The sequence below is a fragment of the Paenibacillus sp. FSL R7-0331 genome (assembly GCF_000758645.1).
GTDB lineage: Bacteria > Bacillota > Bacilli > Paenibacillales > Paenibacillaceae > Paenibacillus_AQ > Paenibacillus_AQ camerounensis.
Window position 1 is genome coordinate 6,367,672 of sequence record NZ_CP009284.1, and the last position, 57,671, is coordinate 6,425,342.

The window sequence follows — 57,671 nt, forward strand, 5'->3', positions numbered from 1 at the left end:
GGCTGCCCCGCCGTCTGGTCGGGCTTGAGATGATTGACCGCGGCATTCCGCGTTCCCACTATCCCGTCTACGCAGACGGCGTCAAGATCGGCGAGGTAACGACCGGAACTCAGTCCCCGACGCTGAAGCGTAATCTCGGACTTGCGCTGCTCGATGCAGCCTACAGTGAAATCGGCACCGAAATTTATGTGGAGATTCGCGGCAGGCAGCTTAAGGCTGCAGTAGTCAAAGCACCGTTTTATAAAAAAAGCCAGGGAGTGAAGCCGCAATGAAGCACCGCTATCTGCCCATGACTGAGCAGGACCGCCAGGAGATGATGGAAGCCGTCGGGATTCAGTCCATGGAGGAGCTGTTTATCGATATTCCGCAATCTGTACGCTATCAGGGCACCATGCCGATGTCAGAGGCTTTGGATGAATATGCCTTGCTCCGCCATATGAAAGAATTGGCCGACAAGAACGCCCACTTCGATACCCACGCCAGCTTCCTCGGCGCCGGAATCTATGACCACCATATCCCGGTTGTCATCAACCATGTGATTTCCCGTTCGGAGTTCTATACGGCTTATACCCCGTATCAGCCGGAGATCAGCCAGGGCGAGCTGCAGGCGATTTTCGAGTTTCAATCCTACATCTGTGAGCTTACCGGCATGAAGGTGGCCAACGCCAGTATGTATGATGGCGCTACTGCCTTCGCAGAAGCAGCTGTTCTGGCAGCAGGCGCAACCAAACGCAAAAAACTGATTGTTTCCCGTACCGTCCACCCCGAAGCCCGGCAAGTACTGGCTACATCAGCCGGTGCCTGGGGGCTTGAGGTCGTGGAAATTGATTATAAAGACGGCGTAACCGATCAGGCTAAGCTTGCTGAAGCAATTGACGGGGATACCGCAGCTGTGCTGGTACAGTCCCCGAACTTCTTTGGAGCGATCGAGGACCTCCGCACAATCGAACCGCTGATTCACTCCGTCAAAGGACTGCTTGTAGTCAGCGCCAACCCGCTGGCACTGGGCGTTCTGGAAACACCGGGCAAGCTCGGAGCCGACATTGTAGTCGGTGATGCGCAGCCGCTGGGCATTCCGGCTTCACTTGGCGGTCCTACCTGCGGATTCTTTGCTGTAGCGGAGCCGCTAATGCGCCGCATGCCGGGCAGGATTGTCGGCCAGACCGTTGACCGTAACGGTAAACGCGGCTTTGTACTAACGCTGCAGGCCCGCGAACAGCATATCCGCCGTGAAAAAGCGACCTCCAACATCTGCTCCAACCAGGCGCTCCTCGCGCTCTGCGCTTCCGTGTACCTGTCCGTTATGGGTAAAGAGGGCATGCGCGAGGTCGGCGAGTTGAATATCCGCAAGAGCCATTATGCCGCAGCCAAGCTCGGCGAGCTTACAGGTGCAGCGCCTGCATTCACTGCACCGTTCTTCAATGAATTCGTGCTGAAGCTTCCTGAAGGAAGCAGCGTCAGTGAAATTAATTCCAGGCTTGTTAAAGAAGGCTTTCTTGGCGGCTATGATCTAGGCCGTGATTATCCGGAGCTGGCCGGACATATGCTGGTTGCCGTTACGGAGAAAAGAAGCAAGTCGGAAATCGACCAATTCGCTAAGCTATTGGAGGGCTGTTTATGAAACCGGAACAAAGTCTGATTTTTGAGCTTAGCCGTCCCGGCCGCTCAGCCTATTCCCTGCCTGTATGCGATATTCCTGAGGATGAGGCGATTGATACCCTGATACCGGCCGGACTGCTGCGCAGTGAGCCAGTGCTGCTGCCGGAAGTGTCTGAAGTGGATGTAATCCGCCACTACACCGCCCTTTCCCGCCGCAACTTCGGTGTCGATAACGGCTTCTACCCGCTAGGCTCCTGTACAATGAAATACAATCCAAAGATTAATGAAGATGTAGCCCGCTTCCCGGGTCTGGCCAAGATTCACCCGTACCAGCCGGAAGAAAGCATTCAAGGCGCACTTGAACTGATGTATACTCTGCAAAAAGATCTGGCTGTTCTGACCGGCATGGATGCCGTCTCCCTCCAGCCTGCCGCCGGTGCCCACGGGGAATGGACCGGCCTGATGATGATCCGCGCCTACCACGAGAGCCGCGGCGAGAAGCGTACGAAGGTCATCGTGCCGGACTCCTCGCACGGCACTAACCCGGCCAGCGCCGCAGCTGCGGGCCTGGATACCGTAACGATCCCGTCCAACGCCAAAGGCATGGTCGATCTTGATGCCCTGAAGGCTGCCGTCGGCAGCGACACTGCTGCACTGATGCTGACTAACCCGAGTACGCTCGGCCTGTTCGAGACGCAGATTGTCGAGATTGCTGAGATCGTTCATGAAGCCGGCGGCCTGCTCTATTATGACGGAGCGAATTCCAATGCGATCATGGGCATTACCCGTCCGGGCGACATGGGCTTCGACGTCGTGCACTTAAATCTGCACAAAACGATGAGCACCCCGCACGGCGGCGGCGGCCCGGGAGCCGGACCTGTCGGCGTGAAGTCGATTCTCATTCCGTTCCTGCCGCAGCCTTCTGTAGTACAGAATGAAGACAGCAGCTACTCGCTGAACTACGGCGGACCGGAATCCATCGGCCGGGTCAAAGCCTTTTACGGCAACTTCGGTATCCTCGTTCGTGCCTATGCCTACATCCGTACCTACGGACCGGACGGCCTGCGCGAGGTATCCGAGAACGCTGTGCTGAATGCCAACTATATGATGCACCGGCTGGCGCCGTACTTCGAAATTCCTTATCCGGGCGTCTGCAAGCATGAATTCGTCATGTCCGGCCGCAATCTGAAGCAATACGGAGTGCGTACGCTCGACGTAGCCAAGCGGCTGCTTGACTTCGGCTACCACCCGCCGACTGTCTATTTCCCGCTCACCGTCGAAGAGTGCATGATGATCGAGCCGACCGAGACCGAAAGCAAGGAAACACTCGACGGCTTCATTGAAACAATGATTCAGATCGTCAAGGAAGCAGAGGAGACACCGGAAATCGTCATCAACGCTCCGCATACAACCGAAATCAGCCGTCTGGATGAAACCCAGGCCGCTCGGAAGCCGGTATTGAACTGCTCTTGCGGTTAATTTATTTAGATCAATAATCAAATTAAAGCGGCTACCCCCAAGATACTCGTATCCTTTGGGAGGTAGCCGCTTTTTTAATGGCATTTTCTTTTTCTCACAATATCTTAACTAATCTAAAGCTCAATTAAAATTAATTAGTTTTATCTGTTACAGCTGTTCTATTAAGATTAATGCCACAGCGGAGGGGCCGACTTTTTTCGTTAAAATCCAATAATTTTTTTTAGCTGCTATGCTATTCCGCCAGTTTTCGACACGAGCCAAGTGCTATATTGGAACATGGCTTTTGTCTAAAGATCACAATCTTCAGAGTAAGGGAGGAATAGCCTTGAGTATTATCGAAGCCAGGGGACTGACCAAGTCCTTTGTGCAGGCGGTGAAGGAGCCGGGCCTGAAAGGGGCGCTCAAGCACCTGATTGTCCCCAAAAACATTACAAAAGTGGCTGTCCATCCGCTGGATCTCAGCATCGAAACCGGTGAAACTGTCGCCTACGTGGGACCGAACGGTGCCGGCAAGTCCACCACGATCAAGATGCTGAGCGGCATCCTGAAGCCGTCCGGGGGCAGCATTTCTGTAAACGGTATCAACCCGTACAAGAAGAGAATGGAGAACGCCGCCCAAATCGGCGCTGTCTTTGGCCAGCGCACCCAGCTGTGGTGGAACATTCCGATTGTCGAATCCTTTTCGCTGCTGAAGGATATTTACGAGATTCCCGATCACGTGTACCGGAATAATCTGGAGCAGTTTATCGAGCTGCTGGGCATGAATGAATTCATTCACTTATCCGCCCGGAAGCTCTCGCTGGGGCAGCGTATGCGCGCCGATCTGGCTGCAGCCCTTTTACATAACCCGCCCATTGTCTATCTCGACGAACCGACGATCGGGCTCGATGTATCCGTGAAGCAGAAGATCCGTGAATTCATCAAAAAAATTAACCAGGAGCAGCAGACCACCGTCATGCTGACCACCCATGATCTCGGCGATATTGAGGACCTGTGCAAACGGCTGATTATCATCGACCACGGCATGATTATTTATGACGGCAGCCTGAGCGAGGTGAAGTCGCGTTTTGCCCGCAGCCGGGTTATTTTCTTCCAGGTTGGCTCGCCGATGCCGGAGCTGTTCGCAGAGCTGGACCGGACTCCCGGAATTAGGCTTACGCTGCAGAATGAACAGGAATTCTCTGTTGCTTTTGACCGGTATGAATATACCGCCAGCGATGTGGTCAGCCGGGTGATGCGCCATGGCGAGGTGATCGACTTCCGGATGGAGGATGCCAACATTGAACAGGTAATCAAGGCTGTATATGACGGTAATCTCGATCTGAATCAGCAAGCCCAATAAGAAAGGAGGACCCTCACAGCCATGTCTGCTATTCCACTTAAAAAATACAGGAGCATTGCGAACCGTTCCCTGCAAAATGTGCTGGCCTACCGGACCTCCTACGTAATCGGATTTTTGGCTAACACCGTGAATCTGCTGGCAATCTACTTTTTGTGGCAGGGCATTTACAGCGGCCGAAGCGAGGTCGGCGGATACACCTGGGATCAGATGAAGACCTATCTGCTGGTCACTTTTCTGGCCAACTCCGTGCTCTCCTGGTACTCTGAAACCTCCATTTCCGGTAAAATCCTGGACGGGAGCGTAGCGATGGACCTGCTAAAGCCGCTGGACTTCCAGAGCGCCCGCTTCTCGGAGACGCTGGGGGCCAGTCTGCTGGAGGGCGGTATGAGCGCGGTTCTGCTGACGCTTTTTGCCTCCTTTTTGTCCGGAATTACCCTGCCGCACTCGCCGCTTGTCTATGTGCTGTTTCTCTTAAGCCTGCTCGGCGCCATTCTGGTTAAATTCGGCGTGGTGTATCTGGCAGCACTGCTCTGCTTCTGGTCAACGGGCTCGATGGGCATCGTCTGGACGCGGATTGCTGTTACTAACCTGCTGTCCGGTGCGCTTGTGCCGCTGGCTTTTTTCCCGGACTGGCTGGAGCGTCTGGCCTTGTGGCTGCCGTTTCAGAGCATTATCCACACGCCGACGATGATCTTTCTGCAGCAGACCGGCACCGCTGAGAGTCTGAAGCTGATTGCTTTACAGGCGTTTTGGGGAATCGCCCTCTGGTTCGCCGGCAAAGCCATGTGGAACTGGGCGGTCCGCCAGGTAACCATTCATGGAGGTTAAGATGAAAGGAGCGGGAGACGGTGCGGTTATCACGGATGTTCTATCTGTACAAGCGGCTGTACGTGCAGCAGCTCAAAGCCATACTCGAATATAATAAGGATTTCTACATATTAATGTGTTCCGCTGCGTTAACCCAGGTGCTCGGCTTTGTATTCCTCTGGGTCATTTATGACCGGATTCCGGATATCAACGGCTGGCAGTTCTGGGAAGTAACGTTTATGTATGCGATGATTTTTGTGACGGAAGGCGTCGGCTCACTGTTCTTTGAAGGCACCTGGCGGATGAGCCGGCTCGTTAATCTGGGTGAAATGGACCGCTACCTGCTGCGGCCGGTGCCTGTGGTGCTGCAGGTCTTCTGCACAGGGATCGGGATCAACGGCCTCGGCAATATGCTGATCGGCGGAGTCATTATCTGGCAGTCTCTGATTCACGGAAATGTACACTTTACTCCGGGGAAAATCCTCATCATTCTCCTTCTCCTGATTACAGCGGTGATTATCCGTGTATCGATTAATCTGGCCGCCAATTCAGCCGCCTTCTGGATCAAAAATGCCGGAAATGCCTTTCCGCTGATGGTCCATAATCTGGCTGATCTGGCCAAGTATCCGCTGTCGCTGTTTCCGCAGGCGATCCGTGTATTTGTCTCCACCGTGCTGCCGTATGCTTTTATCAGCTTCTATCCGGCTACCTATGTCTTCGGCAAAAGCGATTGGTCTGGCTGGTGGATGCTGGCTCCGGTAGCGGCGCTGGGAAGCATGGCAGCAGCGTACGGCATCTTCCGCTTCGGGCTGTCGCGGTATGAGAGCACGGGCAATTAGCAGCGCGGGCTCTTGCTGATCTTATGAATACGGCAGAACCCTAACGTCAACAAACGGAGGCAGTGCGGAATTTCCGCACTGCCTCCGGCTTTATACTGAAATGCTTACCTGGGTCCGGGTCATCCCCGAATACGATTCACAATCATCCATCCTTACAATGCTGCTTCCGCCTGCTTCCCTGCTTCCTTCCGTTCCCTGGCTGATCTCCGGAAATACAGCAGCTCATATACCGCTGGTACAACCAGCAGCGTCAGCACAGTTGCTGCGGTCAGTCCGCCGATTACAACAATCGCAAGGCTCTGCGAGACGATACTGCCCTGCTCTGAGTGTCCGAACAGAAGCGGAAGCATGGCACAGACGGTCGCAATTGCTGTCATTAGAATCGGACGCATCCGTGTGCCTGCCGCCTCAAGAATCGCTGCTCTTACCGTCATATGCTCCTCGTTCTGCTTGATCCGGTCAATCAGTACGACCGCGTTGGTGACTACAATTCCGATCAGCATCAGTGCTCCGAACAATGCTGTAAAGTCTGGAGTCACCCCTGAAATGATCAATGCAACGATTGCCCCGATTGCTGCAAGCGGCAGCGAGAACATGATTGCCAGCGGGGCGCGCAGTGTCTTAAAGGTCAGCACCATGATCAGGTAGACCAGGCCAATTGAGATCAGGGCCGTCATTCCCAGATCGCCAAAGTCTCCGGCCTGATCGGCAGAGGCTCCGCCGGCATACAGGGTTACACCTTCGGGCAGGGTAATAGTGTCTGTCTGCCTGGTGATCTCTGCCCCGATTGCTGACACCCTCTTCGCATCTACCTCTGCGGTAATCCGCACATAAGGCTTGCCGTCCTTATGGTAGAGCATGGCCGGCTGCTCTGTAACCTCAAGTGAAGCTACGTCAGTGAGCAGCTGCGGACCGCCGGAGGTCATCAACGTAATCTGCTTGAGCTCCTCCTGTGACTGCGGCTGGAGCACCGGCTCCAGTACAACCGCCGCCGGCGAGCCCTCCAGCTCCATCTGCCCGAGCGGAACCGGATTCAGCATAGCTGCCAGCTGCATTGAGATTTCCTGGGCATTAGCCGCAGCCGGATCAACGCCAAAGGCAAATACCGGCTTGGTGTCCTCCATATTACTGGTGACCTTGTTTACCCCGTCAACGGCCTCTATTAGGGCTGCCGCCTTTTTGGCAACCGTCTGAATCTCCGCCAGGTCATCGCCGGCAATATCCACATATTCACTTGTAGAGGAGGAGCCCATCATGCTTGATTCGTTAGCAGTGAGTGCCGCCCCTTCATAGCTGTCCTGCAGACCCCGTACATAATCTAGAAACAGCTGGGCATCGGTATTCTCTTTCATCAGCACAGTGTAGTCTACCTGAGTCAGTGAGCTTACCGATCCCCATTTAGCCATATCTGCACTGTTGCCGGATTGCATCACGACGGTTTCGGCTTCCGGCCGGCTAATCATCTCCTGCTCAAGCTGTTTGCCCTTTTCCAGCACCTCTGCTACCGGTACATCATTGGGATACACGAGCTGGACAGCAACCATACTGGCATCCGCTGCATCCAGTGCCCCCTTCGGCATTGCAATATAAGCGGCGATGGAGCCCGCAAGCAGCACCAGGCCTGCCGTCAGCGTGATCCACTTGCGGTGCAGATTCCAGTCAAGGAAGCGTGAGAACCACTTGGCCGGCTCATGCTCCTTCATGGAAGTGCCCCGCAGCAGCCAGGCGCTCAGCAGCGGCACTACAGTCAGCGCTACAACCAGCGAGGTCAGCAGTGAGTAAGTTACCGTCAGGGCAAAGGGCAGCAGAAAAGCCTGAAGGCTGCCCCGCAGCAGACCCATCGGCAGGAACACCGCAACGGTGGCAATCGTCGAGGTGGTGATGGCTCTCGCCACCTCACCGGTCGCACTGATTACCATTTCACGGGACAGGGGCTCTTTTTGCAGCCGGCGGTATATATTCTCGATTACAACTATGCTGTCATCGACCAGCCGCCCTACCGCAACGGCGACACCACCGAGCGTGACGATGTTCAGCGTGATACCGGAAACCTTGAGCAGATACAGGGTCACAGCCAGCGACAGCGGAATGGATACTGCCGTAATCAGCGTAGCCCGGATATTGCGCAGGAACAGCAGAATAACGGCCGTTGCGAACAGGGCACCGAGCAGCACCTCACGCATCATACTGTTAACTGAGGTAACGACCATATCAGAGGTGCTGAAGATAACGGACAGCTCAGCATTCGGCACGCTTTTATTAATCTCATCTGCAGCATCCCGCACCCTCTCACCGACATCAACCGCATTTGCCCCGGCTTCCTTGGTGATAATCGCGAACAGCACATCCTTGCCGTTCGAGCGGCTGACACTCTCCTGATCGGCTTTGACTGTAACGGCAGCAATATCCTGCAGGATTACACCGGCAGCTACCGGAAGCCTGTTTAACGTATCCAGACTGTCTATGGAAGACGTAACATTCACATTTCCCGTCTGCCCGCCGATCGTCTGCTCACCGATGGAAGCCGATACACTGCGTCCCTGAAGCAATCCCATCACTTGTACTGTGGAGACGCCCTTTGATGCCATCGCCTGCGGGTCCAGCTTCACATTCACCTGCGGACTGGTTTTGCCGTAGAGGGCTACACTGGCTACACCGTCTATCTTTTGCAGCTGAGGGATAATGGTGTTTTCGGTGATCTCCAGATTTTCTTTGGTCAGCCCGTCGTCAAAAGATAACGTGGTCTGCGCCACCGGAATCATCGAAGTGTTCAGCTGCACAATAAAAGGGGCCATCACCCCTTCCGGGAGCGTCAGCGCGCCGATTGCCTTCTCCACCTCCTGCGAGGCTTCCTTCATATTGGTTTTCCCGTCAAAATAAAGATCCACCTTGGCGTACCCGTCCCCGGAGGTGGACATCTGCCCGGTTTTGCCTTTGACTGCAGCGGTGGCCGCCTCAATCGGCTTCGTAACTCCGCTCTCCATTGACTTCGCATTCTGGCCCGGCCCCAGCACTGTAACCGTCACCTGCGGATTATCGGCTTCAGGCATAAATTCCATCGGCAGTGTAGTATAGCTCAGCATCCCCACTACCAGCGCCATAACGACCAGCAGGCCGACAGCCCCCTTATTGCCAAAAGACCATTTTGTGAACCATGTCATGTTTCAAATTCCCCTTCCGCTCTCCTATTTAGACTAATACACTATGTCTGCTTTCCTTATGTATAACAGCTGCTTTCTTGCTTTAGTGTAGTCCCTTTATATGGATGCCAAAACCGCCCTGCGGCTGGTTTCATACTCAGTCTTAAGACGCGGTCATACTAATTCCCGGGATAGAGAGAGCAGCTGACGAGGAAGGGCATGCAGGCCAAAGAGCCCCTCTGCTCTATGCAGAAGGGCTCTTTCAAAGATGGACATTGTACAGCGGACTATTCTTAGCCTTTCTTCACCAGACGCCGGACCGGTTCACGGAAGACAGCCTTCAGGAGCGGCGGCGTGACCAGTGTGGTAGCAATGACTACAATAATGACTGCTGTAAAATATTCCGGCAGCAGCAGGCCGCTCGCAAGTCCGGTGGACGCAATAATGAGCGCGACCTCCCCCCGGGATATCATCCCGGTACCGATTATTACCGCTGAGCGGGTACTGAAGCCGGTAAGCCGCGCCCCCAGTCCGCCGCCCAGCAGCTTGGCCAGCACCGAGACGATAACCAGGACAATCATGAACGGGATCTGACTGCCCGCACCGTCAAAGGTTACACTAAGCCCGATGCTCACAAAGAAAACAGGGACGAACAGCGAATAGGCAACAGGTGCAACTTTAGTATCTACTGTATGCCTGAACGGAGTCTGACCCACTGCAATTCCTGCGGCAAAAGCGCCGATAATGCCGGCCATTCCCATCATCTCTGCAAAGTAAGCAAACCCGAAGCAAATGACAAGCGCAGCCGTTACCGTAGCTTCCGTCACCTTCAGCGGAGCGAACCCCTTCATCAGCCGGGGAACCAGCAGCCAGCCTGCAAGGATAGCAACGGCGAAGAACAGTACCTTTTTGCCAATGAGCAGACTGATGGATACGGCCTCCCCTGTCCCGAAAAAGCTCATCAGCAGCGCAAGCAGAATGACCACGAGAATATCATCCACCACAGCAGCACCCAGAATCGTCGTACCCTCCGGTGAATTCAGCTTGTTCATCTCCTGCAGCACCTGCACTGAGATACTGACCGAGGTCGCGCTCAGCAGCGCACCAAGAAACAGTGCATGATGCTGGTCGAAGCCGAACCATTCCCCGACAGCCATGCCTCCGAGAAAAGGCAGCATGATCCCTCCTACCGCTACCGCAAATGCAGACTTCCAGTTACGCTTCAGCTGGGCGAGGTCTGTCTCAAGACCCGCGATGAACATCAGCAGCAGCACACCGATCTCCGACATATAATGGATAAAATCACTGTCCTGCACCCAGCCGAGCACCGCCGGACCGAGAACAATCCCGATCAGCAGCTTACCGAGTACAGCGGGCTGACCCAATCTCACAGATAACGCCCCCGCCAGCTTCGTAAACAACAAAATAAGCACTAATACCAGAATAAATTCCATTTCCATCCCCCCGCTTAACATCATCCCCTGTTGCCGAAAAAAGACAAAGAGGAGCCCTTGGTGACAGGCTCCTCCTTGTAAAACAGATATTCGGTTGAACAATATTGTATTAGTATACCTTAAGCCCCCGGTAGGCGCAATCACAATTAGCCGGATGGAAGGGTTTGGCGTTTAGGCGCTGACCCCCGCCTCGTTCGGACGCAGCGTTGCCGAGCCGAGCGCCAGCAGAATTGCCGCCATCAGACCGAGCACGGCAAAGGGCAGCCACAACTCATTCCAGCCGCCGCCTGTAGCAGCGATGTCCACCGCCTGGATCGCCCATTTCTGCGGCGTAAAATTAGCGGCCTTCTGCATGTATTCCGGCATAATGGATAGCGGCCAGAAACAGCCGCCCAGCATACAGGTTGGTGTAAGAATGAGCGCATTCAGCATGCCGGTATTGCGCGGATTACGGATCAGGCCGGCTACCGTGGCGGCAATGCCCATGGAGACAAACATGAATGCGGCCAGCACCAGGAAGTACAGTAGCATTGGTACTTCATAATCATAGCGCAGCACCCACTTGCCGAGAATCAGGACGACGGCAATCTGAATGATGCCAACCAAAAAGCTGCCGCAGAAATTACCCAGCGTGATCTGATAGGCGCGTACCGGGGCACTGAACATTCTCATCATGGTCCGGCCTCTGCGGTCATCCATAATCTGATTGACTGAGCTTGTAACCAGACCCATTAGGAACATTAGGGTCATTCCGGTAATAATCCCCAGTGTCTGCCTCGGGTACAGGTCGTAATCCGTCCTTACACTTGATACATTGTGCTGCTCTGCCCGCTGCAATATAGCGGCAAACTGCACGGCCTGATCACTAGAACCTGCCCCCTTCACCGTGGCTGCGGTCACCAGCATCTGCCTGGCAATGGCTTCAGCCTGCAGCTTCAGCAGCACCGAATCCTCGGTAACTTTTAGCTCATATACGGTTAATTGAGGCTGTCTGCCCTCCAGCAGCTGTGATGTGTAACCCTGCGGAATCAGCAGTCCGGCAACGCCTTCCTGGCCAATGACGCTTTCCTTCACGGCCTGCTCATCAGAACGTTCCGTCAGCCTGTATTCTCCCGAGCTTTTCAGCTCAGCCAGCAGATGCCTGCCTCCTGCACCGTTATCCAGATTGGTATAGAGCAAGGTGGCAGGAGAGCTGCTATCAAAGCCTCCTGTGATGAAAATAATACCGGCAATTACGATTCCCGGCAGAAAAATATGCAGCAGTAGTCCTTTACGGGAGCCAATAGTTCGTTTGACCATATTCCAGCCGATCGTCCAGATATTACTCATCGGTAACCCACCTTCCGGTATGTGAAGACCACTCCGCTGATCAGCACGATGCAAATTGCTGACATCACCAGCAGGTTGGGCAGAATCTGCTCAAACCCGGAATGCAGCATCATTTTGATAATCGCCTGCAGCTCCCAGTGGTTAATCGTAAACGCTCCAACGCTGTTAACCCAGGAATCCGGCAGAGGCAGCATGCCTCCGCTCATGAAGGTCATCGCTACCGTCAAGACGTTCACAATACTTGTGGCCGTTGCACTTGTCTGGCTGAACATGCAGGCGAGGATCGAAAGCATCATCGAGGCGATAATCATCAGCAGGCAGAACAGCATCAGCAGCCACGGGCGGTTGCCCCAATACACGCCGAACAGCACATCGGTAAAAATAATAATTGCCGCACACTGCACTCCCGTAAGGAGGCCGACCCCGAGCATTTTGCCGATGAACAGCTCCGAGCCTTTGACCGGCATCGAGCTGATCCGGAATAACGTATGGTTTTCCCTCTCGCTGAACAAAGACCCCGTAACCGTAAGTCCGCTGTACAAAAGAAACATCAGCAGCATCGACGCCGCGTAAAATTGGGAGGCCGTGTAATCTTTTCCGCCATTATTAAGATTGCCGAGCTGTACTGCGGGCTGCTCAGTCAATACAGGCCGGACTGATGCCAGCGCCTCCGGCCCCAGCGTCAATGCTGCCGCCTGCTTGTAGTTGATTTCGCTGAGAAAGTTGTCGAACATAGCACCTGCTGCAGTATTGTCGCTGTGGTTTTTACCGAGAATGAATTCCAGCTCCGCATGGACGCCGCTCTGGATGTCACGGTCAAATTCCTGAGGCACAATGACAGCATAGCCGTATTTGCCTGTACGAAGTCCGCTTTCCGCTTCCCCGCGGTCCTGCACCTCCACAGGAATAATGAAGCTCTTCACCTCATCCGACTTCACAAAAGCTTCCAGCATGGCTGAATGCGCCGGAGCCTGCCCTGCAGCGTTCACAATAGCAACCTTCACCGGATTCACCGTCTCCGGGCTCCCTGCCCCGATCACTCCGGATAAAGAGGCTCCCAGCAGGAAAATCAGCACAATCGGCAGCAGAATCATATTCAGCAACCAGGTGCGTGAACGCAGCAGCCTGCGCAGCTCATTTGTCATAATCGTCCAAATATTCATTTCAGCGTTTAGCTCCTTTCTCAGTCCCTGAGGGTCCGCCCGGTCAGGCTGAGGAACAGCGTCTCCAGATCCGGCTCATCAATATGCAGGGATACAATAATTCCCTCATGCTTGGAAAAAATAAACAGGATATCCTGCAGCTCACTCTGTGAGGACGGGAGATACAGCTCAACAGCATCCTGCACGGTCTCCACGCGGTTAATCCGCGGATGTCTGCCCAGCTCGCTGAGCAGGCCGGGGGTTATATTGGCTGCACTTATGACGATTTTTTCTTCATGGGCCACCCGGTCGCGCAGCTCCTTCTCTGTGCCGCAGGCAATGATATGGCCTTTATCCATAATCGCTACCCGGTCACAGATCGCTGCTACCTCCTCCATGTAATGGCTTGTGTATATAATCGTCGAGCCGAGCTTGTTCAGCGCCTTGACCGACTCCAGAATATGATTGCGCGACTGCGGATCGATGCCGACTGTCGGCTCATCCATAATAATCAGCTTCGGGCGGTGCATAATGGCACAGGCAATATTCAGGCGCCGCTTCATCCCTCCTGAGAAGGTAGCCGGCTTCTCTTTGGACCGGTCACTTAATCCGGTAAAAGCAAGCGCCTCCTCTGTACGTTCCTTCAGCAGGTTGCCCCGCAGCCCGTACAGCTTGCCGAAAAACCGCACATTCTCCGCCGCAGTCAGATTTCCGTATAATGCCAGGTCCTGGGGGACAAGCCCGATCCGTTTCTTAACCTCAAGCGAATGTTCCTTTACTGATAACCCGTCGATCAAGATTTCACCGGAATCATATTTAAGCAGACCGCAGATCATGCTGATGGTAGTACTTTTCCCGGCTCCGTTCGGCCCGAGCAGCCCGAAGATTTCCCCTTCCTCAATCTTGACATTCACATGGTCCACCGTCAGCTTTTGATCATACCGTTTGACAACATCCCTGAGCACTGCAAGAGCCATCCGCTCATCTCTCCCCTTCTGTTTCTTCTATAGTTAACATTGTAGCGTACAGTAGGCCTTGCGGAAGGTACGCTAAGTCATGAGCTGGTGGTGACTAAAGTCATCTCCTGTTCATACAGCCGGATATGCTAAGATGAATATAGGCGCTAACGGCCTTATATTAAGATATAAAGGATGAATACCTTGACCAGAGAGCTGCAGATCATCCGCTTCAGCCTGCTGTTAATTCCGGCTATGCTCACCGTTTATGTATATGATTATTCAGATTATAGCCTGTTCACCTTCTATTTCCTCCTGCAGCTGCTGCTGGCAACTGCCGGCACCCGGCTGCCGGGGAGATTGCCTGTACTGGCCGTAATTCTGGAGCTGCTGTACAGTGCCTGGATGTGCCGGGAATACGGGCTGCTGATGCTTTTCCCGGCTATATCCGCGCTGCTCTGCTATTCCAGGCTGCTGCCCGGTTCTATCCCTATCCTGCTGGCCGGCCTGCAGCTGGGCGCTCTGAATGTTGCCTTTTCCGGCTCAGATTCTTCTGAGCTGATCTGTGTCAACCTTACCTTTCTGCTTGTGGCTGCGCTGGATAGGCTGCTGCTGCGCGCCGGTCGCGGCCGGGAGGATACGCTGTTTCTGTATGATGAGCTGCGTAAAAAACACTTCGAGCTCGATGAAACCCGCAACCGGCTGCTGCAGTTCACTGCCCAGGTGGAGAACGTGGCCCAGGCAGAGGAGCGGGTACGGATCTCACGGCAGCTGCATGATGATATCGGCCACCGGCTGATCCGGGTCAAAATAATGGTTGAGGCTGCCATTCATACCCTGCCTGCCTCACCTGATACCGGAATGGAGATGATGGGCCAGATCCGGGACCAGCTGGCTGCCAGCATGGATAATATGCGGACCGCCCTGAGACAGGTAAATTATACGCCACAGCTTGAGGGGGCCTACGCCCTGGACCGGCTGCTTGAGGAGACTGGACGGGATACAGGAATAGAGACCTCGTACCAGGTGCACGGATATGTCTATCCGTTGTACCCGAGCGTACAGGTCGTACTTTACAAAAACGCCCGGGAAGCCCTAACCAATGCCCTGAGGCACGGGAAGGCCACTTCCGTGTGGATCACTGTGCATTATAGTGAGCGGGAGATTGTCATGGAGACCGGCAATAACGGGCAGCTGCCGGACGGGGATGAGCTGCAGCGGCTTCGGGCCAGCGGCGGGATGGGGCTAAAGGGGATGGCCGAACGCACCGGCCTGATCGGCGGAACGCTGGAGCTGCGCACAGAGGCGCCGTTCACTGTGATTACCAGACTGCCGGTATACCGGCATGGTGAGCTTAAGTGAGAGAGTGAAGCGGGAGAGCAGACATTTCTGGAGGAGCAGACATTTCTGGAGGAGCAGACATACGTGAGGCGTACAATCCTAAGTTCCATTTATTAAGCTACATAATTCAGTCAAGCCGAGGTGAGCCTTCTGTATGATTAGAGTTGTAATTGTTGATGATGATCCTTTTATCCGTGAGAGCCTCAAGGTGCTGGTCGGTCTGGATGCAGAGATTGAAGTCGCGGGCGGCGCAGCCGATGGCGGAGAGGCGCTCACGCTGCTGCAGGAGCTGCCGCAGGCTGCCGATGTTGTGCTGATGGATATCCGGATGCCGGTCTGCGACGGGGTCGAGGGCACACGCCGGATTAAGGCTGTTTATCCCCAGATGTCTGTGCTGATGCTGACTACCTTTGACGATGATGAATACATTATCGAAGCACTGCGGAGCGGGGCCAGCGGGTATCTGCTGAAGAATATCCCTCCGGACCGGATTATCCAGGGCATCAAAACAGTACATCAGGGCAATATGCTGATCCACCCCGATATTGCCCGCAAAATGGCCGGCTTTCTTCAGCCCGCAGCAGCCAGGCCGGCTCCTGCACCGGAGCCCTCCCTTGAGTCTTACGGACTGACTAAGGCTGAACAGGGCATCGTCACCGCCATTGCCGAAGGCCTGACCAACAAAGAGATTGCCGCCAGGCTGTTCCTGAGTGAAGGTACCGTGAAGAACTACATTACCGACATCCTCAGCAAGCTCAGTCTGCGTGACCGGACGCAGATTGCCATATTTTATCTGAAGGACTGCCGGGGTTGACGGGATGGGCTGGAGGCTGGGAGGACGCGTACCCTGGCGGCTGCTCAAGCCGCCGTCAAGCCTAAACATACGGGAGAGGGCGCACGGGTATTGCTGGATGGAGCAGGGGAGATACCCAGGGTAGGTGCATGGGTGTGCTTGATGGTACAGAAGTAAATAAATACTAGGGTGTATGACGCATGGTGTGATCGATGATGAATGAGTAACTATTAATGTAAGGCGCATGATGCCCAATGGTACCCTTGCTGTCGCCCTTTCGGTTCTAACGGGCACAGATGCCTTTATATACGCTATAACCCGCTTTTGTTCATGCTAACGGACTCCAGCGCTGTTATATATAAGAATTCACCTTGAAATAGACTGATTTTGACTAAATAAGGGCGCTATGGTCCGTTAGAAAGGGAGAGCAACTCCACAGGGGGAGAATAACGCCTCTCAGTTCCGTTAACTGGTCTAATTCCCTCCGGTGACCTCCCAAGACCTCTGGAAAAACATTACCCTGGATTCCAATAGGTATTCATATTCCATGCCACCCGTTTCCTTTGCTTCTCCTGGCTATCCTATCAGCAATCAAAAAGGCCAGCTCCCGCAGCTATGACGGGGAGATGGCCTTCCTTATTAGTTGATTGTAGCGCTTCAGGAACAGGGAGTCCGGGCGGCCCGCTTAAGCATCCAGTGTTTCCGAGTTCGCGGTCTCAGGCGGGCGCGGCCGTTCATGTCCGGCGGGCGGCTGACCGGCGGCAGCCTTGGACCGGTTCAGTCCGGCCGCATCCAGGCCTTTGCGGCGGGTACGCGTTCCCGTCCTCATCCCGATGATGCCAAAGATGCTGGTCGGCTTCGCACCGGCTGTTACGGCTTCATCTGGCTCCGGCACGAGAATCATGCCCAGCTGGTGGTGATCCCCGTCGTAGATCGGACGCTGCAGGTATTTGCTCTCGCCTTCCCGGTTCTGCACCTCCAGCTTGCAGTAAGCCGGATTCATGCGCAGCGCTTCATGCAGCTGCGCCGCCTCGGTCAACAGGACCCCGTTGACCTTCAGCAGCACTTCGCCCGGCAGGATGCCCAGCTCCGCTGCCGGACTGCCCGGCAGGACGGCCAGCACCTTGCGGCCGGCCGGCGGATGCACGAAGCTCGGGCTGGTGCTGCGCTCCTCGAGCGCGCTGTACCAGTTCAAGCCTTCGTGCAGGAGCAGTGCGAGCAGCGCCGCAACCAGCGTCAGCGGGCTCCAGGCGGCGGCGAGCAGGCTTACGCCCAGCAGGACGATGCTGTACGCCAGCAGCCGTCCTGCGGTGCGGGCTGCCTTGCGTGCAGGCAGCAGGCTGTAGGTTGTCCCGCTGAAGCCGATGATAACCGGCAGCGATACCAGCCCGAGCCCGCCGCCAAGCAGCGGCTGCCAGGGCAGGTCAGCGGTTCCCGCAGCAGAGGGAACCAGCAGGAACAGCGGCAGCGGCCAGAAGGCTTCCAGCTGGTAGCCGCCGACGACCTTGCCGCGCTTGCCCTCCAGGAAGAGCGGCGTCGCCAGGCGCTCGCCCTGCCAGCGCGCGAGCAGCGCTTCGGCGAGATGCAGCAGACCGGCCAGCACGAGCAGTGCCGGAATGTCCATTCCGCGCACCGCCGTAACCAGCCGTCCGGCGGCTCCGTCCTGAAGCGCATCCGGGAAGAAGGAAATAATGAACTGTATAATGCCTAACACTCCAACGGAGTAACCAAAAGTTAAATAACGTACACGGAATAACATAAGAATCAGGCTGACAATCCAGATGCAGACTACAGCATCTGCCGGCAGTGAAATACCTACCGCGACTGCTGCGGCTGACACGGCCAGACCCATGACAAGCCCGCTCCATACCGTCCGCCAAGTTTCTGAGCCCCAGCCATGCTGCTTCACATGAATCAGCTTGCGCTCCAGCGCCACCTGTCTGCGGTAATACAGGGCAATGAACAGAATTGCAATATAGTAATAAGGCTGAATCAGCAGGTGTATGACCGCTGTGCCCAAGCTTGTAAGCAGTTCTAGCATATCATTCAAACTGTCGTCACACTCCCTCTACACAAGCTTCAAAAAAAAGAAGGCTGAATTCAGCCTTCTTACTTGTTCGACGCGGCTTTCTGGATTTCCTTCCGCACCTCTTCAATTCCCCGGTTGCGCTGGTTGTCATTGGCCGGGTCCTGAATGACCTTGATCAGCGCCAGCTCTAATGCTTCAGCGGTTTTGGTATCGATGATACCGGTCGCCTGCAGCTTCGATGCGCTCTGGAATTTCTTCACTGCATCTTTAGTCGCAGCGTCGAAATATCCGTCCTTACGCCCCGGCTTGTAGCCCAGGCCGTCCAGCATGGTCTGCGCACTTTTAATGTCCGAGCTGTTCATATTGTATTGTAGGGTAGCACTCTTATTAATCGGCGCTACCGAGAAATAATCCGGCTGGGACACCGCAATATCCGGCTCAATGCCTTTTCCGTGAACCCAGGTGCCGTCCGGCGTCAGCCATTTGGCAATGGTAATCTTCAGCAGGCTGCCGTCTCCAAGCTCCTTCTCAAAGCTGGTCTGCACAGTACCCTTGCCGAAGGAATGCTCACCGATCAGCTTGGCTCCGGCTGACTGCTGCAGCGCTCCCGCCAGAATCTCCGATGCGCTGGCACTTCCCTTGTTCATAAGCACCACAACCGGATAAGCTTTGCTTGAGCCCTTAGAGGTGCTGACCTCGCGCGATTTATCCTTATTTTCAACTTGAACAATGGTTTTGCCTGCAGGCACGAACTGCTCTGCCATCTCAATAACGCGCTGCAGTACACCGCCCGGATCGTTGCGGACATCAATGACAAGCCCCTTCATGCCCTGCTTCTCGAGGTTATTCAGCTCTTCCTTGAACCGCTCCGCGGTATTCATTGAGAACTGGGTTACTTCGATGACGCCAACGCCGTCCTTCTCCATGGTGGCATAGACGGTTTCCAGCTTCACATCGTCGCGGGTAATCACGAATTCCAGCGGCTCTGCTGATCCGGTCCGCTGCACCTTGAGCGTTGCCTTGCTGCCCTTCGGTCCGCGGATTTTGGCGACGGCGTCGTTCAGCTCAAGGCCTTCCAGCGTTTCGCCGTTGACCGACAGAATAACATCCTTAGCCTGAATTCCGGCCTTTTCAGCCGGTGCTCCCTTAATCGGCGACACAACAACCACCTTACCGTTATCCGAGGATACCTCAGCGCCGATACCCGAGAAGGAGCCTTCAATGCTCTCTTCGAATTTCTCTGCTGTTTCCTTGCCCATATAATTGGAATAAGGATCGCCCAGCGCTTCCATCATACCGTTAACAGCACCGTCGATCAGCTTGTTCCGGTCCACCGTATCGTAGTAGTTATCTTCTATCAGGCTTAGCGCGGTGCCCAGCTTCTGGGATTCCTTATCCTCCAGGCCGCTGTTCGTCTGCAGGACAGCCGCTACACCTTCACCCGCAGCTTGTCCGACAACCTGCACATAACCGGTCACGCCAAGGGTTAACAGGCTGCCGCAGAGCAGCGCAGCGACGATCATAAAGACCGCCGTGCTTTTCTTTAACATGATGTTCCCACCGTCCCTTCTGTCCATCTACTAAAGGCCCGCTCCCGTCCCGCAAAGACGGTATCTCTTCCAGTATATGCCGCAGTGCTGATTAATATTTATTGTTGCTGCCTTAATTTGTGTTTTGCAGCCGATCTACAGATAAGGCATCGGATCAACGGTCTTGCCGTCTACCCGTACTTCAAAGTGAAGATGCGGTCCTGTGGAGCGTCCGGTTGAACCGGATTCGGCAATAACCTGTCCTCTGTCTACCTTGTCTCCTGCCGAAACTCTGAGGCCGCCCTCACGAATATGGCCGTACAGCGTCCATACACCGCCGCCGTGGTCAATAATGACACAGTATCCGTATCCGCTCCACCATTCGGCAACCAGCACAGTACCGGAATCCGCAGCGTGAATATTGGTTCCTTGCGGAACCGCAAAGTCTACGCCGGTATGCATCTTACCGACTTCACCGGTTACCGGATGTGTCCGTTTTCCATACCCTGAGGAGATCCGCGCCGAGCCTACAGGCATCTGGAACGGGCCGCCGCTGCCGGCAAACTCTGAGGAGGAGCTGACGCTGCTGACGCTCGCAGACTTAGCTTTTGCCTTGGCAGCTGCGGCTGCCGCTCTGCGCGCCGCTTCCGCTTTGGCTGCAGCCGCTTTACGAGCCGCTTCCTCTGCTTTCAGCTTATCCTTCTGCGTCTCCAGCGCGGAACGCTCGCTGGCCAGCTGCACCAGCTTAGCTTCCTGCTCTTCGGAAATTTCCCCGGACACCAGAATTTCTTCATCATAATGAGCGATAAGCTCCTGCTTCTCCGCTTCCTTCTCCTTCAAGACACTGCGCTGATCCTCAAGCTGGGTATACAGCTGCTTTGCATTCGCATACTGTCCTTCCAGCTCCATTTTCTTGGCTACCACAGTCTCCTTGTCGAGCTTATGCTGCTCCAGCAGATCCTGATCCTGATCTACGATCATCTTGAGCGAATCCGCCCGGTCCAGGAAATCCGAGAAGCTGGTCGATGACAGCAGCACATCAAGATAAGAGACGGCGCCATCGGTATACATCAGCCGGACACGGGATTCCAGCAGCTTTTCACGCGAAGCAATCCGGTCCTCTGCATCACTCAGCTCGGTTGCAGTCACATTGAGCGACTCCTCTGTGCTGGCGATTTTACCGGAAATGGTCGTCATCTCACCCTTTACCTGATCGATCTGTGCCAGCACATACTCAAGATTCTGGGTTGTTTTGTTCTTGTAGTGCTGTGCCTCCTGAGTACGGGAAGCCGCCTTTTCCTGCGCGGCCTTGGCCGCCTGCACCTCTTGCTGCAGCTTCTTCAGCTGCTGATCTATTTCTGCGACTGTTGTCTTTTTGGCATATCCGTCAGAGGGTCCTAAAAAAGTGACAGCCAGCAGTGCTACGGCTAGTCCGGCGGCAATCTTCTTCTTCAACTCGCACTCCCCATCCTTTTACTCCGTATTTAAATGTCATCTCACGTCAGAAATGGTCCCTACACCTTCAAAAACTTGCGGATCGACACGGTACTTCCCCAGATCCCGATCAGCATGCCAAGGCCTACCAGCAGCCCGCACATGAGCAGCCAGATTTCTTCAACAGGAATCATCTGCAGCCCCAGCATCGGATCACCCTGAACAGAACGGGTCAGACTGCTGTAACCGATAAAGAGAACGCCGGAGGTCACCAGTGACCCGATCAGTCCGATCAGCGCCCCTTCCACAAAAAACGGCCAGCGGATAAACGCATTCGTTGCCCCTACCAGCTTCATAATGCCAATCTCCTTGCGGCGGGCGAGAATGGTTACCCGGATCGTATTGGAAATCAGGAACATGGACATCAGAGCCAGGCCTGCTACAAAAATAAAGCCTATATTGCGCACAGCGCGCGTAATCTTAAACAGTGTCTCAACGGAGCCCTTACCATAGTTCACTTTATATATCGGCTTCTCTTCATGCGTTGTGTTTAGTGCTTCTATCTTATCTGCTACAAACGGAACGGTGGTCGGTTCAATTACTTCGACCAGCAGCTTGTCCGGCAGCGGGTTATTCTCTTCGTCAAAGCCTTCAAGCAGCTCAGCTGCTTCCGGCCCCATATCCTCACGGAACTCAATCAGCCCCTGCTCCTTGGATATGAACTCCACCTTGCTTACTTCCGGCATGCTGCCGATTTCGTTCTGCAGGGTTTCACGCATCTTCTGATCCGTATTGAGCGTCAGATGCACATTGACCTGCACCTGGCTGTCCGCCTTGTCGGCGATGGAATTCACATTGAGTACAAGCAAAATAAAGACACCTAGCACGAATAGGGAGACGACAATAGATGTGATGGAAGCCACCGACATCCAGCCGTTGCGGAATACATTTTTGAAGCCTTCCCGCATGTGGCGCAAGAAGGTTTTAAAACTCATAACCGTATTCCCCTCTCACCTGGTCTCTGACAATGTTGCCGTTCTCGATCGCCAGTACCCGTTTGCGCATTTTATTGACAATATCCCTGTTATGGGTAGCCATTACAATCGTTGTACCGCGAAAATTAATTTCGTCCAGCAGCTGCATGATGCCCCAGGAGGTCTCGGGATCGAGGTTGCCGGTAGGCTCGTCTGCAATAATAACGGACGGATTGTTGACGATGGCGCGGGCAATCGCAATCCGCTGCTGCTCCCCGCCTGATAGCTGGGACGGCTCACGGTTCGCTTTGCTGCGCAGTCCCACCAGATCAAGCACCTCGTTAACGCGCTTCTTCATGATTTTCTTCGGGGCCTCAATAACCTCCATCGCAAAAGCGACGTTCTCATACGCCGTCAGCCTCGGCAGCAGCCGGAAATCCTGAAATACTACGCCGATGTTGCGCCTAACATAAGGAATTTTACGCGGCTTCAGCTTGCCGATATTGAACCCGCCTACTGATATCTGGCCTTTCGTTGGTGTTTCTTCTCTATAAATTAATTTCATGAATGTTGATTTTCCTGCGCCGGACGGTCCGACGACATACACGAATTCATTACGGTCAATCTTGACGGATATCCCCTGAAGAGCATTGGTCCCGTTGGGGTACGTCTTCCATACATCCTGCATTTCGATCAAAATTATCACTTCCCGATTTTGTCATATTCCGCCGGCCGGCCGTCAGGTCAGGCACCAAACCGCAGAAGCTTCCATCAACTGCCCAAATACCACAGGCGTATCTATTGTAACAAATCTGTAACCGTTTGAGTACCCGAAAGTTTTACCCGGTCCGCTCATATACATAGAACAGGCCCTGTGCTTCACTGGCTGCTGTTCATTATTGTAATACATTCGTGATTACTGCAAAAAAATCCTGCCTGGACCAGCTCCCACGTTTATATATCGGCTGGACATTGCAATCCGTAAGCTTCTAACCCCCGGCCTGCGCTGCTCAATGCGCAAATCTGCCGCTCCGAAGGAGATCTTTTGATGACAAAAATACATATCGCCCTGATCGCGGCAATCTCGCTGCTGCTCGCTGCTTCGCTCGCGGCCGGCGGGCTTCATTTATATGGAGGGCAGCACACCCTCCCGAAGGATACACGGCTGGCCGGCTGGGATATCGGCGAAATGGAGATCACCGAGGTCCGCAGCGGCCTGGCCGCCCGGCTTGACGCCCTTGAAGCTATTCCGCTGGTACTAAAAGCAGGCGCTAACACCGAACTGACCGTCACCCTGAAGCAGGCCGGAGCGGATTATGAAGCTGAGCAATTCCTTCAGGGGCTGCAGCGCTTAACGGAAGGGCGGATGCTCGACCGGGCACAGGCCCGCCGCAGCTTTGCCGCCGGCTGGGAGCTCGGTATCCATCTGGATATAGCCCGGCTGCAATCGAGCCTAAGCACCGCATGGGAAAGTGAATCCTTCGGCATCCCGGTTGATGCCACCCGGCGTATTACTGAAGATGACCGGGTGGTTTATACGGCAGAAACCACCTCGTACGAAGTGGACTGGCACGGGCTGGAGCTCGCCCTGCGGGCGGCACTGCCGGTAAAGCTTGCCGATCCGGCCACCTTGCAGGGTAACCGTATTACTCTGGAGGTACCCTTGACTGTAAAAGAGCCTTCCATAACCTTAAAAGCGCTGAAAGATCAGGGAATTGAACGGGAAATCATGCAGTTCAGCACCTCGCTTGGTTTAAGCGGGCCGGGGCGCACCCACAATGTAGACGCTGCCGCTAAAGCCGTGAACGGAACGATACTGCCGCCGGATGCTGTCTTTGATTACGGTAAGGCGATTGAAAAAGCCCAGCAGGAATCCGGGCTGCGCGAAGCGCCGGTCATCGTGAACGGCAAGCTGCAGCCCGGTACAGGCGGTGGTATTTGCCAGGTCTCCAGTACGCTCTATAATGCGGCAATCAGAGCCGGCCTGGAAATTGTAGAGCGGCGCAATCACTCCCTGCCGGTCAGCTATTTGCCAAAGGGACAGGATGCTACGTTTGCCCAAGGCTATATTAATTTCCGGTTCCGCAATAATACCGGCAAGTACCTGATCATCAAGGCCGCTGTTGAAGGCCGGACCTTAACAATTAAGCTGTTTGGTACCTTCCCCAAAAATGTTTATTATAGCGTCCAGTCCCAGACGGTTGAAATCCTGCAGCCCGCAGCGAGATACGTTAGTGATTCCTCGCTGCCCCGCGGAGGCACACGCGTTATCCAGAGCGGGAAGGCCGGGTATGTAGTAGAAACCTATATTACACGTTATGTAGACGGTAAGGCACTTGAAAAGAAACAGCTCTCCCGTGATATATATCCGGCACAGAAGCAGGTAATCGCTATCAACCGGGGCGGCATGAGCAACGCAGTCCAGCCCGAGCCTGTAAAGAAGCCGCTTGTAGAGGACGGAGTACGCAGCAATGAGTGAACGGCTGCATGTTCCTGTGCAGCAGACATCCTTCTGTTCACTGCAAAAGACGGCCGGATTTCAATCCGGCCGTCTTTTGTGGTGAAGCAGCTATGAAGCTTTGTCACTTCATCCCCATAGTTTAATTAGAACAAAGTGTCCGGTGACATATCAATTCTCCAGTAGCCGTTCACTTTTTTCAGCTTGACTACAACACCAACATTTTCCCCCTGGTTGTTCTCCTGAGGCACGCTGAGCTCGAAAACGGCTGTAGTTGCTGTTTTGGAAACCATCTTTGCGATAGCTTTATCGAACTGAAGATGATTGCCTACATCAGCGTTAACCTGGGCCATGCGGCCCTTCAATTCAAGAAATTGCGTCTGGGCATAAAAGGCTGCGGCATTATGCGTAAATCCTCTTTTTATATAATTCATCAGCTGCTGCTTCGTTCCGAGGTCACTGGAAAGATAGCGGTATTCCAGTCCGTTATAATCAAACTTCTCAGACCCGTAGGTATTGCCTGCACCGCTGGCATATGTGTATAGCTTCTTGGCGTGGACGAGCAGCGGAATAATGCTTCGCTCTGTAAGATTGTTAATGGTAGCGGGACCTTCTTTTCCCGGCAATGAAGCTGCTACTGTCTTAACTGCCGTGCTTCCTGTAACCGGCGCAGCCGCCAGCGCCCCGCTTCCCGCGGATACCAGACCGAGCGAAAGTGCCAGTGAACCGATCAACCATTTCTTTTTCATGTGAAAAGCCTCCTTATTCATCTTTTTCTGCTTATTCGGGTAGAACGAAACCGCTGCTGTTGCTGTAAAGGATACTTTATAACTTACGATAGCCTGTAAGCTAAAATACCCAATCTGCAGCCGGCTGAAAACGGATTGGCAGCTTCACGGCGCACAAAAAAACTCCGTCCTCCCTGTGAAGGAAGACGAAGCTTTAACAGTGCCTGTAACAACATGAATGATCTGCTGATTACTCTGCTGCTTCAGCCTCGTAATAGGCTGTAAATGCCACGTTGGCTGTCAGGATGCTGCCGGGATTCTGTGCAGTCGGAAATTCATACGGCTGCTGGAAGGCGAAAGAATCCACGGTGATCAGTCTCGGCATCTTGTTCAGCTGCTTCAGCCATTCATTAATCTCGATATATCCGCCTTCAACAATAGCTGTCATTTTAATCTCCTGCAATCCGGCCGAAGAGGCTGCTGTTTCGCCCGTCCAGGTCCCCGCGGTACTTGATCCGGTCAGGGAAAAGCCGATGTCCTTCAATCGGGCATGAGAGCTGTCACCGATTGCCTTCAGATCGTTGATCAGCGCTTCGCTTCCGTCACCTTGCGGAATAGAAGCCAGTGCCGTCTCTTCGTCTGCGCTCAGGCTATCTCCGGCGCCCCTCAGTTCATTGATTTTGTTCTGGAGTGCCGATCCCTCCCGTTCCAGCAGTGAGAGCTCACTGTTCTGCACAGCGATATCACTGCTTACCGGGCGGACCGCCAGCATATAAAAGGAAAAAAGAATTAAAAACAGAATGAGTATTCCCATCACAATCGGCGAGCGGTACTTATTAATCTGTTCCATTGCTGTCCGCTCCCCCCTCCGCAGCAGCCTGCGCTTCCGCTGCTTGCTGATCAGCAGCTGCTGGTGCTGTGTTCACCCGGTATACGGCTGAATAATTCATCAGATTGGATAAGCCGCCTGCTGCACCTGAGCTTGCTGCGCCTTCGGATAACTTCTCAATGACCGCTTCACGGGCAAACGGCATTCCCCGCAGCGAAGTCAGGTATGCTCCGCTGTGCTCCATATCTGTAAAGTTCACAGTCAGCAGCAGATCGCCGCGGAAGGAATAGCTGATCTCCCGGATTACAGCAGCATACGGCAGCTTCGACTTCAGTTCATTAAGCAAGGCAGCGGCATTTACCCGGCTGGCTGACAAAGCTTCAATAATCGCCGCCCTGTCAAAGCTGCCGCTACCGGCTCCGCTGCTGTTCAGGCTGGCCAGTTCAAGCTGCAGGTTAGCATTCTGATCCTGAGCTGCCTGAATCCGGGTGCTCTGATCCGCGTACTCCCCGCGCACTGAAGTATACAAAATACCGGTCCCGGCTACGCCAAGCACCCACACTGCGGCAAGCGTCACTGCAACATACGGGAACACAATTGTCTCGCGGTCCTCACGCGGCAGCAGGTTAATGTTGCGCAGCTTGGAATCACGCAGCGCCGCTCCGGCAGCTACCCGGTAATCATTGAGACTGTTGTCCGGCCGTACACCTGCCGCGAACTGGTCAACGGCAATCGGGGCAATGGCCAGCTCCGGCAGCGCCGCCTGCAGCTCCTGCTGCAGCTGGCTGCGCATATCGGGTGCGCCTGTAATCAGCAGCTCCGTAATCCGTGTGGTGCCGTCGTGCAGGCTGTACTGGTAAAAGCTCAGCATACGTGATATTTCTGCTGTAATCTCCACGATCTGCTCAGCAGACAAGTGATGCTGAGTGGCAGAAGATGCAGCGGCTTCTGCCTCCGCCTCTGCTGCGAAAGGCAGTTCTTTGCTTAAATTAAAGGGGATCGACTGAGGCTGTGCCAGGTCCACCAGATTAATCGTCCGCATAAACACCGGATTACCGCCCCGGAACATATAAATATCGAGCAGCGACTGCTCCAGATGAATCAGCATCGTCTCGTTAAAGGCATGTCCATAGCCTGCTACGATGCTGCGGGCAAGAGCCGTTGCCGAAACCTCAACGCTTTTGATTTTCAGGCCGGCATCTTCCAATACATCTACGTAGTCCTGAACGACCTTGCGCGGCGCGGCCAAAATAATCAGCTGGCTCTCATTCTCCTCCTGCCCGGTAACCACGTAATCGTACACCGGATTCTCGAAGGGAAGATGCAGGCCGGTCTCGACCTCAAGCTTAACCAGCTGGTCGATCTGCTTTTCTACCGTGCTTGGAATCGTCATTTTGCGGATGATCATCTGTGAAGGCGGAATCGACAGGCTAACTGCACTGCCGCGCAGCCCCTTCGTTTTCACCCATTGTCTCAGCCGGTCCAGCAGTGCCTCGCTGTCAGCCACCTGGTTCTCAACGATCATGCCCGGAAGCAGCGGCATAAATCTTTTTTTGTGGACCTGTTTGCCTTGATTGTTCTTGAAGCTGATATAGCGGATGCCCGTCTGCTCAATGGAGACACCGGCCGCTTTGTTACCTATTCCAAACATGCTATAAAGTTCCTCCTAACGGATGAGCGCAAGATAAACGCTGATAAGTTGTGAACCGTAAGAGAAAGCGATTAGTGAGCCTGCCGCCAGCCAAGGTCCGAACGGGATAGGCTGTCTACGTTTCACCTTGCCGAGCAGTATCAGCGTACCGCCGGCAAGGCTTCCCAGTGTGCAGGCAATCAGAAAGGCCAGAATCACATTAGGAAAGCCGATCACCCAGCCCAGCAGCGCGAACAGCTTCACATCTCCCATGCCCATCCCCCCGAGCAGGGCCAGCAGCAGAATAATGAGACCGCCTGCCGCGCCTCCCAGCAGATGAGACCATAACGGACCTTCCGGAAACAGGATCACCAGCACCAGAAGCAGCGGCAGGAAAAACAGCAACACCTTATTCGGGATCAGCATGTATTTCAGGTCAGCTACCGTTACGATTACCGCCAGGCTGACAAGCACAAGCCCGGTAATGCTTTGCCCGGTTAGGCCAAACTGCAGGTATACCCACAGGTATAACAGCCCTGTCGCCATTTCACCAAGCATATACAGCGGCGACACCTTCGCCCCGCAGTGCCGGCACCTGCCCCGGGACAGGAGGTAGCTTGCCACCGGCAGCAGATCCCGCGCTGTCAGCCGCGTCCCGCAGCTGGTACAATGCGACGGCGGCCGCACCAGCGACTCCCCCGCCGGCACCCGCAGCGCCACTACATTATAGAAGGAGCCCAGAATCAGCCCGACAAGCGTAATGTATCCTGCGATAACAATGGTCATGGGGTGATGGTTCCTATTCTGTGGATTTTAAAAAAGGAATCGGGAATTCCGATTCCTTGAATGAGATCAACAATATCTCAAGATTTTATGGATTCGGTGAAACTTCAGTTGTTACAACTTGGTCTCTACTGTAACTTCTCGTTTGTCCTGTAGTTACTAAAGTTACTGCTGGACCTGTCGCTCCAGAAACAGTAGTATTAGATAGCACACCTCCAGAATAATAAACTGTACCAGAAGTGATTGTTTGCTTGTTACTCGGCAATAGTATTCCTGCTTCTAAATATCCAAGCGCTATAAGACCATTAGTACCTTCAATAGTAATTGTTGTTGTACCTGCATTGCCATTAAGTTCTGTTGTCACATAAAGTCTAGATGCTTCATAAACCTGTCTAGCAGTTGCTAAATCAGCTTTTGTTCCCGTATTTGTTATAAGTCTAGTTATCATTGGAACAGCAATTACCGCAATAATCCCCAAAATAACAATAACCGCCAATAACTCAATCAGCGTAAACCCCTTTTCCTCTTTACCTGCTTTGCCCAGCTTTTTACGAATCGCCTGTGCTAACATTCTTTTTCCCCCTCATAATTGATGATATTGAATAAGACCGATACTCCGTTATCTGTGTAACTTCCCGCTGTCCTGTTGCTGTCATCCAAGTGTACTTGTCCTATTCCAGCAGGTTTTGGAGACTGCCCTATGCTCCCGGTTCGCCTGCTTGGCGTCACCCCTCTCAATCTATGCAAGGAGCACCAGGCTCACATGTTGCTATACAGGCTGAACATCGGCAGCATAATCGCTGCCACAATGACACCGACCACACCGGCCAAAAAAGCTATCAGTAGTGGCTCGAGCAGTGATTTCAACCGGTCCACCGTGTTCTCGACATCCATCTCATAAAAATCTGCTACTTTTGACAGCATCTCATCAAGCGCCCCGGTCTCCTCACCAATTGCAATCATCTGTGTGACCAGCGGCGGGAATACCCACGCTTTCTTAAGCGGCTCTGAGAGCGGCTTTCCTTGTCTGAGGGAGTCAGCGGAACTGCGGATATATCCGCCTATCACCTTATTGCCTGCTACCTCTTCCAAGATAGACAACGCCTGCAGAATCGGTACCGAGCTGGCATATAAGGATGCAAAGGTACGTGTGAACTGGGCAATTGAACCCTTTTGATTCAGCTTGCCGAACACAGGAATCTTGAGCTTTGCATAATCCAGTGCGTATGCACCCTGCTCTGTGCGCTTAGCAATCTGAAAACCAACCACAATAAAGATAATGGCGATTAGCCAGAAATACCATTGTCCCTGAATGCTTTTACTGAGGGCCAATACCAGCTTGGTTATCGCCGGAAGCTCAGCATCCATCGACTCAAACATCGTCACAAACTGCGGCACAATCGCCCACAGCAAGTACACAACAGCGGCAAGCGCCATTATACCAACCGTAACCGGATAGGTCAGGGCAGATTTGATTTTCTCAGAAGTGACATGCCGCTTCTCAAAATAAACAGCCAGCCGCTCAAGCGTTCCTTCCAGATCACCCGACTCTTCCCCTGCACGGATCATACTGATGAACAGCGGCGGAAAAATCTTTTTGTGATCCTGAATCGCCTGTGACAATGCAATACCGCGCAGCAGGCTGGAATTCACATCATTCAGCGCTTTGCTCAGCGCCTTACTCTCGGTCTGCTCTGCCAGAATTCGTGTAGCGTCAACTATCGAGACGCCTGCACGCATCAAGGTAGCGAACTGGCGGCAATAAATAATGAAATCAATCGTCTTAACCGGATTACCAATATAAATTTCCATCGACAAAATAGAAGATTTCTGTTCAGCCAGCGAAAATACAGTAAGCCCCCGCTTGCGCAGCTCCTCCATCGCCGATCCTTTATCTGAGGCTGTCAGCTTGCCTTTGAGCTGTTTTCCGGCGCTTGTCCGGACCTGGTATTCAAACTGCGGCATCAGTTAGTCACCTCCGTAAGGTAACCTCTGGCTGCCTCTGGCTGAATCAGCCCCAGCTGCAATTGCTCGCGTATATTCATCTCCAGCGTATGCATCCCTAGCGCGCGGCTGGTCTGCATCACATTTTTGAGCTGGTGGGTCTTCTCGGTCCGGATCAGGTTAGCCACCGCCGGTGTGTTGATCAGCAGCTCGGTAGCGCATAGGCGCCCTTTACCGCCAGCCCGCGGGAATAAACGCTGCGACAGGACTGCCAGCAGCACTGAAGCCAGCTGCGAACGAATCTGCCCCTGCTGATGCCCCGGAAATGTGTCGATGATCCGGTCAATCGTCTGCGGCGCATCGGTTGTATGCAGCGTAGCCATAACCAGATGTCCCGTTTCAGCTGCAGTAACTGCGGCGGAGATTGTCTCCAGATCGCGCATTTCCCCGACCAGAATGACATCCGGGTCCTGGCGGAGGACCGCCCTTAACCCGCTGGCAAAACTTCCGGTATCACTGCCCACCTCACGCTGATCAATCAGGCAGGTTCCGTGGCTGTGCAAAAATTCAATCGGATCTTCCAGCGTAACAATATGCTTGCTGGCTGTCCGGTTAATATAATTCAGCATCGCGGCAAGCGTTGAAGATTTTCCGCTGCCTGTAGGTCCTGTTACCAGAATCAATCCTTGAGGCTTCATTGCCAGGTTGGACAGTACTCCTGGAAGTGACAGCTGCTCCATGCTGGGAATCTGAGCCGGTATAGACCGCGCCGCAATACTTACCTCACCGCGCTGCCGGTACACGTTCACACGGTATCTTACTCCATCGTCCAGAGGATAAGAGAAATCGAATTCCCCTTTATTACGGAACTCCACGCTTCTCTCGCTGCCAAGCAGCATATCGGCCATGTGAGCTGACTCCTCAGAGCTGATCCGTTCACCTTCCAGCGGCTGCAGCTTGCCGTCAATCCGCATAACCGGAGGAGAGCCTACCGAAATGTGCAGGTCCGAAGCCTTGGAAGCAAAGGCCATATATAACAATTGAACAATATCCCATGAAAAGGCTGGCACTTTTGTCTCCCCCTAAACTCTAATGCGAAACCGTCTCGCGCATGACCTCCTGCAGCGTAGTTATGCCTCTGGAGACCTTAAGGAAACCATCCTCCATCAAATACACCATTCCTTGAGCTTTACCGGCTGCACGCAGTTCCTCAATAGATGCGGAATCGGTAATCATCTGGCGCAGATGGTCGTTTATGGTCAACACCTCATGAATCGCAATCCGGCCTTTATATCCGGTATTATTACAGCTGCCGCAGCCATGGCCCCGGTAAATAACCCTGTCAGGCAGACCGTAACGGCGCAGCATGATCGACTCCTGCTCGGTTGGTGTATGCTCTTCACGGCAATCCGGACAGATTTTGCGGACGAGCCGCTGTGCTACTACTCCAAGCAGGGAGGAAGCAATCAGGTAGGGCTCCACACCCATATCCCGCAGCCGCAAAATCGTACTTACCGCATCATTCGTATGAAGCGTAGACAATACCAGATGCCCGGTAAGCGAGGCCCGCACGGCAATCTCAGCGGTATCGGTATCGCGGATCTCTCCCACCATAACAATGTTCGGGTCCTGACGCAGAATCGAGCGCAGGCCGGCTGCAAAGGTCAGTCCGATTGCCGGATTCACGTGCACCTGATTGACTCCTTCCAGCTGGTACTCCACCGGATCTTCGATTGTAATAATATTGGCGCTCTCGGTATTCAGCTGATTAAGGGCCGCATACAGTGTGGTGGATTTACCGCTGCCAGTAGGACCGGTAATCAGGATAATGCCGTAAGGCTTGCTGATCATGTCCTGAAAAGCTCCGGCGTTCCAGTCGCTGAATCCGAGACTCTCGACTGTCTTCACCCCGGTGCTCAGATCGAGCAGCCGGAGAACAATTTTCTCACCGTGCATCGTCGGCAGCGAGGATACGCGGATGTCGACCATTTTGTAATCAAACTGCATCTTGATCCGGCCGTCCTGCGGCAAGCGCCGCTCGGCTATATTAAGCTTAGCCATAATCTTAAGTCTCGCCGTGATGAACCCCTGCATCTGCTTCGGGATAATCCGCTCCGTGCGCAATGTTCCGTCGATCCGGAAGCGGATGGACAAGTTATTTTCACCCGGGTCCACATGGATATCCGACGCTCTGAGCGAAACCGCCTGCTGAATCATCTGGTTCACAAGCCGGACAATCGGCGAATCCTCATCCGTAATCTCCGTTTCTTCAATCTCTTCCTGTGTCGGCAGCTCGACCATCATCTGACTCATCGAATCGCGCATGCCATAGTGGCGGGCAATTGCCCGGGTGAGCTCGTCCCGGCTGGAAATCGCAGGCTCAATGCGGAAGCCGGTGCTCATGCGCAGATCCTCAATCGCAAAATAATCAAGCGGATCAGCCATAGCAACCATCAGCTTACCGCCCTCTTTCATGAACGGAAGTACCTGATAACGTTTGGCCATGCTCTCAGGAATGATCTGAGTGATAGCCGGATCTATCTGATATTTGAACAGGCTGACGTGGGGAATTCCAAGCTGGAACTCAAGAACCTCAATAAGCTGCTGCTCGGTAATATAGCCCTGGGTAATCAGCAGATCGCCCAGCTTGCGCTTGGATTTACGCTGTTCAACCAGCGCCTCTTCAAGCTGCTCCTGAGAGATAATTCCGTTTTCTACAAGCAGGTCTCCCAGCCTCTTCTTCATGATGGCCATCTCTTTTTCACTCCAGAGCGCTAAATTTTGTCGTAGGCAGCCTCTCCCGGACCAGTCCGGCAGTCCTGCTTAATTCAACCTATGTATATTGTAAAAATATTTCAAATTTAATAGTTATTTAGACTCATAAACCAGCAGAATGCGCATATCTTTTAATTGCCTATCTACTAAATATGTCCTAGAATGATATATAGCATAGATTGGTACTTTTTACAACGAAAACAGCCACCACAGATACCCATTTAATGACATAATGCATTCACTTTTGACAGAAAGTATGAATTATATATCGGCCAGGGAGAGATGATCATGAAGCGTATCAAGAAGAAAAGGTTATATTTTGTTTCAGGCTTGGCCCTGGTGATGCTGCTTGTACTGCCTGTGTGGAAGCTGATGACTTATGTGGTCGCTGATCAGGGAATTAATGCTCAAGCCAACTTGCAGCTAACTCGTACTATAAATTCGGCTTCAGGCACAAATATAACAAACGGAGAAATTCAACGCGGAGAGACTTTCTCTTTAAACTACAAGATTACACCGCCAGCTGTGAACTATACCACCCAACCTTCGCAATCCATTCGGATTTCAAGCATCAATTTTACAGAGAAGCTGCCTCCAAATATTGAGGTTGATACAGCCACGCTTCCTAGCGGGTTCACAAAGACAGGAACACTTGCAGAAGGATATACGATTACCATTTATCTGGGTGATGTTAAATATAACTGGAAGCAGAGTTCACCCAATCTTTCTCCTGATTTGACCTCAAATACAAAGCTTAATAGCAATGGAGAAATATTATTGTCAGTGCCGGCTAGTGCTGCTGTGACTCAGAAATATACTTTTGCCAAAGGAACTCTTAGCTACAATGATTTGCATGAGTTTGCTTTAGCAACAGAGTTTGACCCATCTAAATCAAACTTAGGCTCAACTATTGGAATAGTTGGGGATTACGGAATATTCATTCAGAATAATGTTGCTACCACCGGAAATTACACCCTAAATGGCAATCTCGCTGTCGGCGGGAACTTATCCATTAAAGGGGGCGGGACTGTTAACGGTAACGTTGTGGTTGGAAAAACATTCGATTATTTGGACAACAACAGCGGAATCTCAGGCAACCTCATCTACGGTGAAAATTTCAACTATAATGCTAATAGCATCCGAGAGCTTAAAGGTACACACACGCGCGAAAACCCGATGAAAACTATCGATTTTAAGGCAGTAACCGATTATTGGGTTAAGAAATCTAATGAATGGGCTAAAACTACGCCTACAGGAACTGCAGCAGCCCAACAATGGAATGCAGATCAGTTAGGACTAAACGTTAGTGATAGAACTTTAAATACCTATCTCTTTACTGTTACGGAAGCTCAAATTTTAGCAACTAACGGTATATTAATCAATATCCCCGATAATGCTTCAGCCATAATTAATATTTTGGGCAAGTTTGAGAACACGACTCTTAATATGAATAAATGGGTTACGTTTAATGGCAATGGAATCAGCTCTAGTAAAGCCCAAAACATCTTGTATAATTTTCCAGAGGCGAAAAATATTAAAATAAGCAATGGACTTATCGGATCTATAATAGCCCCTGTCGCTAAAATTGAATTAATTAACGGATCTTATTATGGAACATTATTTGCAAGCTCTTGGGATTTTGGGGGGAACAATGGAGGAATTCGACTTGACTCTACTCCATTTAAAGGAACAATTCCGAATTCCGCACCTGTTTTAAGTGTAACCAAGCCCTTCACTACTATTGAACTTAATGCCATTGATCCTGTAGACAACACACCAAGAACTTTGACCCTGCAGGGCGAAAGCATCGTCAAGCTTGGCGCAAAAGCCGACCTGAAAGCTATTTATACTGGACCGGCAACTGAGAAAGATATTACTTACACCTGGATCGTTACTCAAGACGGGAAAGATGTTACGGCATCCAAACTTAAGAATGGAGCAGATAACACTCAAAAGGCACTTGATACTTCTCAAGCTAGTGATTACAAGGTCACAGTTAAAGTCAACAGCTCGAATCTTAAGGTAGAGACGGTTGCTGAAACAATCATTTCCGTTAGATCCCTGACTATCGACGGGCCTGATAATATTTTTGTTACTAAAACTAAAGACTTCGTGCTAACTACAGGAAATATACCGGCAAATTCCGAAATTAAATGGAGCATTACAAAGAGCGCTGAGCAATACGCCACACTAACCAAAGATTCTACTGATACAACTAACACCAAATACACACTTACCGGTAATCAGATCCATAACGGTGTTGTGATTACAGTAGAGGCTGGCGGAATTACGGAAACCCGTACGGTTAATATTATTCCGTTTAGCTTAACCGGGCTGAGCGCTATTGGCGAAATAGAAATCAATGTGGGTCAGGAGTTGGATCTTAACCGCTTGCTCCGTGCTACTCCTAGTGAAATGAACATTAAGGATATCAAAAACCAGTTCAGCTGGACTAGCAGCATGCCGCATATCGCTAATTTTCACAGTAATCCTACCGATGATAGAAAAGGTATTATACTAGGTCTTCAAAAAGGGGAGAACGTGCTTGCTACTGTTTCGTATCTGCCTCAAGGTGCAAATACTCCTGTCACTGCAACAATCAAAGTCAAAGTTAATGCTCCACCGAACGGAGATTTATACTAATCCTCTATCTGAATCAAAAAAAAGACCGCCTCCGGATATTATTCGTCCAGAGCGGTCTTTTTGCTAATCAATCACAACTATGTGCTACTTCACTAATTTCATCGGACTGACACTCATGCTTACCCCTTTAACCCGCGGGAGACTGGCCTGCTGATCAGCATAAATCTTGTAATTATAATCTATAATGAACCTCGCATCCATATTCTTCGACTGCTGCGTCTTAAAGGTAAACCCTGCACTTACATTCGCCGCATCAGGCGGATCAACTTGTCCAACTACTGCATTCACCGTCAAATTACCCTTTGCAAAAAAACCGCCGTTCAACCAAAATTTAGAACCCACACCATACAACATACCCTCTGTATCCGTGTAGAAAAAGGCTTTCATCTCATCCGCTGTATTCTGGCCTTGACCGCTAACCTGCTGTGAAAAGGAGTCAATCCGCGTAATTAGTATTTCATGTTTAGAAATTACCAAAAGCTCTTTTTCATTTCCACCTTCAATTAAACCATGTATCTTTGCATCTTCAACCGTTGTCTTCCCCAGAACAAACACTGTCGCATCGAACTCTACATTGCCTCTGATAATCAAATTTCCGGTAACCAGAATATTTCCCTTCACCTTCAGGAAATCCGGCTTAAAATTATCGATAATTAGATCGCCTGCAATAATCAGCCATTTCGGATTAATACCATTGATCCCCTGCTTGGCCTCAGAGGAAAATGTAATTTGTTTATAATCCACATTATCTACCTGCAAGCTAGTATCAAATATTGCTGATTTATTTAAGTTTGTAAGCTGATTATTTAGAATATCATGATAGTCGTACACTGCTTTCTCATAGTCTGCTTCTATTTTATTTTTCTGCTCTTCCGTAGCATCTGCGCTTATTGGAGCTTTGACCGGAAAATCAGGCTTTTTCAGATGAGTATAAGAACCTGTGTTATATAGTTTAAGCCAGTCATTCAGATTCGTTTGCGCTGTTGCCTGCCCGTCTGCCGCTTTCACATAATGTGCACGCAACTCACTTCTTACATCAGTACCTAATGCTTCGGATACTTTATCCCAAAAGGATTCTTCCACATTGATTTCCACAAATTTTTTCTGTTCTTTGATTTTCACTTTATCGGGCGTAACACTGAGAATATCATCGAGTTTCTTGGTGTTTTGCATAGTAAGTGGAGATAGCGGAGATATCCCTGATGGAGGAGCTGAGCCGTTGGCGTATAGGATACTATCCCAGGATTGGACATGAATTTCACCGCTCGCTTCTCCTGAACCGGCCTGCTGCATTACTGTCGGATATACAGACGGCTGGTGGCGAGAGACCCCTTTATACGTATAATCCGCTGTATCGGTAATAACTAGCTGTTTGCCGGCATATATATTCCCTCTCAGCAGCGGTGCACCGTTAAGTCTTAACGTTTCACCCGAGCCAAAGGCATACTTCAGAAAGTCAGGATAGCTGTCAAGGGTGATCCGCTGCTGCAGCTTACGGTTCACTCCGTTGACCACTGCTGAAGTAGTGACATCAATATAATACTTGCGGGACTGGAGATACTTATCATCGACAGGTGAAATTGATTCTTTTCCCGAATATTTAATTTCTTGAATCTCTCCGCTGGCGGTATTATGAAGTGTTCCCAGCTCAGTTGTGACGTTAAGGTTCTTTTTATCTAAAGAGCTAAAAATCCCTTCCAGCGTATCCGGATCAATATCTTCCACGTCCTTAAGCTGTGATTGTATATACGCTGTTGCTTCGTCCAGACCCTTTTGCGCCAAATGCAGACTCTGCACATCACTCTCCCGCGTCTCCGTAATCTGTGCTCCGCCAATTGTGGCCCCCATCACAGCCAGCCCCAGTATCGTCAGCATAAGCACCAGAAACATAACTAATACAAGCGCCGAGCCCTCTTCATGCTTTAATCTCTGGAAATAAGACACTCTGTCCGATGGTACTTCTATCATTTAGATGCTATCCTCCTAGAACCCGAATGTACTCTCTAAAGTTAAAGTGTAGTCTTTGCCGCCATAGGTTTTCAGAAGATTGAGATTAATAAGAATTAAGCCGCTGCTGCAAGAGCCTGTATTACCACACTGCAGAATAATACTTGATCCGGGAGCCAGTTTTGAGGTTACAGACGTCATAGAATCTGAATTTGAACTATCCGATTTTACGATGGACAACTTCTCATCTTTGATGCTAATCGTCTCCCAATCTCCTCCTGTACCACCCCGCTGCAGCGTAATAGAGCTGTTTATAATTTCTTTGCCGCTGTTAACTTCATACGCTGGAGCGGTCACAGCTTCGGCACCGAAGGTGTACATTTCAGTAATAACAGCTGACATCAGCAGATCACCTTCATCCCTTAATTTATTCTCAGTCGTTATTTGATTGTAGGAGCGCATTCCAAACATCATTACCGCATAGATTAGACCCGATACCATCGTAAAAATGGCTATAGCTGCTACAAGCTCAATCAAGGTCAGGCCCTGTTCACGGCGGAGGAGGTTAACGAATTTTTTCATCTGTAATGTATCCCTCCACAACTGTTTGTTTCGCTCTGGCGGTATCATTTGAGCTCCAGACTATGACCTCAACCGGAAGCAAATAAGGTGAGATATCCTTATCGAAATCCGTTTTGCTGGCAGACATATCATTATGCGTTTTCCGCTGGTAAACAATCTGAATATGATATTGAATTTTATTAATATAAGGATTCAGCACAGCCTCCAATACCTTTGTATCATCAACCATATTGTTGTAGGTCGTGCATGAAGTCCCGGTGGCTGAGCATTCAAGCGTATTATTGTTTTCTATCTTTGCAAAATAAGCCTTCCACTTATCAAAATCCTGCTTCTCCGCATAAAACAGCGCATTGCGCGCCAGGTTGACCATGATCGTCTTGTTCTGGTTGGCTTTGGCGTATGACATGGCGTTGGTAAAATAAGACGTTAGCACCAGGGAGACGATCGACAAAATGATAATTGCCGCCAGCACTTCGATCAGTGTAAATCCTTGTTCCTGCTTAAGACGATCTTTCATCCTGCCTTTTCGCCCCTCACTCTGTAAATCTTTCGTAATTGCACATTCCTCATCTATTTATCCTACTTCCATTATATTCTTTCCCCTCTTAACCCAGCAATCCTATTGCACATAATAATTCTAGCGATTTCTACTCTATATATCGGCCATGCGCTATGCTATCATTTGTGCTAAAAGGAGGAAATAACAATGGCTCTGATCGAATGCAGATTTTATTCAGATGTGCTCGGCCTAAGTACTTCAATGACAGTGATTCTGCCGCAGCAGACGACTACACAAATCGGACTCAATAATGTGAAAAGAGGGGAGCTTCACCCGACGCTCTACCTGCTGCACGGCCTCTCGGATGATGATTCAATCTGGCTGCGCCGGACCTCGATTGAACGCTATGTAGCTGAACTGGGGATTGCGGTGGTGATGCCGCAGGTGCACCGGAGCTTTTATACGGATATGGCGGAAGGGGGCCGGTACTGGACCTTCATCAGCGAGGAGCTGCCCGCGCTTGCCCGCTCTTTCTTTCCGCTCTCTCATAAGCGTGAAGATAACTTCGTGGCCGGGCTCTCCATGGGCGGTTACGGGGCGATGAAGCTGGGACTGCGTAAGCCGGAGGCTTTTGCCGCTGCTGCCAGCCTGTCGGGAGCACTTGATATGGCGCATCATTTCATGAACAGGGACGACGCGTCCAAAAGATCCATCGAATATGAGCTAATCTTCGGCAAGGAGGATATCGCCGGCACTCCAAATGATCTGCTGTGGCTGCTCCAGCAAGCCGAAGAATCTAACGGTCCTAAGCCGCTTCTCTACCAATGCTGTGGTACAGAGGACTTCTTGTATGAGGACAATCAGGTGTTCCGTGCTGCCTGCGACAAGACCTCACTATCGTTAACCTATGAAGAAGGCCCCGGGGAGCATGAGTGGGGTTATTGGGACGCCAAAATCCAGGATGTGCTGAAGTGGCTGCCGCTGGGCAAACCCTCTTCTGATTCGTGGAGCATATAGGGCGCCATTAATTCTGGCAGCGGATACAGTGATTCATAAGCAGCAGAGGCCAGTCACCAGATTCGGTTAATCTCCGCATAGTAAAAAGACTGCCCTTCCCGCATATCGTTACCGCGGTGAGGACAGTCTTTTGTTATTTAGTCTGATTGAACCTGTTGTGCTAAGCCTTAGACAAGCTGCTTATTCAGCACTGCCTGCATGCTGCACTACCCACTTGCCCGCTTCAAGCAGGGAGGCCTCGGCGCGCTCAATCGCCGCTTTGACCTGTACAGTGGCGGTACCGCCGTAGACGTTACGGGCGTTCACTACAGCCTCAGGCTGCAGGACAGCATAAATCTGGTCGTCGAACAGCGGAGAGAACTGCTTGAATTCATCCAGCGTCAGATCAAGCAGGAATTTACCCTCGTTAATGCAATAAAGCACCGTTTTGCCGATGACCTCATGCGCCTGGCGGAAAGGTAAGCCTTTGCCGACCAGGAAGTCCGCAATGTCTGTGGCGTTAGAGAAGTCAGTGTTAACTGCTTCACGCATCCGCCCCTTATTCACCTTCATGGTAGCGATCATTGGAGCGAACAGCTGCAAGGCGCCTGTCAGCGTAGCTACTGTATCGAACATACCTTCCTTGTCTTCCTGCATGTCCTTGTTATACGCCAGCGGCAGAGATTTCAGCACGGTCAGGAGACCGATAAGGTTGCCGTAGACACGTCCTGTTTTGCCGCGCACCAGCTCAGGCACGTCAGGGTTTTTCTTCTGCGGCATGATGCTGCTGCCGGTGCAGAACGCATCATCCAGCTCCACGAAGCTGAATTCGGTGCTGCTCCACAGTACCAGCTCTTCACTGAGCCGGGACAGGTGGGTCATGATTAGCGCTGCATTAGCCAGGAACTCGACGATGAAGTCGCGGTCGCTGACAGCGTCCAGGCTGTTCTCATACACACTGTCGAAGCCAAGCTGCTCCGCCACAAAATGACGGTCAATCGGGAACGTTGTTCCGGCCAGTGCCCCGGCGCCCAGCGGCAGCACGTTAATCCGCTTGTAGCTGTCTGTCAGGCGCTCCGCGTCGCGGCGGAACATCGACACGTATGCCAGCAGGTGATGGGCGAACAGAATCGGCTGTGCGCGCTGCAGATGCGTATAGCCTGGAACAATCGTGTCCACATTGTCTTTGGCTTGTTCAATCAGCGCTTCCTGCAGCTCATGCAGCAGACCTACGAACTCCACAACCCGGTTACGGAGATACAGATGCATATCTGTCGCTACCTGGTCGTTACGGCTGCGTCCGGTATGCAGCTTACCGCCGACAGGTCCGATTTCTTCGATCAGGTTCTTTTCAATATTCATATGAATGTCTTCATCCGCTACGGAGAATTCGATCTCGCCTGCACGAACCTTGTCCAGCACCTTGTTCAAGCCGGCTTTGATCGTCTCAACATCCTCCTGCGGAAGGATACCGCATTTGCCCAGCATCGTGACATGGGCCAGACTGCCCTGCACATCCTCTTCGGCCAGTGCCTTGTCGAATCCGATGGATGCTGTATACTCCTCCACCAGCTTGTTTGTACCTTTTGTAAACCGACCGCCCCAAAGCTTGCTCACCTGATATGTCCTCCTCTAATGGACGATAGAAGGGCCGCTCCTGTCCTGTCGGAGGAACGGCCTTCTGGTATCCATATTTTAAAGTATTCTACTTGTTAGATTCTGCTACGCCGGAGGAAACCTTCAGACGCAGTGCATTCAGGCGGATAAAGCCTGTTGCATCCCCCTGATCATAGGCCTGAGTCGGGTCTGCTTCCATTGTCGCGATGTCCGGATTGTACAGGCTGACCGGTGATTTCACGCCGGCGCCGATGATGTTGCCTTTGTACAGCTTCACGCGAACCGTACCGGTTACGTTCTTCTGGCTCTCGTTCACCAGTGCCTGCAGTGCAAGGCGCTCAGGCGCGAACCAGAATCCGTTATATACCAGAGTGCTGTAACGGGTAATCAGGCTGTCGCGCAGGTTCATCACTTCACGGTCCATAGTGATGGATTCCATTTTGCGGTGTGCGGTGAACAGGATGGTTCCGCCTGGAGTCTCATAGACGCCGCGGCTCTTCATGCCGACAAAACGGTTCTCCACCATATCCACGCGCCCGATCCCGTGCTTGCCGCCGAGCTCATTCAGCTTCTCCATTACCTGCAGCGGAGTCAAGGCTTCACCGTTCAGTGCTACACAGTCGCCCTTAAGGAAATCCAGCTCCAGATACTCTGCTTCATCCGGTGCGTCTTCCGGTGCATTGCTGAGCAGGAACATTTCTTTGTTCTCCGGTGCGCTTGGATCGAACCAAGGATCTTCCAGTACGCCGCTCTCATAGCTGATGTGCAGCAGGTTGCGGTCCATCGAATAAGGCTTCGCAGCCGAAGCCTGTACCGGAATACCGTTAGCCTCAGCGTAGGCGATCATTTCCGCACGGCCCGGGAACTGGTTGCGGAACTCTTCCAGCCGCCAAGGCGCAATCACCTTGATGCTTGGCGACAATGCCGCCGCGTTCAGCTCGAAGCGGACCTGGTCATTACCTTTGCCGGTTGCGCCGTGGGCAATTGCAGTAGCGCCTTCAGCGATCGCAATGTCCACCATACGCTTGGCAATCAGCGGACGGGCAATGCTTGTCCCCAGCAGGTATTGGCCTTCATACAAAGCACCCGACTGGAACATCGGGTAGATGAAGTCATTCGCAAACTCGTCGCGCAGATCGTCGATATAGACCTTCGATGCGCCGGTGGCCAGCGCTTTTTCCTCCAGACCGTCCAGCTCTTCCTTCTGGCCGATATCGGCAGTGAAGGCGATAATTTCCGCATCATAGGTTTCTTTCAGCCATTTCAGAATGACTGAGGTATCCAGCCCGCCGGAATAGGCGAGTACAATTTTTTCTTTAGGCATGGGGGTGCAACTTCCTTTCATGTGGGGGAGTATAGGATGGGAGCTGGCAAAAGAGTAAAGCTCCGGTGCCCGGACGCAATCTTCAACTATATAGATTGAATCAGAGACTTTCTATTTTGGGATTAGCCGTGACTCCAGAGAATATTTGGACTTCCAGCCGCTGTTGTCTGCAGATTTCCTGATTTGCACCGCGTTCGCGGTTGAAATCCGCAGGACAGCATATGCTTCCGAAGTGAGCTTTTCTACGAAAAGCTTTCAGGCGGACGCTACCGCTCTTACAGTTCCAAAATTCCCTTCCGCCACTCTTCCCTTAATATTCGTTCTAAGATTCAAGTCATATTGCTGCAGAATGCTTTCATGCTTAGCACCGGATTAACAACTCTAAAAGCCAAGTCCATCCTATATAGTGTTTTTATATAGTATAAGACCTTTAAGGCCTTTGCAGGTTTAAAGCTGCAATTTCTTAAACCAACACTCTAGCAGGCGATTCTCAACCTATCCGGGCTTCGCCTTGGATGACAAAACCCTTAATTAGCCCATCAAAGCAGCCATCAGCGCCTTCTGCGCATGCAGACGGTTCTCAGCCTGGTCGAAGATGACGGAGTTAGGGCCGTCGATTACGCCGGTGCTGACCTCTTCCTCACGGTGGGCCGGCAGGCAGTGCAGGAACAGGTAATCAATCTTCGCGCCTTTTACCAGCTCCTCGTTGACCTGGTAGTCCTTGAATGCCGCTTCACGTGCCAGCTGCTCAGCTTCGAAGCCCATGCTCGCCCACACGTCGGTGTAGATCACATCAGCGTCCTGGACCGCTTCCTGCGGGCTGTTGGTGATGACGATGTTAGCGCCTGTCTCCTTGGCGATCTCACGCGCCTCAGCAACGACAGCCGGGTCCGGCTCGTAGCCTTCCGGTCCGGCAACCGAGACATGCACGCCCAGCTTGGCGCCGCCGATCAGCAGGGAGTGAGCCATGTTGTTACCGTCGCCGATGTAGGCCAATTTAAGGCCTTTCAGCTTGCCTTTGTGCTCATATACGGTCTGATAGTCCGCCAGCACCTGACAAGGATGTGCCAGATCGCTCAGACCGTTGATTACAGGCACAGAAGCGTAACGCGCCAGGTCCTCAACCTTATCATGGCCGAAGGTACGGATCATGATGCCGTCGAGATAGCGGGACATCACCTGAGCCGTGTCTCCAACGGTCTCGCCGCGGCCAAGCTGGATGTCATTTTTGCTCAGGAACAGCGCATGGCCGCCGAGCTGATACATACCGACCTCAAAAGACACGCGTGTGCGGGTCGAGGATTTTTCAAAAATAAGGCCGATTGTTTTGCCCTTAAGCGGCTGGTAAACCTCGCCGTTCTTTTGCTTCTTCTTCAGCTCGATAGCCAGTTCAATCAGATACGTGATTTCCTCCGGGCTGTAATCGTTCAGCTCCAGCAGATCACGGCCTTTGAGCTCCTCTGCAATCGCCAGCTTCCCGCTTTGTACACTCTGGCTCATGAATGTGCCTCCCCGCTTTCTTTGTTAGCATAAGTATGAATGAGCGGAACAAGAATGTCCACCGCCTGGCGGATCTCCTCAGTGCTCACATAAAGATTAGGCAGCAGACGGATTACGTTCGGTCCGGCCTGTACGAACAGCAGCCCCTGCTTCTGTCCGGCCAATACAATATCGCCTACTGCATCTGTACATTCGATTCCGATCAAGAGACCCTTGCCGCGTACTTCCTTCACAAACGGCGTATCCGCCAGCTTCTCTCTCAGCAGACCGCGCAGGAACTCGCCCATCTCCTCAGCGCGCTGCGGCAGCTCGTCTTCGAGCATCGTCTCGATCGTCGCTTCCATCACCGCTGCCGCCAGCGGCGTACCCCCGAAGGTGCTTGCATGGCTGCCGGGGCTGAATGCTTCGCGCAAATAACCTTTGCCCAGCATAACGCCTGCCGGGAACCCGCTTGCTACGCCTTTTGCCAGGGTGAAAATATCCGGCTCGATCCCGTAATGCTGATGCGCAAACAGCTTGCCCGTACGGCCCATGCCGGTCTGTACTTCATCTACGATCAGCAGCAGGCCATGCTCGTTGCACAGCTCAACCACAGCGCTGAGGAAGTCCTGCTGTACCTCCAGCACGCCGCCTTCGGCCAGGATCATCTCCAGCATGATCGCTGCGGTATTGTCCGTAATGGCTGCCTTCAATGCCGGCAGATCATGTAAAGGCACCGTCTTGAATCCGCCCGGCAGCGGCAGGAAGCCTTCTTTTACCTTTTGCTGGCCCGTTGCCGTCAGTGTCGCCAAAGTGCGTCCATGGAAGGACTGCTCAAATGTAATAATCTCATAGCGGCCTGTGCCCTTCACCTTCTGGTGATAGCGGCGGGCCAGCTTAATCGCAGCTTCATTCGCTTCCGCCCCGCTGTTGCAAAAGAACACCTGATCCGCACAGCTGTTACCCGTAAGCAGCGCTGCTACCCGGTCCTGCCCCGGAATGTGGAACAGGTTCGAGACATGCCATAGCGTATCAATCTGCGCTTTCAGCTTCTCGCCGACCTTCTCGGGAGCGTGTCCCAGGCTGGTTACCGCCAGCCCGCACATGAAGTCAAGGTACTTGTTGCCCTGGTCATCCCAGACCCAGCTGCCTTTGCCCTTAACCAGACTCAGATCATATCTGGCATAGGACGGGAATACCGCACTCAGCTTGGCAGGAGCAGCCTCCTGAACCTCTGTTTTCCCTGAACGGGTATCCGCAGCCCCTGTTAAAGAATTCTTTTCCGCCTGTGTAAGCTCACTCATTCTTAGTCACTCTCCCACCATGCTGCTTCCGGTAAACCGGCAGCGCTATATTTTGGCAACACACCTGACTTCCGGCTTGTCTCTACTTCATCTTACCAATACTACGAACGGATAATTCTCGTCCCCAGCTTCTCCCCGTCCAGTACCCGGCTCAGCACCTGAGGCTCCTTGCCGTCTACGATGACTACCTCGGACACGCTGCCCTGAATGCAGTCCATCGCCGCGCGCACCTTGGGAATCATCCCGCCGTAAATCTCACCGCTGGCAATCAGCTCTTCGATCTCTGTCACAGTAACTGACGGCAGCACAACTTTTTCACCCTCCATTACGCGCATAATACCGGGGACATCCGTGACCACAATCATCGAAGGCGACTTCACAAAAGAAGCCACCGCCCCAGCCGCCGTATCCGCATTGATATTGTAACGCTGCCCACCGGCATCTACACCAATAGGTGCAATCACCGGAATATAGCCGAGTGCGAGAATCCCTGTTATGATCTCCGCCTTAACTCCGGTCACCTCGCCGACCTGCCCTACTTCATCGCTGTTTGCTACAGGCCGTGCCAGTATCAGATTGCCGTCCACACCGGACAAGCCGAGAGCCTGCCCCCCGTTGCCCTGGATTCTGCGGACAATCGCCTTGTTGATGCTGCCTGCCAGCGTCATCTCTACAACATCCAGCACTTCCTCCGTCGTCACCCGCAGTCCGTTCACAAAGCTGCTCTCAATCCCCAGCTTCGCCAGGTTCTCCGAAATCGCCGGTCCGCCGCCGTGTACAATCACAGGCTGAACCCCGCTGTCCTGCAGCTCACGCAAATCCGCAAAAAATGAATCCGGCAGCGCAGCCAGCGTACTCCCGCCGCATTTCATCACAAACAGCTTTTCTATCTTTTGCTCCGTCATGTTCTAGGTAGCCTCCTCATGGATTTATGCCAGCTGCGTTTAAGTACGGTATGCCGCATTAATCCGCACATAATCATAAGTGAGGTCACAGCCCCAGGCTGTAGCCTTGCCTTCGCCGTCAGCCAGAGCTACGGTAATCAGCACCGTACCGGTCTTTTGCAGATAATGAAGAGCCTTCTCTTCGTCAAAAGCCACTGGACGCGATTGGCGCAGCACCGCTATCTCACCAAGCGAAATATCCACCTTCTCGGGCGATACCGGAACACCGGCGCGTCCAACGGCGGCAATAATCCGGCCCCAGTTGGCATCCGCCCCAAAAATCGCCGATTTCACCAGACTCGAGCCTACCACCGTCTTCGCAATCGCCCCGGCAGCCTCATCATGCACTGCACCGCTGATCTGCACCTCAATCAGTTTGGTCGCACCCTCACCGTCTCTCGCAATCGCCATCGCCAAGTGCCGGCACACATGAGTGAATGCCGCGGCAAAAGCATCCCAGTCCGCATGCAGACGCGTCAGCTTCTCATTACCGGCCAGGCCGCTGGCCATCGTTACCAGCATATCGTTCGTGCTTGTATCCCCATCAACTGTAATCATATTAAATGTAGTATTAGTAGCGGTACGCAGCAGGCTTTGCAGATCTTCCCCGTCAATCAGGGCATCCGTCGTCATGAAGCCCAGCATCGTGGCCATATTCGGATGAATCATCCCCGAGCCCTTGGCCGCACCGGCAATCGTTACCTCTTCTCCGCCGACTGATACTGTGACACAGCATTCTTTTTTCACCAGATCGGTTGTCAAAATAGCCTGGCTGAACTCCTCTGCTCCCGCAGGGCCTCCATCAAGCTTCTCCTGAATTCCGGCAATCCCGGTACGCACACGGTCCATCTTCAGCAGCTCACCGATCACTCCAGTTGAAGCTACTGCAACATTCTGCTCACTCACGCCAAGCGCTTTGGCCGCAGCTGCACGCATCTCATAAGCATCGGCTTCGCCCTGCTCGCCTGTGCATGCATTCGCGTTCCCGCTGTTCACGATGACCGCCTGCAGGATACCATCCCCCAGACTTTCACGGGTTACTTTAAGCGGCGCAGCCTGAAATACATTCGTTGTATACACAGCCGCAGCCGTTGCCGGAACCTCGCAGAGGATAACTCCCAGATCGTTGCGGGTTGTTTTTTTGAGGCCGCAGTGCAGTCCTGCAGAGGTAAAACCCTTTGGCGCGGTAATGCTTCCGCCTTCCACGACGGTATATGGCTGATTTATGCTCATTGTATGTTTGACCGCTGAACCTTACGGATACACTGGTGTGTAACCAAGGCCGCGGGTTTCCTCCCATCCCATCATCAAATTCAGGTTCTGAATCGCCTGCCCTGCTGCACCTTTAACAATATTGTCGATGACAGACACAATCGTTACCCGTCCTGTACGTGCATCTGCGGAGAAGCCGATGTCGCAGTAGTTCGATCCGCTGACCTCTTTGGTCGCCGGAAGCACTCCGGCCTCACGGATACGCACAAAAGGCCGCCCTGCATAATACTTACGGTATAGTTCCACAAAATCCTGCTCGCTATAAGTCCCGTTCATTCCTGCATACATCGTGCTCATAATTCCCCGGGTCATCGGCACCAGATGCGTTGTGAAGGTCACGGTTACCTTTTCACCGGAAATATCGGTAAGTACCTGTTCAATCTCTGGAATATGCTGATGCTTATTGACCTTATAGGCCTTGAAGTTCTCATTGACCTCGGCATAATGAACGCCCAGATTCACACCGCGTCCTGCTCCCGAAATACCCGACTTCGCATCAATAATGATACTCTCCGGCTTGATCCAGCCTGCCTCTACCGCAGGAATCAGTCCCAGCAGCGTAGCGGTCGGGTAACATCCCGGATTGGAGATAAAATCAACTCCTGCAGCGCGTTCACCATACACCTCACATAACCCGTATACAGCCTGCTCCAGATATTCAGCGGACGGGGCCGTATGCTTATACCACTGCTCATACTCCGTTCCGTCCTTCAGCCGGAAATCGCCGGACAGATCGACAACCTTCAGGCCCGCTTCCAGCAGCTGCGGTACCAGCTTGGCACTCACACCTGACGGTGTTGCTGTGAATACTACATCTGCCCTGCCCGCAATCTCCGCCGGATCAACACCGTCCAGCTTCCGCTCCACAATTCCCGTCAAATGCGGAAAACCCTGCTCAATCGGCTCTCCGGCACTCGATGAGGAGATTACTGATGTAATTTCTATATCCGGATGGTTCTGCAAAAGCCTGATCAGCTCCACGCCCCCGTATCCCGTTGACCCCACTATCGCCGCTCTCAGCTTGCCTGCCACTGTCATCCCCGCTTTCTAACTGTTGATATCCATGTATACCGTCCTGCAAATATGTATTATTATACGACTGAATTAATATAAATACAACATCTTGCGTTAACTTTATTGGTAGGATTGTTATATAAAAAAGAGAAGCGTAGACTTCTCTCATGGAGATTCTACGCTTCTCTTTTAAATCCTTCACCAAGCACCTCATGGGCCTCAGTAATGATCACAAATGCACCCGGATCAACGGACCGGACAATCGCTTTTAGCCGGGTAATCTCGTTCTGGCCTACAACTGCCATCAGCACCACCCGGTTATCACCGGTATAGCCGCCCTGTGCGTTCAGCTTGGTCAGCCCGCGGTCCAGGTCATTCAGAATCGCCTGGGAGATCGCCTCTGTGTGATCAGAGATGATATAGGCCACCTTGGTCACACTGAAGCCCATCTCCAGCGCGTTGATCACTCTCCCGGTCACGAACAGGCCAATCAATGCATACATCGCCTGCTCCATGCCCAGCACAAATGCGGCCAATGTAATAACCGTACCGTCCAGCAGCACGACAGACAGCGAAAAGCTGAAGCCGGTGATCTTCTGGATAATCTGTGCTGCAATCGTCAGCCCGCCCGTTGATCCGCGTCCGCGGAACACCAGACCCAGCCCGAGCCCTACTGCAATCCCTCCATAAATGGAGGCAAGCAGCGGATTGGTCGTCGGAACCGGACCGTCCTTGGTCAGGTAGATAAACAACGGCAGCACGAAGCTGCCCAGCAGGGAGCGCATACCGTATTGCTTGCCGAGGAAAATAACCCCGAGAATAAATAACGGAATGTTCAGCGCCCACTGGGTAAAAGCCGGCTCAGCGCCGAACCACTCGTCGGCAAGCACCGACAAGCCCGATACTCCCCCCGAAGCGATCTGGTTCGGCAGAAAAAACAGATTGAACCCGAGACCGGTAATGAATGAACCAATTAAAATTAAAGCTATATCCACCGTATGGCGTAAGGGCCCGTTCAGCGGAATCAGCGGCGGTTTGTTGCGTGAATTTACTTTTTGCATGCTCTAGCTTCTCCTTACTACACTCCACGGACGCGTAGAAATCCAGTTATACTTATTCAACTTCTGTCTTAATCTGGCTGCGCAGATAGCCGTCGATGAACAGGTTAATATCCCCGTCCATGACCGCACCCACGTTCCCGGTTTCCACGGATGTCCGGTGGTCCTTCACCATGCTGTATGGATGGAACACATACGAGCGGATCTGGCTGCCCCAGGCAATGTCCGACTGCTCGCCGCGGATCTCATCCAGATGCTTCTGCTGCTCCTGCAGCTTCAGCTCATAGAGCTTAGAGCGCAGCATCTTCATCGCCTGCTCCCGGTTCTTGATCTGTGAGCGCTCATTCTGACAGGTTACCACTACACCTGAAGGAATATGCGTAATCCGTACCGCCGAGTCCGTCGTATTGATGTGCTGGCCGCCCGCACCGCTGGCCCGGTAGGTATCGATCTTCAGATCCTCTGTCCGAATTTCCACTTCAACATCATCTGAAATTTCCGGAACTACATCACAAGAAACAAAGGAGGTGTGCCGTCTGCCGGAGGAATCGAACGGGGATATACGCACCAGCCGGTGCACCCCCTTCTCCGTCTTCAGGTAGCCATAGGCATTGAAGCCCTTGATTAGCAGCGTAACGCTCTTGATTCCCGCTTCGTCACCCGGCAGGTAGTCAAGCACTTCAACCTTGAAGCCGCTTTTCTCCGCCCAGCGTGTGTACATGCGCAGCAGCATCTGACCCCAGTCCTGGGACTCTGTTCCGCCGGCGCCTGGATGAAGCTCCAGAATGGCGTTCAGCTTATCATACGGCTGGTTCAGCAGCAGCTGAAGCTCGAACTCGTCGACCTTGCCGGCAACTGCACGGATCGTTGCAGCCACTTCTCCTGCCAGCTCCTCGTCGCCTTCCTCATCAGCCAGCTCAGCCATCATTGCCGCATCATCATATTCCTGCTGCAGCTTCTCAAACTGGTCTACTACGGATTTGACCGCGTTCATCTCGCCGATGACTACCTGGGCCTTCTCATTGTCGTTCCAGAAATCCGGCGCTGCCATCTTCTCTTCAAAGTTCGCAATGACTTCCAGCTTCAGGTCTAAGTCAAAGAGACCCCCTAAGGTTGGTTAGTTTCTTGCCTATTTCACGCAGGTCCTGCTTCACGGTAAAATCGATCATGGGATCACTACACCTTTCAAAATAAAATATTGCGCGGGGCCGCTGATTGGAGTTTGCATCTTCCCAGGGAGTAGAGCACGCATGGCTCCTTGCTCCTCAATCTTGCACCTGGCATATTCCGCAGCTCCAGGGAATGTTTGGACTTCCGGCCGCTGTTGTCTTCAGATTTCCTGATTTGTACCGCTGATCGCGGTAGAAATCTGAAGACAAAGGCGGACGCATTCGCTCCTACAGTTCCAAACTTCCCCTCCACCGCTTCCGCCAGGAGCCAGCTCCGCAGAGCATTTTCACCTGCTCTGCTCTTACCCCGGAAACACCCCAAAACTCCAAAAAAGCGGCCGGGCCGCAAACGGGGGGATACCCCGGGCCCAGCCGCCTTTATTGTCATTATAAGCCTGAAACAATCAGGATATCCTAAGCGTTCTGGCCGTGGCAGTTCTTGTATTTCTTGCCGCTGCCGCATGGGCAAGGATCGTTACGGCCGATAGCCGCTTCGACGTGCACCGGACGTTTCTCAGCCGGCTCAGCGTTGGTCGAGATTTTATCTTCCTCGATTACGGACTGGCGTTCCTGGTTAGCTTCGATGTGCGCCTTCATAATATACGTAGCGACTTCCTCCTGAATGGCGGCAGTCATGGCGTTGAACATCTCAAAGCCTTCAAACTGATATTCGCGCAGCGGATCTGTACCGCCGTATGCACGAAGGTGAATCCCTTGACGAAGCTGATCCATCGCATCAATATGATCCATCCATTTGCTGTCTACAGAACGGAGCACGATAACCTTTTCGAATTCACGAACCAGCTCAGCGCCAAGGCGCTCTTCGCGTGCATCGTATTTCTGCATAACACGGTCAAAGATGAAATCAACGATTTCCTCTACTTCCTTACCCCAGAGGTCATCACGTGTAAGGGCACCTTCATCCAGCAGCTTGCTGTTAACATAGTCAGCAACCTCCTGCAGCTCCCAGTTCTCCGGAATATCATCACTGCAATGTGCACGGACGACACGGTCAATGACCGGCTTAATCATCTCGGTTACAACACCTTTGATATTCTCGGATTCGAGAATTTCACGGCGCTGCTTATAGATAATCTCACGCTGCTGATTCATGACATCATCATACTGCAGCACGACTTTACGGATATCGAAGTTGTTACCCTCAACCCGTTTCTGGGCTGATTCAATGGCACGCGTAATCATACGGCTCTCAATCGGCTGATCCTCTTCAAAGCCCAGACGGTCCATCATATTCAGGACATTGTCTGCACCAAAGCGCTTCATGAGCTCATCACCGAGTGACAGATAGAATTGAGTAGAGCCCGGGTCGCCCTGGCGTCCGGCACGTCCGCGAAGCTGGTTATCGATACGGCGGGATTCATGACGCTCTGTACCGATAATATGCAGACCACCAACATCTCTAACGCCCTCACCAAGCGTGATATCCGTACCACGGCCGGCCATATTCGTAGCAATTGTTACGGTGCCCGGCTGTCCAGCCTGTGAAATGATCTCCGCTTCGGATTCATGATGCTTGGCATTCAGCACCTGATGCTTGATGCCCTTACGCTTGAGCATTTCAGATACACGTTCGGAATTCTCAATGGACACTGTACCTACCAGCACCGGCTGGTTCTTTTTATGGCGCTCTACAATCTCTGCTACCACCGCATTAAACTTGCCGGTCTCGCTCTTATAGACGACGTCAGGCATATCCTCACGCTGGTTTGGTTTATTCGTCGGTACCTGCAGAACTTCCAGGCCGTAAATTTTCTTGAATTCCTCTTCTTCCGTCTTGGCTGTACCTGTCATACCGCCTAATTTGCGGTACATCCGGAAGTAGTTCTGGAAGGTGATCGTTGCCAGGGTCATGCTCTCATTCTGTACCTGGATCTCTTCCTTCGCTTCAATCGCCTGGTGCAGCCCGTCGCTGTAGCGGCGTCCAGCCATCAGACGGCCGGTGAATTCATCGACAATGACAACCTCATCACCGTTCACCACATAATCAACATCACGGCGCATGATAACATTTGCCTTGAGTGCCTGGACGATATGATGGTTCAGGGTAACATGGCTGTGGTCATACAGGTTCTCAATGCCAAAAGCGCGTTCAGCTGTAGCCACACCCTTCTCAGTCAGAGCTACCGATTTCACTTTTATATCAACTGTGTAATCTTCTTCAGCCGTTAACTTCTTAACAAAACGGTCTGCAGCATAGTACAGCTCTGTCGATTTCTCAGCCTGGCCGGAAATAATCAGCGGAGTACGCGCTTCGTCAACCAGAATAGAGTCTACTTCATCAATAATACAGAAATATAGCGGGCGTTGTACCATCTGCTCTTTGTAGAGCACCATGTTATCACGCAGATAGTCAAAACCAAATTCATTATTCGTACCATACGTAATATCGCAGGCATACGCTTCTTGTTTATCAGCATGGTCCATGCCGTTCAGGTTGACCCCGACCGTCATGCCCAGGAAGTTATAGATTTGTGCCATTTGCGCGCTGTCACGCTGAGCCAGATAATCATTAACCGTTACGACATGCACACCCTTGCTGAGCAGTGCATTCAGATAAACCGGCAATGTACCCACAAGCGTCTTACCTTCACCTGTCTTCATTTCGGAGATCCGGCCTTCATGCAGCGCCATACCTCCAACCAGCTGTACGTCAAAATGCCGCATGCCCAGCGTCCGTTTGGAAGCTTCGCGTACGGTTGCAAATGCTTCTGGAAGAATCTCTTCCAGGGTCTCGCCTTTTTCAATCCGGGCCCGGAATTCTTCAGTCTTCGCCTTAAGCGCCTCATCCGAGAGGGCTACGAATTCAGGTTCCAGTCCATTAATAACTTCGACCGTCTTCATTAGACGCTTGACATCACGTTCATTGGTGTCGCCGAATATTTTCTTTACAAGTCCTAGCATGGTTAACCCCTTTCATGCAACACAGATGGTGGAACCGAGCCCATCCTTAACTAAAAATTGAAAGGGCCATATATTATTTCGATTCCGCTGCTTCATAAATTGTAACAGTTTGTAAGACAAGCCGCAATACGAGTAGCCGCAACCTTATTTTGCAAAATAGAAGAAGCGGTGAATTGTCATTCTATTTATACGAATAAGAGCCCTATTCGCTTCAAGCGAATAGGGACTCGGCTGATTTTTGTAATTAGTACTGGCTGCATTACCCCGCCAGCATATTGCTTTACCTGACGTTTCAGATCAATCCTGTTCGATCAGGCCGTACTTGCCATCATTGCGTTTGTAAACAACGCTTACTTCGGAAGTCTCAATGTTGGAGAATACAAAGAAATTATGTCCAACCATATTCATCTGCAGAATGGCTTCCTCGACATCCATCGGCTTCAAGGTGAAGCGCTTGTTCCGCACCACTTCCAAATCATCGTAATCCTGTTCCTCAACGGCAACAGCGCTGGAAGGCTCTTCTACAAAAATCGTCTTCAGGCTGCCTTCCTGACGGAACTTACGGTTTAGTTTGGTTTTGTGCTTGCGGATTTGCCGTTCCAGCTTGTCCACAACCGCATCAATAGATGCGTACATGTCGTCGCTGCGGTCTTCTGCACGAAGGGTTACACCTGCGAGCGGAATTGTGACTTCCACCGTGTGGATGCCGCGGACTACGCTAAGCGTCACATATCCTTCTGAGGTAGGGGGTGCATCGAAATACTTCTCAAGTCTGCTGAGCTTCTTATCAACATAATCTCTTAAAGCATCTGTCACTTCAATTTGTTGACCTCGAATGCTGAATTGCATAGGGCACTCCTCCTTTGTTTACGTTCCCATTATACCAAATTGTCAGCGCTAAGTAAAAAGCAATTCATTACAGACTTTACATTTACCTTACACAATTTGCATCTTTCATTAATTAGAATAAAACAAAGTCCGGGCAGGGCAATCCTTTCGCCCTTATCCGGACCATGTCTAGCCGATCATATTATTCCTGATTCAGCAGAAATTATAATAACCATTCCCTTAAACATTCCCAGCCTTAAGCCGTATGCTTCACGGCTGCTTCGTATGAATCCGCAAAAGCTCTACCGGTGACAAGGATGTTCCGCTGCCTGCAATGACATATACTTTATAAGCAGTATTAGCCATCAGACCGCTCAGTGTCAGTGTCTGCCTTGCTCCAGGAACCGGTGTAAAGCCGCCGCTCCAGGGTGCAGCCAGCTGTGCTCCTGAGCTGTTTTGCCCTGCCAGAACCTGTGCTGCTGTTGGGTTAGCAGCATCCGCGGGGAGCACCACATACCGTACAGGCGCGGACGCGTCCCCCGTCTGGCCATAGGCTACATAAACATCTGCTGTCACTGTACCCATTGAACCCGGGCTGAGCTCAGTAATCGCCCCTTGGCCTGCTGTAGCTGTAGCCAACCTCAGAGTATACACTCCAGACCAGCTGCCTGCTGTATCAGACAACGCTATATAGGCCGCATACTCCGTATCAGGCTGCAATCCATAAACCGAGAACGACACTGTACTGCCAGCAGCAGCTGCCGTTGATCCGGCATTCACACCTGCCGTACCGGCAGCGGTCAGACCATCACGAACCTGTACGTGATTCGGCGCAACGGCTGTACTGCTGTAAGGGGCAACAACATAGTAAACAGCGCCTGTTACCGATGAAGTCAGATACACATCTGCCGTAACAGAGCCTACATGTCCGTATGTTACACCACTAACCGTTGGAGCGGTGCTGCCACCGCCACTGCCGCCTCCACCGCTGCTACCTCCGCCAGCAGGACTTGTAGGGGTTGCTGGCGGAGTTGGGGTTGCAGATGGTGTAGCGGTAGGTGTAGGGGTTGGTGTGACTGAACCGCCTGGCTTGTTGGCCGCCGAGTTACCGATAATACCTACTGCCTCAGCTCTGGTCAGGGCCTTTTTGGGCCCGAAGGTTCCGTCCGGATAACCATTAATAATACTCTTGGCTGCTGCAGCTGCCACTGCTCCTTTAGCCCATGGAGCAATTTGCGCACTATCCTTGAACGCCAGCGTTGTATTGTTTGTGTTCAAGCTGAGAAGCTTTGCGGTAATGACCGCAGCCTCTTGGCGGGTAATCGGACTGGTGGCGCGGAACGTATTGTTCTCATATCCGCCAATATATCCGGCTCTTACAGCCTTGGCCACTTCACTATAGGCCCAGTTGGAGCTTCGAAGATCTGTAAACGTTATGGCTGCCGTGTCTGTAAATCCAAATAAACGGTTTACTAGTGCAACATATTCTCCGCGGGTAATCGCATTATTCGGCTTCACCGTCCCGTCTGCATAGCCCTGCAGGTAGCCTTTATCGAGCCAATCCTGCAACTGGCTCTGCGCCCAGTGTCCCTGAATATCCTTGGCCGTTGCTGCAGAGACACTTCCCAGAGCGCCGAACAACATGCTGATTCCAAGTACTCCAGTCATCAAACCTCGCCACATTTTCTTCATTCTGTTGTCCATCCTCCTAAAAAGTTTTTTACGCGCCTCCCTCCATCATTAGCCGCTATACAACTAAATCCGGAAGCATACGCTTACATTCGTTGGCCTCCGCTCATATAAACCGCACAATACAGCGCCTGCTTCAGAAGCATCCCGTACGTTCCCTCACTTAGGCAGTATGATGTCATTCCTTCGTTCACATCCCAAAGCACGAATAGTCTGCATCGAGGCAAAATCGTAGGCCCAACGTCTGTTATTACCCATTATTTTCATTGCTCTAACAGAAAAATGGAAATCGATGTTAGCTATTGAGCTGTAGACAGCAAATTAGCGCTTACAATACAACAAAAAAAGACCCTGGGAGTATCCCAGAGTCCCTGCTAGCGTTGTCTAAATTGCTAACCATCTACCATATATATGTAGGTCGGCTGCGCCGGATGATTATAATTTGATGACGTTAGCTGCTTGTGGTCCGCGTGCGCCTTCAACGATGTCAAACTCTACGGATTGACCTTCATCCAAAGTCTTAAAGCCATCAGTCTGGATCGCGGAGAAGTGTACGAATACGTCGCCACCATCGGCAGTTTCGATGAAGCCATAACCTTTTTCTGCGTTAAACCATTTAACTTTACCTTCCATTGATTAAACATTCCCTTCGTCATCAGATGAACGTGAGTCTTGCCCACAACTCGACTATACCACCGCAGCTTCTTCATTGTCAATTGGAAAAGTAAATGTTTACTTGCAATATTTTACCACTCGCAGATTAAGTCCGTAATTAGCTGTAACTGTGATTATTAATCAAAAAGGAGCAGACGCTATTCAATACCCGTCTGCTCCTGAAATGAATCATTAAGAATATATTATTTTTTTCGGTCCATCAGGATGCTGTCTGGCGTATAGGCTGCCTCGTAGGCGTTGCGCTGCATTTTGGCCTGTCCTCGCTTATGAAGAAAGTTCTGGGCTTCTTGCTTTAAGGCATTCATACGAGCAAGAATTTCAGCATCATATGTTAAAATCCGCTGGATCTCATGCTTTTGATCTATCGAGACTAAC

46 protein-coding genes (2 of these 46 only partly in view) are annotated in these 57,671 nt (G+C 52.2%); 11 read left to right on the forward strand and 35 right to left on the reverse strand.

Annotated elements, in window-relative coordinates:
- From gcvT to R70331_RS27865, 6 genes are all read left to right on the forward strand, one after another.
- A protein-coding gene (gene gcvT, locus R70331_RS27840; RefSeq protein WP_042181188.1) for a glycine cleavage system aminomethyltransferase GcvT crosses the window boundary here: on the forward strand, positions 1 to 272 show its final stretch. Its footprint begins 853 nt before the window's first position; only the last 272 of its 1,125 coding nucleotides appear in the window; the start codon falls outside the window, past its left edge; the stop codon is at positions 270 to 272.
- Positions 269 to 1,621, forward strand: coding sequence for an aminomethyl-transferring glycine dehydrogenase subunit GcvPA (gene gcvPA / locus R70331_RS27845; RefSeq protein WP_042181190.1), 1,353 nt, complete (start codon positions 269 to 271; stop codon positions 1,619 to 1,621). Before gcvT ends, gcvPA begins: the two co-directional genes overlap by 4 nt.
- Positions 1,618 to 3,078 (forward strand): aminomethyl-transferring glycine dehydrogenase subunit GcvPB, encoded by a 1,461-nt coding sequence (gcvPB, locus tag R70331_RS27850; RefSeq protein WP_042181192.1) that lies wholly within the window; start codon positions 1,618 to 1,620, stop codon positions 3,076 to 3,078. The genes gcvPA and gcvPB overlap by 4 nt, the downstream gene beginning before the upstream one ends.
- Before the next feature lie 325 nt (positions 3,079 to 3,403).
- Positions 3,404 to 4,420, forward strand: coding sequence for an ABC transporter ATP-binding protein (locus R70331_RS27855; RefSeq protein WP_042181194.1), 1,017 nt, complete (start codon positions 3,404 to 3,406; stop codon positions 4,418 to 4,420).
- A 21-nt stretch (positions 4,421 to 4,441) separates the two neighbouring features.
- Positions 4,442 to 5,248, forward strand: coding sequence for an ABC transporter permease (locus tag R70331_RS27860; protein WP_042181196.1), 807 nt, complete (start codon positions 4,442 to 4,444; stop codon positions 5,246 to 5,248).
- A gap of 20 nt (positions 5,249 to 5,268) precedes the next feature.
- Positions 5,269 to 6,066 carry an ABC transporter permease gene (locus R70331_RS27865; protein WP_042181198.1) on the forward strand — a complete coding sequence of 266 codons (798 nt, stop codon included), beginning with the start codon at positions 5,269 to 5,271 and terminating at the stop codon, positions 6,064 to 6,066.
- A gap of 152 nt (positions 6,067 to 6,218) precedes the next feature.
- Here R70331_RS27865 and R70331_RS27870 read toward each other — a convergent pair whose 3' ends face one another.
- The 5 genes from R70331_RS27870 to R70331_RS27890 form a co-directional block, all read right to left on the reverse strand.
- Positions 6,219 to 9,227 carry an efflux RND transporter permease subunit gene (locus R70331_RS27870; protein WP_042181200.1) on the reverse strand — a complete coding sequence of 1,003 codons (3,009 nt, stop codon included), beginning with the start codon at positions 9,225 to 9,227 and terminating at the stop codon, positions 6,219 to 6,221.
- A gap of 272 nt (positions 9,228 to 9,499) precedes the next feature.
- Positions 9,500 to 10,660, reverse strand: coding sequence for a cation:proton antiporter (locus R70331_RS27875; protein WP_042181202.1), 1,161 nt, complete (start codon positions 10,658 to 10,660; stop codon positions 9,500 to 9,502).
- Between the two features lie 171 nt (positions 10,661 to 10,831).
- The gene (locus tag R70331_RS27880; RefSeq protein WP_042181204.1) at positions 10,832 to 11,989 is read right to left on the reverse strand and encodes an ABC transporter permease; all 1,158 of its coding nucleotides are present in this window, start codon (positions 11,987 to 11,989) and stop codon (positions 10,832 to 10,834) included.
- Positions 11,986 to 13,152 (reverse strand): ABC transporter permease, encoded by a 1,167-nt coding sequence (locus tag R70331_RS27885; protein WP_042181206.1) that lies wholly within the window; start codon positions 13,150 to 13,152, stop codon positions 11,986 to 11,988. The genes R70331_RS27880 and R70331_RS27885 overlap by 4 nt, the downstream gene beginning before the upstream one ends.
- Before the next feature lie 20 nt (positions 13,153 to 13,172).
- Entirely contained in the window at positions 13,173 to 14,108 is a 936-nt protein-coding gene (locus R70331_RS27890; RefSeq protein WP_042181208.1) for an ABC transporter ATP-binding protein, read from the reverse strand.
- A 183-nt stretch (positions 14,109 to 14,291) separates the two neighbouring features.
- Between R70331_RS27890 and R70331_RS27895 the strand changes: the two genes are divergently transcribed.
- Together R70331_RS27895 and R70331_RS27900 are read left to right on the forward strand one after the other, a co-directional pair.
- Complete coding sequence (locus R70331_RS27895; RefSeq protein ID WP_052419240.1) at positions 14,292 to 15,449, forward strand: sensor histidine kinase; 1,158 nt, start codon at positions 14,292 to 14,294, stop codon at positions 15,447 to 15,449.
- A 133-nt stretch (positions 15,450 to 15,582) separates the two neighbouring features.
- Complete coding sequence (locus tag R70331_RS27900; RefSeq protein ID WP_042181210.1) at positions 15,583 to 16,242, forward strand: response regulator transcription factor; 660 nt, start codon at positions 15,583 to 15,585, stop codon at positions 16,240 to 16,242.
- A 664-nt stretch (positions 16,243 to 16,906) separates the two neighbouring features.
- On the opposite strand, the gene R70331_RS27905 is transcribed toward R70331_RS27900, so the two are convergent.
- The 5 genes from R70331_RS27905 to ftsE form a co-directional block, all read right to left on the reverse strand.
- On the reverse strand, positions 16,907 to 18,262 hold the full coding sequence (locus tag R70331_RS27905; protein WP_197071543.1) for a PDZ domain-containing protein: 1,356 nt from the start codon (positions 18,260 to 18,262) through the stop codon (positions 16,907 to 16,909).
- Between the two features lie 68 nt (positions 18,263 to 18,330).
- Positions 18,331 to 19,800, reverse strand: coding sequence for a S41 family peptidase (locus R70331_RS27910; RefSeq protein ID WP_042181212.1), 1,470 nt, complete (start codon positions 19,798 to 19,800; stop codon positions 18,331 to 18,333).
- 135 nt (positions 19,801 to 19,935) lie between these two features.
- Positions 19,936 to 21,234, reverse strand: coding sequence for a murein hydrolase activator EnvC family protein (locus R70331_RS27915; RefSeq protein WP_042181214.1), 1,299 nt, complete (start codon positions 21,232 to 21,234; stop codon positions 19,936 to 19,938).
- Between the two features lie 59 nt (positions 21,235 to 21,293).
- On the reverse strand, positions 21,294 to 22,208 hold the full coding sequence (gene ftsX, locus R70331_RS27920; RefSeq protein WP_042181216.1) for a permease-like cell division protein FtsX: 915 nt from the start codon (positions 22,206 to 22,208) through the stop codon (positions 21,294 to 21,296).
- Positions 22,198 to 22,884 carry a cell division ATP-binding protein FtsE gene (gene ftsE / locus R70331_RS27925; RefSeq protein ID WP_042181217.1) on the reverse strand — a complete coding sequence of 229 codons (687 nt, stop codon included), beginning with the start codon at positions 22,882 to 22,884 and terminating at the stop codon, positions 22,198 to 22,200. The genes ftsX and ftsE overlap by 11 nt, the downstream gene beginning before the upstream one ends.
- A gap of 351 nt (positions 22,885 to 23,235) precedes the next feature.
- Between ftsE and R70331_RS27930 the strand changes: the two genes are divergently transcribed.
- A complete protein-coding gene (locus tag R70331_RS27930) occupies positions 23,236 to 24,666 on the forward strand; it encodes a VanW family protein (RefSeq protein ID WP_042181218.1) in 1,431 nt (476 codons plus the stop codon).
- Positions 24,667 to 24,791: 125 nt separating this feature from the next.
- Here R70331_RS27930 and R70331_RS30775 read toward each other — a convergent pair whose 3' ends face one another.
- The 8 genes from R70331_RS30775 to R70331_RS27970 all read right to left on the reverse strand — a co-directional run bounded on the left by R70331_RS30775 (position 24,792) and on the right by R70331_RS27970 (position 33,313).
- Complete coding sequence (locus R70331_RS30775) at positions 24,792 to 25,394, reverse strand: DL-endopeptidase inhibitor IseA family protein (RefSeq protein ID WP_052419241.1); 603 nt, start codon at positions 25,392 to 25,394, stop codon at positions 24,792 to 24,794.
- Positions 25,395 to 25,623: 229 nt separating this feature from the next.
- Positions 25,624 to 26,223 carry a type 4a pilus biogenesis protein PilO gene (locus R70331_RS27940; protein WP_042181219.1) on the reverse strand — a complete coding sequence of 200 codons (600 nt, stop codon included), beginning with the start codon at positions 26,221 to 26,223 and terminating at the stop codon, positions 25,624 to 25,626.
- Positions 26,210 to 27,853: a pilus assembly protein PilM gene (gene pilM / locus R70331_RS27945; RefSeq protein ID WP_042181220.1), complete on the reverse strand. Its 1,644-nt coding sequence runs from the start codon at positions 27,851 to 27,853 to the stop codon at positions 26,210 to 26,212. The genes R70331_RS27940 and pilM overlap by 14 nt, the downstream gene beginning before the upstream one ends.
- A gap of 15 nt (positions 27,854 to 27,868) precedes the next feature.
- On the reverse strand, positions 27,869 to 28,618 hold the full coding sequence (locus tag R70331_RS27950; RefSeq protein WP_042181221.1) for a prepilin peptidase: 750 nt from the start codon (positions 28,616 to 28,618) through the stop codon (positions 27,869 to 27,871).
- Between the two features lie 85 nt (positions 28,619 to 28,703).
- The gene (locus tag R70331_RS27955) at positions 28,704 to 29,186 is read right to left on the reverse strand and encodes a prepilin-type N-terminal cleavage/methylation domain-containing protein (protein ID WP_052419242.1); all 483 of its coding nucleotides are present in this window, start codon (positions 29,184 to 29,186) and stop codon (positions 28,704 to 28,706) included.
- 188 nt (positions 29,187 to 29,374) lie between these two features.
- On the reverse strand, positions 29,375 to 30,580 hold the full coding sequence (locus R70331_RS27960; protein ID WP_042181223.1) for a type II secretion system F family protein: 1,206 nt from the start codon (positions 30,578 to 30,580) through the stop codon (positions 29,375 to 29,377).
- On the reverse strand, positions 30,580 to 31,629 hold the full coding sequence (locus tag R70331_RS27965) for a type IV pilus twitching motility protein PilT (RefSeq protein WP_081947773.1): 1,050 nt from the start codon (positions 31,627 to 31,629) through the stop codon (positions 30,580 to 30,582). The genes R70331_RS27960 and R70331_RS27965 overlap by 1 nt, the downstream gene beginning before the upstream one ends.
- Before the next feature lie 19 nt (positions 31,630 to 31,648).
- Positions 31,649 to 33,313, reverse strand: a complete 1,665-nt coding sequence (locus tag R70331_RS27970) for a GspE/PulE family protein (RefSeq protein WP_042181225.1) — start codon at positions 33,311 to 33,313, stop codon at positions 31,649 to 31,651.
- Positions 33,314 to 33,622: 309 nt separating this feature from the next.
- Here R70331_RS27970 and R70331_RS27975 point away from each other — a divergent pair, with 309 nt between their 5' ends.
- Positions 33,623 to 35,977 (forward strand): collagen-binding domain-containing protein, encoded by a 2,355-nt coding sequence (locus R70331_RS27975; protein ID WP_042181227.1) that lies wholly within the window; start codon positions 33,623 to 33,625, stop codon positions 35,975 to 35,977.
- Between the two features lie 84 nt (positions 35,978 to 36,061).
- On the opposite strand, the gene R70331_RS27980 is transcribed toward R70331_RS27975, so the two are convergent.
- From R70331_RS27980 to R70331_RS27990, 3 genes are read right to left on the reverse strand one after another with little or no spacing between them, the layout of a single operon-like run.
- The gene (locus tag R70331_RS27980; RefSeq protein ID WP_042181229.1) at positions 36,062 to 37,945 is read right to left on the reverse strand and encodes a pilus assembly PilX N-terminal domain-containing protein; all 1,884 of its coding nucleotides are present in this window, start codon (positions 37,943 to 37,945) and stop codon (positions 36,062 to 36,064) included.
- Between the two features lie 15 nt (positions 37,946 to 37,960).
- Positions 37,961 to 38,506, reverse strand: a complete 546-nt coding sequence (locus R70331_RS30780) for a PulJ/GspJ family protein (protein ID WP_052419243.1) — start codon at positions 38,504 to 38,506, stop codon at positions 37,961 to 37,963.
- Positions 38,490 to 39,023 (reverse strand): type IV pilus modification PilV family protein, encoded by a 534-nt coding sequence (locus R70331_RS27990; protein WP_042181231.1) that lies wholly within the window; start codon positions 39,021 to 39,023, stop codon positions 38,490 to 38,492. Before R70331_RS27990 ends, R70331_RS30780 begins: the two co-directional genes overlap by 17 nt.
- A 189-nt stretch (positions 39,024 to 39,212) precedes the next feature.
- On the opposite strand from R70331_RS27990, the gene R70331_RS27995 reads away from it, so the two are divergent.
- A complete protein-coding gene (locus R70331_RS27995) occupies positions 39,213 to 40,022 on the forward strand; it encodes an alpha/beta hydrolase (protein WP_042181233.1) in 810 nt (269 codons plus the stop codon).
- 180 nt (positions 40,023 to 40,202) lie between these two features.
- Here R70331_RS27995 and argH read toward each other — a convergent pair whose 3' ends face one another.
- From argH to R70331_RS28065, 14 genes are all read right to left on the reverse strand, one after another.
- The gene (gene argH, locus R70331_RS28000; protein ID WP_042181235.1) at positions 40,203 to 41,618 is read right to left on the reverse strand and encodes an argininosuccinate lyase; all 1,416 of its coding nucleotides are present in this window, start codon (positions 41,616 to 41,618) and stop codon (positions 40,203 to 40,205) included.
- A gap of 88 nt (positions 41,619 to 41,706) precedes the next feature.
- Entirely contained in the window at positions 41,707 to 42,942 is a 1,236-nt protein-coding gene (locus R70331_RS28005; protein WP_042181237.1) for an argininosuccinate synthase, read from the reverse strand.
- 531 nt (positions 42,943 to 43,473) lie between these two features.
- Positions 43,474 to 44,442: an ornithine carbamoyltransferase gene (gene argF / locus R70331_RS28010; RefSeq protein ID WP_042181240.1), complete on the reverse strand. Its 969-nt coding sequence runs from the start codon at positions 44,440 to 44,442 to the stop codon at positions 43,474 to 43,476.
- On the reverse strand, positions 44,439 to 45,725 hold the full coding sequence (locus R70331_RS28015) for an aspartate aminotransferase family protein (RefSeq protein ID WP_081947776.1): 1,287 nt from the start codon (positions 45,723 to 45,725) through the stop codon (positions 44,439 to 44,441). Before R70331_RS28015 ends, argF begins: the two co-directional genes overlap by 4 nt.
- 101 nt (positions 45,726 to 45,826) lie before the next feature.
- On the reverse strand, positions 45,827 to 46,630 hold the full coding sequence (gene argB, locus R70331_RS28020) for an acetylglutamate kinase (protein ID WP_042181242.1): 804 nt from the start codon (positions 46,628 to 46,630) through the stop codon (positions 45,827 to 45,829).
- A 39-nt stretch (positions 46,631 to 46,669) separates the two neighbouring features.
- Entirely contained in the window at positions 46,670 to 47,902 is a 1,233-nt protein-coding gene (argJ, locus tag R70331_RS28025) for a bifunctional ornithine acetyltransferase/N-acetylglutamate synthase (RefSeq protein WP_042181244.1), read from the reverse strand.
- Between the two features lie 21 nt (positions 47,903 to 47,923).
- Positions 47,924 to 48,979 (reverse strand): N-acetyl-gamma-glutamyl-phosphate reductase, encoded by a 1,056-nt coding sequence (gene argC, locus R70331_RS28030; protein WP_042181245.1) that lies wholly within the window; start codon positions 48,977 to 48,979, stop codon positions 47,924 to 47,926.
- A 152-nt stretch (positions 48,980 to 49,131) separates the two neighbouring features.
- Positions 49,132 to 50,016, reverse strand: a complete 885-nt coding sequence (locus tag R70331_RS28035; protein WP_042181247.1) for a YitT family protein — start codon at positions 50,014 to 50,016, stop codon at positions 49,132 to 49,134.
- 52 nt (positions 50,017 to 50,068) lie between these two features.
- Positions 50,069 to 51,182, reverse strand: a protein-coding gene (gene prfB / locus R70331_RS28040; protein ID WP_156131205.1) for a peptide chain release factor 2 whose coding sequence is annotated in 2 segments (ribosomal slippage) — positions 50,069 to 51,109 and positions 51,111 to 51,182 — 1,113 coding nt in all. Because the reading frame shifts where the segments join, the coding sequence is not laid out codon by codon here.
- 414 nt (positions 51,183 to 51,596) lie between these two features.
- The gene (gene secA / locus R70331_RS28045; protein ID WP_042181251.1) at positions 51,597 to 54,104 is read right to left on the reverse strand and encodes a preprotein translocase subunit SecA; all 2,508 of its coding nucleotides are present in this window, start codon (positions 54,102 to 54,104) and stop codon (positions 51,597 to 51,599) included.
- 297 nt (positions 54,105 to 54,401) lie between these two features.
- A complete protein-coding gene (hpf, locus tag R70331_RS28050; protein WP_042181253.1) occupies positions 54,402 to 54,953 on the reverse strand; it encodes a ribosome hibernation-promoting factor, HPF/YfiA family in 552 nt (183 codons plus the stop codon).
- A 249-nt stretch (positions 54,954 to 55,202) separates the two neighbouring features.
- Positions 55,203 to 56,624 carry an S-layer homology domain-containing protein gene (locus tag R70331_RS30785; protein WP_052419244.1) on the reverse strand — a complete coding sequence of 474 codons (1,422 nt, stop codon included), beginning with the start codon at positions 56,622 to 56,624 and terminating at the stop codon, positions 55,203 to 55,205.
- Between the two features lie 432 nt (positions 56,625 to 57,056).
- Complete coding sequence (locus R70331_RS28060) at positions 57,057 to 57,254, reverse strand: cold shock domain-containing protein (RefSeq protein ID WP_019915069.1); 198 nt, start codon at positions 57,252 to 57,254, stop codon at positions 57,057 to 57,059.
- A 224-nt stretch (positions 57,255 to 57,478) separates the two neighbouring features.
- A protein-coding gene (locus R70331_RS28065) for a flagellar protein FliT (RefSeq protein WP_042181255.1) crosses the window boundary here: on the reverse strand, positions 57,479 to 57,671 show its 3' portion. Its footprint extends 143 nt past the window's final position; only the last 193 of its 336 coding nucleotides appear in the window; the start codon falls outside the window, past its right edge; the stop codon is at positions 57,479 to 57,481.

Bases quoted from the DNA above. Each gene is read 5' to 3' on its own strand.
- gcvPA (WP_042181190.1), top strand. From the start codon at position 269: ATGAAGCACCGCTATCTGCCCATGACTGAGCAGGACCGCCAGGAGATG.
- gcvPB (WP_042181192.1), top strand. From the start codon at position 1,618: ATGAAACCGGAACAAAGTCTGATTTTTGAGCTTAGCCGTCCCGGCCGC.
- R70331_RS27860 (WP_042181196.1), top strand. From the start codon at position 4,442: ATGTCTGCTATTCCACTTAAAAAATACAGGAGCATTGCGAACCGTTCC.
- R70331_RS27870 (WP_042181200.1), bottom strand. From the start codon at position 9,227: ATGACATGGTTCACAAAATGGTCTTTTGGCAATAAGGGGGCTGTCGGC.
- R70331_RS27875 (WP_042181202.1), bottom strand. From the start codon at position 10,660: ATGGAATTTATTCTGGTATTAGTGCTTATTTTGTTGTTTACGAAGCTG.
- R70331_RS27880 (WP_042181204.1), bottom strand. From the start codon at position 11,989: ATGAGTAATATCTGGACGATCGGCTGGAATATGGTCAAACGAACTATT.
- R70331_RS27885 (WP_042181206.1), bottom strand. From the start codon at position 13,152: ATGAATATTTGGACGATTATGACAAATGAGCTGCGCAGGCTGCTGCGT.
- R70331_RS27890 (WP_042181208.1), bottom strand. From the start codon at position 14,108: ATGGCTCTTGCAGTGCTCAGGGATGTTGTCAAACGGTATGATCAAAAG.
- R70331_RS27900 (WP_042181210.1), top strand. From the start codon at position 15,583: ATGATTAGAGTTGTAATTGTTGATGATGATCCTTTTATCCGTGAGAGC.
- R70331_RS27905 (WP_197071543.1), bottom strand. From the start codon at position 18,262: ATGCTAGAACTGCTTACAAGCTTGGGCACAGCGGTCATACACCTGCTG.
- R70331_RS27910 (WP_042181212.1), bottom strand. From the start codon at position 19,800: ATGTTAAAGAAAAGCACGGCGGTCTTTATGATCGTCGCTGCGCTGCTC.
- ftsX (WP_042181216.1), bottom strand. From the start codon at position 22,208: ATGAGTTTTAAAACCTTCTTGCGCCACATGCGGGAAGGCTTCAAAAAT.
- R70331_RS27930 (WP_042181218.1), top strand. From the start codon at position 23,236: ATGACAAAAATACATATCGCCCTGATCGCGGCAATCTCGCTGCTGCTC.
- R70331_RS30775 (WP_052419241.1), bottom strand. From the start codon at position 25,394: ATGAAAAAGAAATGGTTGATCGGTTCACTGGCACTTTCGCTCGGTCTG.
- R70331_RS27940 (WP_042181219.1), bottom strand. From the start codon at position 26,223: ATGGAACAGATTAATAAGTACCGCTCGCCGATTGTGATGGGAATACTC.
- pilM (WP_042181220.1), bottom strand. From the start codon at position 27,853: ATGTTTGGAATAGGTAACAAAGCGGCCGGTGTCTCCATTGAGCAGACG.
- R70331_RS27950 (WP_042181221.1), bottom strand. From the start codon at position 28,618: ATGACCATTGTTATCGCAGGATACATTACGCTTGTCGGGCTGATTCTG.
- R70331_RS27955 (WP_052419242.1), bottom strand. From the start codon at position 29,186: ATGTTAGCACAGGCGATTCGTAAAAAGCTGGGCAAAGCAGGTAAAGAG.
- R70331_RS27960 (WP_042181223.1), bottom strand. From the start codon at position 30,580: ATGCCGCAGTTTGAATACCAGGTCCGGACAAGCGCCGGAAAACAGCTC.
- R70331_RS27970 (WP_042181225.1), bottom strand. From the start codon at position 33,313: ATGGCCATCATGAAGAAGAGGCTGGGAGACCTGCTTGTAGAAAACGGA.
- R70331_RS27975 (WP_042181227.1), top strand. From the start codon at position 33,623: ATGAAGCGTATCAAGAAGAAAAGGTTATATTTTGTTTCAGGCTTGGCC.
- R70331_RS27980 (WP_042181229.1), bottom strand. From the start codon at position 37,945: ATGATAGAAGTACCATCGGACAGAGTGTCTTATTTCCAGAGATTAAAG.
- R70331_RS30780 (WP_052419243.1), bottom strand. From the start codon at position 38,506: ATGAAAAAATTCGTTAACCTCCTCCGCCGTGAACAGGGCCTGACCTTG.
- R70331_RS27990 (WP_042181231.1), bottom strand. From the start codon at position 39,023: ATGAAAGATCGTCTTAAGCAGGAACAAGGATTTACACTGATCGAAGTG.
- R70331_RS27995 (WP_042181233.1), top strand. From the start codon at position 39,213: ATGGCTCTGATCGAATGCAGATTTTATTCAGATGTGCTCGGCCTAAGT.
- R70331_RS28005 (WP_042181237.1), bottom strand. From the start codon at position 42,942: ATGCCTAAAGAAAAAATTGTACTCGCCTATTCCGGCGGGCTGGATACC.
- argF (WP_042181240.1), bottom strand. From the start codon at position 44,442: ATGAGCCAGAGTGTACAAAGCGGGAAGCTGGCGATTGCAGAGGAGCTC.
- R70331_RS28015 (WP_081947776.1), bottom strand. From the start codon at position 45,725: ATGAGTGAGCTTACACAGGCGGAAAAGAATTCTTTAACAGGGGCTGCG.
- argB (WP_042181242.1), bottom strand. From the start codon at position 46,630: ATGACGGAGCAAAAGATAGAAAAGCTGTTTGTGATGAAATGCGGCGGG.
- argJ (WP_042181244.1), bottom strand. From the start codon at position 47,902: ATGAGCATAAATCAGCCATATACCGTCGTGGAAGGCGGAAGCATTACC.
- argC (WP_042181245.1), bottom strand. From the start codon at position 48,979: ATGACAGTGGCAGGCAAGCTGAGAGCGGCGATAGTGGGGTCAACGGGA.
- R70331_RS28035 (WP_042181247.1), bottom strand. From the start codon at position 50,016: ATGCAAAAAGTAAATTCACGCAACAAACCGCCGCTGATTCCGCTGAAC.
- secA (WP_042181251.1), bottom strand. From the start codon at position 54,104: ATGCTAGGACTTGTAAAGAAAATATTCGGCGACACCAATGAACGTGAT.
- hpf (WP_042181253.1), bottom strand. From the start codon at position 54,953: ATGCAATTCAGCATTCGAGGTCAACAAATTGAAGTGACAGATGCTTTA.
- R70331_RS30785 (WP_052419244.1), bottom strand. From the start codon at position 56,624: ATGAAGAAAATGTGGCGAGGTTTGATGACTGGAGTACTTGGAATCAGC.
- R70331_RS28060 (WP_019915069.1), bottom strand. From the start codon at position 57,254: ATGGAAGGTAAAGTTAAATGGTTTAACGCAGAAAAAGGTTATGGCTTC.